This is a genomic window from Pseudoalteromonas sp. NEC-BIFX-2020_015 (assembly GCF_012952265.1).
Taxonomy (GTDB): Bacteria; Pseudomonadota; Gammaproteobacteria; order Enterobacterales; family Alteromonadaceae; genus Pseudoalteromonas; species Pseudoalteromonas neustonica.
Map to the genome: position 1 here is coordinate 1 of NZ_JABCJL010000028.1, position 57671 is coordinate 57671.

At 38.6% G+C, this 57671-nt stretch carries 49 protein-coding genes (1 of these 49 running past the window's edge); 31 read left to right on the forward strand and 18 right to left on the reverse strand.

The window, feature by feature from the left end:
- Nucleotides 1-124: 124 nt before the first annotated feature.
- Together HH219_RS17570 and HH219_RS17575 are read right to left on the reverse strand one after the other, a co-directional pair.
- A complete protein-coding gene (locus tag HH219_RS17570) occupies nt 125-607 on the reverse strand; it encodes a YcxB family protein (RefSeq protein WP_169328188.1) in 483 nt (160 codons plus the stop codon).
- A 489-nt stretch (nt 608-1096) separates the two neighbouring features.
- Complete coding sequence (locus HH219_RS17575) at nt 1097-1642, reverse strand: MarR family transcriptional regulator (protein ID WP_064435575.1); 546 nt, start codon at nt 1640-1642, stop codon at nt 1097-1099.
- A 265-nt stretch (nt 1643-1907) separates the two neighbouring features.
- Between HH219_RS17575 and adhP the strand changes: the two genes are divergently transcribed.
- Complete coding sequence (gene adhP, locus HH219_RS17580) at nt 1908-2918, forward strand: alcohol dehydrogenase AdhP (protein ID WP_064435574.1); 1011 nt, start codon at nt 1908-1910, stop codon at nt 2916-2918.
- 107 nt (nt 2919-3025) lie between these two features.
- On the opposite strand, the gene HH219_RS17585 is transcribed toward adhP, so the two are convergent.
- Together HH219_RS17585 and HH219_RS17590 are read right to left on the reverse strand one after the other, a co-directional pair.
- Complete coding sequence (locus HH219_RS17585; RefSeq protein WP_169328219.1) at nt 3026-5437, reverse strand: TonB-dependent receptor; 2412 nt, start codon at nt 5435-5437, stop codon at nt 3026-3028.
- A 218-nt stretch (nt 5438-5655) separates the two neighbouring features.
- Complete coding sequence (locus tag HH219_RS17590; protein ID WP_169328189.1) at nt 5656-6921, reverse strand: amidohydrolase family protein; 1266 nt, start codon at nt 6919-6921, stop codon at nt 5656-5658.
- A gap of 196 nt (nt 6922-7117) precedes the next feature.
- On the opposite strand from HH219_RS17590, the gene HH219_RS17595 reads away from it, so the two are divergent.
- From HH219_RS17595 to HH219_RS17605, 3 genes are all read left to right on the forward strand, one after another.
- A complete protein-coding gene (locus tag HH219_RS17595; RefSeq protein ID WP_064435571.1) occupies nt 7118-8932 on the forward strand; it encodes a DUF885 domain-containing protein in 1815 nt (604 codons plus the stop codon).
- Nucleotides 8933-9027: 95 nt separating this feature from the next.
- The gene (locus tag HH219_RS17600) at nt 9028-9525 is read left to right on the forward strand and encodes a YcgN family cysteine cluster protein (protein WP_064435570.1); all 498 of its coding nucleotides are present in this window, start codon (nt 9028-9030) and stop codon (nt 9523-9525) included.
- A complete protein-coding gene (locus HH219_RS17605; RefSeq protein ID WP_169328190.1) occupies nt 9525-10034 on the forward strand; it encodes an RNA methyltransferase in 510 nt (169 codons plus the stop codon). The genes HH219_RS17600 and HH219_RS17605 overlap by 1 nt, the downstream gene beginning before the upstream one ends.
- A gap of 187 nt (nt 10035-10221) precedes the next feature.
- Here HH219_RS17605 and HH219_RS17610 read toward each other — a convergent pair whose 3' ends face one another.
- The 3 genes from HH219_RS17610 to HH219_RS17620 form a co-directional block, all read right to left on the reverse strand.
- The gene (locus tag HH219_RS17610; protein WP_169328191.1) at nt 10222-11952 is read right to left on the reverse strand and encodes a hypothetical protein; all 1731 of its coding nucleotides are present in this window, start codon (nt 11950-11952) and stop codon (nt 10222-10224) included.
- A gap of 210 nt (nt 11953-12162) precedes the next feature.
- On the reverse strand, nt 12163-13122 hold the full coding sequence (locus HH219_RS17615) for a carbohydrate kinase (RefSeq protein WP_169328192.1): 960 nt from the start codon (nt 13120-13122) through the stop codon (nt 12163-12165).
- Complete coding sequence (locus HH219_RS17620; protein WP_169328193.1) at nt 13119-14336, reverse strand: AGE family epimerase/isomerase; 1218 nt, start codon at nt 14334-14336, stop codon at nt 13119-13121. The genes HH219_RS17615 and HH219_RS17620 overlap by 4 nt, the downstream gene beginning before the upstream one ends.
- A gap of 142 nt (nt 14337-14478) precedes the next feature.
- On the opposite strand from HH219_RS17620, the gene HH219_RS17625 reads away from it, so the two are divergent.
- The 14 genes from HH219_RS17625 (at nt 14479) to HH219_RS17690 (ending at nt 32990) form a co-directional block, all read left to right on the forward strand.
- Nucleotides 14479-15750, forward strand: coding sequence for a sugar MFS transporter (locus HH219_RS17625; protein ID WP_054203718.1), 1272 nt, complete (start codon nt 14479-14481; stop codon nt 15748-15750).
- Between the two features lie 202 nt (nt 15751-15952).
- The gene (locus tag HH219_RS17630; protein ID WP_169328194.1) at nt 15953-18310 is read left to right on the forward strand and encodes a GH92 family glycosyl hydrolase; all 2358 of its coding nucleotides are present in this window, start codon (nt 15953-15955) and stop codon (nt 18308-18310) included.
- Nucleotides 18311-18312: 2 nt separating this feature from the next.
- Complete coding sequence (locus HH219_RS17635) at nt 18313-19080, forward strand: basic secretory protein-like protein (RefSeq protein ID WP_169328195.1); 768 nt, start codon at nt 18313-18315, stop codon at nt 19078-19080.
- Between the two features lie 240 nt (nt 19081-19320).
- Nucleotides 19321-21210 (forward strand): methyl-accepting chemotaxis protein, encoded by a 1890-nt coding sequence (locus HH219_RS17640; protein WP_169328196.1) that lies wholly within the window; start codon nt 19321-19323, stop codon nt 21208-21210.
- 32 nt (nt 21211-21242) lie between these two features.
- On the forward strand, nt 21243-22328 hold the full coding sequence (locus tag HH219_RS17645; RefSeq protein ID WP_169328197.1) for a GGDEF domain-containing protein: 1086 nt from the start codon (nt 21243-21245) through the stop codon (nt 22326-22328).
- A gap of 2 nt (nt 22329-22330) precedes the next feature.
- Nucleotides 22331-22954 (forward strand): DsbA family protein, encoded by a 624-nt coding sequence (locus HH219_RS17650; RefSeq protein WP_211842179.1) that lies wholly within the window; start codon nt 22331-22333, stop codon nt 22952-22954.
- A 220-nt stretch (nt 22955-23174) separates the two neighbouring features.
- Entirely contained in the window at nt 23175-23927 is a 753-nt protein-coding gene (locus HH219_RS17655; protein ID WP_054203714.1) for a DUF3450 domain-containing protein, read from the forward strand.
- 10 nt (nt 23928-23937) lie between these two features.
- Nucleotides 23938-25305 (forward strand): MotA/TolQ/ExbB proton channel family protein, encoded by a 1368-nt coding sequence (locus HH219_RS17660; protein ID WP_169328198.1) that lies wholly within the window; start codon nt 23938-23940, stop codon nt 25303-25305.
- Nucleotides 25306-25308: 3 nt separating this feature from the next.
- On the forward strand, nt 25309-25836 hold the full coding sequence (locus tag HH219_RS17665) for a MotA/TolQ/ExbB proton channel family protein (RefSeq protein ID WP_054203712.1): 528 nt from the start codon (nt 25309-25311) through the stop codon (nt 25834-25836).
- A gap of 51 nt (nt 25837-25887) precedes the next feature.
- Nucleotides 25888-26298 (forward strand): biopolymer transporter ExbD, encoded by a 411-nt coding sequence (locus tag HH219_RS17670; protein ID WP_054203711.1) that lies wholly within the window; start codon nt 25888-25890, stop codon nt 26296-26298.
- Between the two features lie 9 nt (nt 26299-26307).
- Nucleotides 26308-26913 carry an energy transducer TonB gene (locus HH219_RS17675; protein WP_054203710.1) on the forward strand — a complete coding sequence of 202 codons (606 nt, stop codon included), beginning with the start codon at nt 26308-26310 and terminating at the stop codon, nt 26911-26913.
- Nucleotides 26914-26946: 33 nt separating this feature from the next.
- The gene (locus HH219_RS17680) at nt 26947-28254 is read left to right on the forward strand and encodes a tetratricopeptide repeat protein (RefSeq protein WP_054203709.1); all 1308 of its coding nucleotides are present in this window, start codon (nt 26947-26949) and stop codon (nt 28252-28254) included.
- 329 nt (nt 28255-28583) lie between these two features.
- A complete protein-coding gene (locus tag HH219_RS17685) occupies nt 28584-30194 on the forward strand; it encodes a hypothetical protein (protein ID WP_054203708.1) in 1611 nt (536 codons plus the stop codon).
- 72 nt (nt 30195-30266) lie between these two features.
- Nucleotides 30267-32990: a TonB-dependent receptor gene (locus tag HH219_RS17690; RefSeq protein WP_169328199.1), complete on the forward strand. Its 2724-nt coding sequence runs from the start codon at nt 30267-30269 to the stop codon at nt 32988-32990.
- A 217-nt stretch (nt 32991-33207) separates the two neighbouring features.
- Here the strand turns inward: HH219_RS17690 and HH219_RS17695 are convergent, their stop codons facing one another.
- Entirely contained in the window at nt 33208-33615 is a 408-nt protein-coding gene (locus tag HH219_RS17695; protein ID WP_169328200.1) for a hypothetical protein, read from the reverse strand.
- Nucleotides 33616-33882: 267 nt separating this feature from the next.
- Here HH219_RS17695 and asd point away from each other — a divergent pair, with 267 nt between their 5' ends.
- Nucleotides 33883-35028, forward strand: a complete 1146-nt coding sequence (gene asd, locus HH219_RS17700; RefSeq protein WP_169328201.1) for an aspartate-semialdehyde dehydrogenase — start codon at nt 33883-33885, stop codon at nt 35026-35028.
- A gap of 68 nt (nt 35029-35096) precedes the next feature.
- Here asd and HH219_RS17705 read toward each other — a convergent pair whose 3' ends face one another.
- The gene (locus HH219_RS17705) at nt 35097-37211 is read right to left on the reverse strand and encodes a TonB-dependent receptor (RefSeq protein ID WP_169328202.1); all 2115 of its coding nucleotides are present in this window, start codon (nt 37209-37211) and stop codon (nt 35097-35099) included.
- A 160-nt stretch (nt 37212-37371) separates the two neighbouring features.
- Nucleotides 37372-38181: an ion transporter gene (locus tag HH219_RS17710; RefSeq protein ID WP_170172978.1), complete on the reverse strand. Its 810-nt coding sequence runs from the start codon at nt 38179-38181 to the stop codon at nt 37372-37374.
- Nucleotides 38182-38282: 101 nt separating this feature from the next.
- Between HH219_RS17710 and HH219_RS17715 the strand changes: the two genes are divergently transcribed.
- The 6 genes from HH219_RS17715 to HH219_RS17740 all read left to right on the forward strand — a co-directional run bounded on the left by HH219_RS17715 (nt 38283) and on the right by HH219_RS17740 (nt 40574).
- Nucleotides 38283-38504: a hypothetical protein gene (locus HH219_RS17715; protein ID WP_169328203.1), complete on the forward strand. Its 222-nt coding sequence runs from the start codon at nt 38283-38285 to the stop codon at nt 38502-38504.
- Nucleotides 38497-38784, forward strand: coding sequence for a hypothetical protein (locus HH219_RS17720; RefSeq protein WP_169328204.1), 288 nt, complete (start codon nt 38497-38499; stop codon nt 38782-38784). Before HH219_RS17715 ends, HH219_RS17720 begins: the two co-directional genes overlap by 8 nt.
- Before the next feature lie 4 nt (nt 38785-38788).
- Nucleotides 38789-39238: a hypothetical protein gene (locus HH219_RS17725; RefSeq protein ID WP_169328205.1), complete on the forward strand. Its 450-nt coding sequence runs from the start codon at nt 38789-38791 to the stop codon at nt 39236-39238.
- Between the two features lie 57 nt (nt 39239-39295).
- Complete coding sequence (locus HH219_RS17730; RefSeq protein WP_054203699.1) at nt 39296-39490, forward strand: YwbE family protein; 195 nt, start codon at nt 39296-39298, stop codon at nt 39488-39490.
- Nucleotides 39487-40005: a DUF4240 domain-containing protein gene (locus HH219_RS17735; protein ID WP_169328206.1), complete on the forward strand. Its 519-nt coding sequence runs from the start codon at nt 39487-39489 to the stop codon at nt 40003-40005. Before HH219_RS17730 ends, HH219_RS17735 begins: the two co-directional genes overlap by 4 nt.
- A 104-nt stretch (nt 40006-40109) precedes the next feature.
- Entirely contained in the window at nt 40110-40574 is a 465-nt protein-coding gene (locus HH219_RS17740; protein ID WP_054203697.1) for a hypothetical protein, read from the forward strand.
- A 114-nt stretch (nt 40575-40688) separates the two neighbouring features.
- On the opposite strand, the gene HH219_RS17745 is transcribed toward HH219_RS17740, so the two are convergent.
- Complete coding sequence (locus tag HH219_RS17745; protein WP_169328207.1) at nt 40689-41951, reverse strand: Y-family DNA polymerase; 1263 nt, start codon at nt 41949-41951, stop codon at nt 40689-40691.
- A complete protein-coding gene (gene umuD / locus HH219_RS17750) occupies nt 41939-42352 on the reverse strand; it encodes a translesion error-prone DNA polymerase V autoproteolytic subunit (RefSeq protein WP_054203695.1) in 414 nt (137 codons plus the stop codon). The genes HH219_RS17745 and umuD overlap by 13 nt, the downstream gene beginning before the upstream one ends.
- A 427-nt stretch (nt 42353-42779) precedes the next feature.
- On the opposite strand from umuD, the gene HH219_RS17755 reads away from it, so the two are divergent.
- Together HH219_RS17755 and HH219_RS17760 are read left to right on the forward strand one after the other, a co-directional pair.
- On the forward strand, nt 42780-44186 hold the full coding sequence (locus HH219_RS17755) for an alanine/glycine:cation symporter family protein (protein ID WP_054203694.1): 1407 nt from the start codon (nt 42780-42782) through the stop codon (nt 44184-44186).
- A 73-nt stretch (nt 44187-44259) separates the two neighbouring features.
- Nucleotides 44260-45303: a patatin-like phospholipase family protein gene (locus HH219_RS17760; protein WP_169328208.1), complete on the forward strand. Its 1044-nt coding sequence runs from the start codon at nt 44260-44262 to the stop codon at nt 45301-45303.
- Nucleotides 45304-45413: 110 nt separating this feature from the next.
- Here HH219_RS17760 and HH219_RS17765 read toward each other — a convergent pair whose 3' ends face one another.
- The 3 genes from HH219_RS17765 to HH219_RS17775 all read right to left on the reverse strand — a co-directional run bounded on the left by HH219_RS17765 (nt 45414) and on the right by HH219_RS17775 (nt 47547).
- Nucleotides 45414-45797, reverse strand: coding sequence for a hypothetical protein (locus HH219_RS17765; protein WP_169328209.1), 384 nt, complete (start codon nt 45795-45797; stop codon nt 45414-45416).
- Nucleotides 45798-45980: 183 nt separating this feature from the next.
- A complete protein-coding gene (locus tag HH219_RS17770) occupies nt 45981-46463 on the reverse strand; it encodes a hypothetical protein (RefSeq protein ID WP_169328210.1) in 483 nt (160 codons plus the stop codon).
- A gap of 520 nt (nt 46464-46983) precedes the next feature.
- Complete coding sequence (locus HH219_RS17775; RefSeq protein WP_169328211.1) at nt 46984-47547, reverse strand: YSC84-related protein; 564 nt, start codon at nt 47545-47547, stop codon at nt 46984-46986.
- A 116-nt stretch (nt 47548-47663) separates the two neighbouring features.
- On the opposite strand from HH219_RS17775, the gene HH219_RS17780 reads away from it, so the two are divergent.
- Nucleotides 47664-48875 (forward strand): tyrosine-type recombinase/integrase, encoded by a 1212-nt coding sequence (locus tag HH219_RS17780; RefSeq protein WP_169328212.1) that lies wholly within the window; start codon nt 47664-47666, stop codon nt 48873-48875.
- Nucleotides 48876-50066 carry a cation:proton antiporter gene (locus HH219_RS17785; RefSeq protein ID WP_169328213.1) on the forward strand — a complete coding sequence of 397 codons (1191 nt, stop codon included), beginning with the start codon at nt 48876-48878 and terminating at the stop codon, nt 50064-50066.
- A gap of 95 nt (nt 50067-50161) precedes the next feature.
- Here the strand turns inward: HH219_RS17785 and HH219_RS17790 are convergent, their stop codons facing one another.
- Entirely contained in the window at nt 50162-53233 is a 3072-nt protein-coding gene (locus HH219_RS17790) for an FAD-binding and (Fe-S)-binding domain-containing protein (RefSeq protein ID WP_169328214.1), read from the reverse strand.
- 150 nt (nt 53234-53383) lie between these two features.
- Between HH219_RS17790 and HH219_RS17795 the strand changes: the two genes are divergently transcribed.
- Nucleotides 53384-53593, forward strand: a complete 210-nt coding sequence (locus tag HH219_RS17795) for a PGPGW domain-containing protein (RefSeq protein WP_054203901.1) — start codon at nt 53384-53386, stop codon at nt 53591-53593.
- Between the two features lie 67 nt (nt 53594-53660).
- On the opposite strand, the gene ppsA is transcribed toward HH219_RS17795, so the two are convergent.
- Nucleotides 53661-56036, reverse strand: coding sequence for a phosphoenolpyruvate synthase (ppsA, locus tag HH219_RS17800; RefSeq protein ID WP_054203902.1), 2376 nt, complete (start codon nt 56034-56036; stop codon nt 53661-53663).
- 153 nt (nt 56037-56189) lie between these two features.
- Here ppsA and HH219_RS17805 point away from each other — a divergent pair, with 153 nt between their 5' ends.
- Nucleotides 56190-56999: a pyruvate, water dikinase regulatory protein gene (locus HH219_RS17805; RefSeq protein ID WP_054203903.1), complete on the forward strand. Its 810-nt coding sequence runs from the start codon at nt 56190-56192 to the stop codon at nt 56997-56999.
- A gap of 90 nt (nt 57000-57089) precedes the next feature.
- Here the strand turns inward: HH219_RS17805 and HH219_RS17810 are convergent, their stop codons facing one another.
- A protein-coding gene (locus HH219_RS17810; protein ID WP_054203904.1) for a 3-deoxy-7-phosphoheptulonate synthase class II crosses the window boundary here: on the reverse strand, nt 57090-57671 show its 3' portion. The gene runs 768 nt beyond the window's last position; the window shows 582 of its 1350 coding nt (coding positions 769-1350); its start codon lies off the right edge, out of view — the gene reads right to left on this strand; the stop codon is at nt 57090-57092.

Below are 57671 nucleotides of genomic sequence, written 5' to 3' on the forward strand. Positions count from 1 at the left end.
GGAAGACACATACACCTTACAACGAATCAACATATTTAGAAGCACTAAAAAGAAGAGGTTCGCCGCTGTTAAAATTTGCAATAAATAGCTAAATTTTACTAGTTGTCCACCTCAGGGCGTGTTGTTATATTGCAACACCTACAGACTGCTTTAGTAACTCTCTAATATTTATAGCTAAACCACCAATTCGCTTGGGGATAACATGATAAACACATGGAGCTTGATAAATTAAAATAAAGTCACTACTTTCACGCCATTTAACAACTCTAGACCAATCAAGGTTTGATTCTCCAGTAGTAGATTTAAAATGCAATCCGTTGGGTTGTAAGTTTAAGGAAATAGGATCTTGGACTGCTTTATAGCTTTTATATTGCTTTCGAGTTTGCCAAGGAGCATAGACATAGGCAACTAAACAATGACCGATTACGCCACAAATAAAACCAACAGACACAATAACTTTTATTTTAAGGGTTTCGCTAAGTATAAAAGTTACGACAAGTGCAATAAAGGTTATTAAATAGAATAACTTTATACCTCTAGTCGGTTTTCCATAAAGCCTATTTGCCTTAACGTATTCATTTTCACTAAGAGTGAATGTAACAACCATATTCGACCTTGCAATATAACAATTTTATAGTGCGCGAAGGGCGGATATTTCTGCTCCGACCACACTCATATTTATACTTTATATAGTTTTAACAAATTAACTAAGATATTACTATCATTAAGTTTCTAATATCTTTTAAACAAAGCTAAGTGGAATAATATACGCGCGTCGCTCATATCCTTGAATATGTGAGCAAACAATAGTTTGACCAATCAATTAATTATTACTCTTAGCCAATATCAATGACTATAATTTGCTCAAAGAGCTCCGTCAGCAGAACGTGTATAAAGTACAGTACTTATCTGCGTTTTTTATGTGGAACAACTTATCTTTTTATTCACCAAAGAGAACACAAAGGCGCTTCGCGCTGCACAGAGTTAGAACATTAACTCTTGTATATTTCTCTGTGATCTCGGTGTGCTCTGTGGTTAAATTCCCTTGAACCTTGAACATAGCACCTAAAAGCACAGACGCGATATAAAATCGCTGCTACTGTTTCTTCAAAATCTTATCTTTAAAATCGAGTACTTTTCCTATGCCTGAGCCGAGTTTCATTAAGCTTTGTAATTGCTCTGGGCTTAGGCGTTGTAGCTCTGATGACCACTTTGTAACTGTCTCTAACAGGTCATGAATTTCATGCATTTGTTGTTGAGCAAACTTTTCATCGTCATTGGTGGCAGGCTCAATAAGGTTATCTCTTAACAGGCTTAAAGTAGGATCTATTTCACGCTTTTTACGCTCTTCAAACACGCGATTTGCCATATCCCAAATAGTACCGGCAGGTGCGTAATATTCTTTACGGTCGCCGGGAATATGTTGAACTTTTATCAAGCGCCACGACTGTAACTCTTTAATACCCATACTGACATTACCACGAGAAATACTTAAGCCATCGGCTATCTCGTTAGCTGTCATTGGCTCTTTGGTAATAATTAAAAGCCCACACATTTGCCCAATGGTACGGTTAAAGCCCCAGCGGCTGCCCATTTCACCGCAGTGCATTACAAAAGCATAATTTTTATCCGATAACGTCATGGCTTTTCAAGTTTCAATAAATAATGAAACCAATGCTAGCACGATGAAATACGATAGCAAGATTTACCCTGTGCTTTAACGTCTGTTTTTTACTGCACGTAAAATTAGCTGGTTACGAGTAAGTACGGTTTTGCGGTGTTATTTTAGAGCATTAATACCAAAGTTTGATATGGATTAATATTTACTCATCTATTGTGGGTTATGTTGTGTAATAAGTGATAACCAAATGAATGACAACATTTTCCTAACCAACCAAGGGATGAGCATGAAAGCAGCAATCAACAACGAATATAAAGGTAAATTAGAAATTGGCCAACTCCCTATTCCAAAAGTAGGCCCAAACGATGTGCTGGTTAAAATAGCAGCATGCGGTGTTTGCCATACGGATTTACACGCTTGCCACGGTGATTGGCCGGTAAAGCCAAAAATGCCATTGGTTCCAGGGCATGAAGGCGTGGGTGTTATTGAGCAAATGGGCAGTAACGTTACTCACTTAGAAATTGGTGATAGAGTGGGTGTACCTTGGCTTTATAGCGCGTGTGGCCACTGTGAATATTGTTTAGACGGTAGAGAGACATTGTGTTTGTCACAGCATAATACGGGCTACTCTATTGATGGCAGCTACGCAGAGTATTGTTTAGCCCACGGTGATTATGTTGTTAAAATTCCAAAAGAGCTTGGTTTCACAGAGGCTGCGCCATTATTTTGCGCCGGTGTAACAACGTATAAAGCACTGAAAGTCTCGGATGCAAAACCGGGTCAATGGGTTGCTATTGTGGGTGTTGGTGGGTTAGGGCATTTGGCTGTGCAATACGCTAAAGCGATGGGTTTTAATGTTATCGCTGTTGATACAGGTAAAGAAAAACTAGCCCTAGCAAAAGAGTTAGGTGCTGATATTACGCTTGATTTTAAAGATGTTGTGCCAAGCGAGGCAATCTTTGAGCAGGTCGGTGGAGCGCATGCCGTAATTTGTACTGCTGTTTCTAAACCTGGTTTTGAGCAAGCGTATAAAAGTGTACGTCGTGGTGGTAAATGTGTTTTGGTCGGTTTACCTCCTGACGATATGCCATTACCGATTTTTGATACTGTGCTTAATGGTGTTTCGGTTGTTGGTTCAATTGTTGGCACACGAAAGGACTTACAAGAGTGCCTAGAGTTTGCCGCTCAAGGTAAAGTAAAAGCAATTGTTCAAGAAAAACGCCTTGAAGATATTAATGAGATTTTTGATGATATGTTAAAAGGTGAAATTAATGGGCGTATCGTTGTAACAATCTGATTTTAAATTAGTAAACAAAAAGCGCACTCCCTTGTGCGCTTTTTTATTGTCATTAAATCTATAGCGTTTTATTGTCACTAAATCTGTAGCGTTTATTGTCACTAAATCTATAGAGTATAGCTAAATGTTAGTTTAGCACTACGTTCTTCACCCGGCATGCCGCCTAGGAACATCGCCTTTGAATAATAAGACTTATTAAATAGATTATTAACGTTTAGCTGTAATTGCCATTGCTGTGTTTTATAGCTTAACGCAGCATCATACACTGTGTAACTTGGTACATAGCCATCTGGGATACCAAATGACGTTGAGTTTGTACTTCTATCATCTACGTACTTAATTCCGCCACTTATCTGAAGTGGTTCAGAAAGCTCAAACCATTGCGCGCTGTAGGTTACCCACGTACTTGCAGCTACGTGAGGCACACCTTTTTGACGTGTATCGTAATTTTGTGAATGTGGGTTTTTCTTATCTCGAGCATCTTGATACACACCATTGAAATTTATTTTCCATTGCTCATTGATATCGGCATTTAAATCAAACTCTATGCCGGTTGTTTGGTCTTTACCATCAAAAAAATATTTTGGTACGTCAGGACCCGATACACCATCCTCGTAATCAGGGTTTGTATATTGTAGGTTTGTACGTTCAGTATTAAAGACAACTAGTGATGCTAGCAATTGGTCGTCAAGTGCCTTAAAGCGAATGCCGAGATCAGAACTTAATGATTCAGAATCATCACGATCACCTTCATTTCCAAGTACAGTCCCAAGAACAGAATAGGCTGCTCGGCCTTTTGCATGATTAATGAATAATGCAATGTTATCTGTTGGTCTATAAGTTGCCCCTAGATTATACGTTATGCCTTTATTGTCAGTGCTTTGTTGCGGTGTTGGCTCTGAAGCACTGGCACGATAACGTGCATCAACTCCAAAATGTTCATAGGTTTGTTTTATATTATTCATGGCAACCCCAGCACGGGTTGTTATTACGTCATTTATGTACGCAACATGCTGTATACCAACGCCCCAAGATTGTACTTTTTTGTTATAGTTACTTGTCATTAATGGATCATAATCAGCGAAGCTACCCGCTCCCCACTCAGGGCTACGAATGTCTAGGATATACGGCAAGCTTCCTTGATAGATTAAATTGCCTTGCTTATTTCTAATCATTTTATCAGCGTCGTAGATAGAATACTGTGTTAAGCGGATATCTCTGTCTTCATAGTTGGCATTGACTAAAAATTCATTGTCGATATCGCCAAGTGCAAAGTCATAACGTAAATCGACAAAGTACTGTAAGGATTTTTCGTCAGCTTCTACTTGTCGATATTCTTGGCGTCGAGCAGCAAACGGATAAAGTACGTCATCAATCACTAATGGAGCACGCGGATCTGCGTTAATTATATTTCTTCTATTCCAATATACATAATTATACGCGCCTGTTTGACGGGCAAAGCTGGTTGTGAAATTACGATACTGGAGTTGTTGATTTAAAAATAAATCGTCAGTTAAAAAATAGTTATGACTTAATTTAAAACGCAGTTCTTCACCTTCATTATCTTTTGCCATCGGTGAAATTATGCCGTTATGGCCAAACTTATAGGGTGTTAAGCCATCAGAGCCAGCAAGAGAGTCCGCTAGTTGTTGACGTTGAGCGTCAGATAATTGCAGCCCCGCAGATGTTGGGTGGTTTACTAAGTCATCTCCCGTTATTTGATCTGCTGTTTTGCCACCTACGGATTCAGCGTTGTAAATCCTAATAGGGTGCCCGATAGAATCAACCGCAAGTGCGTCTTTAATATAGGCCCCAGAAATTAAAAAGTCTTGTTGATCATTTAATACATATTTAAGCGAGGCATAGATTTCATCACGGTCATCTTTTAAATCACGATACCCGTCGCTTCGCGCTGTTTTTATATTGATACGGTATGCAAGATCATCCGTTATTGCATTCGTACTATCAAACCCAAGTGAGTAAGTATCCCATTGACCAATTTCGGCAGTAATTGTGTGTTGCTCATCAAACTTTGGTTTTTTCTCAATAAGGTTAATTACACCACCAGCGCTGCCCATACCATATAAACCTGTAGCAGGGCCTTTTAAAATTTCTACCGATTCTACGTTCGAAAGTGAGCGTGTAGGGTTAAATGTATTCCCTAACCCTGCACCGCCATACATGCCATCATAGGTATAATTTGCACCAAGGCCACGAATAACTAAATTATCGCCAATACCATAATTGTTACCTGCTTGTGTTGCGCCACTTATATTACGTGCTAAGTCTTGTAAATTATCAACGCCTTGTGAATTAATAAGGGCTAGATCAACGACAACGATTGGCGCAGGCGTTTCCATTAGTGACATGTCAGATTTTGTGGCTAACCCTGAATTTAAAATAACGCGATTTTGCTTTTCATACACAGTTATGTGCTCAAGATCTGCTTGTTCGGTTGCAAAAGCAGTATAGGGTGATAAACAGGCTAACGAGATAAGTGAGAATTTAAACATTGTAATTATAAGTATCATTTTGAAATTTAAGGTAATGATAATGTTTGTTATTTGTATTACAAGGTAAAATTACCATTCACTTAAAATTAGTTAAATGTGAAACAATCTTATTATCATTCGTTTCTTTGTGGTTTACATAGTAACAATTTATTCAACTAATAGAGGCGTCAGAAAATAAAAATTCGAAATAAAGCGGGCCAACCATTGTGGTTAACCCTTAATAATTAATAAACTGTGCCTGCTTTCATTACAAAGCTAACATTTTCAAGCAATGTCACATCATTTAATGGGTTTCCTTTTACGGCAATTATATCTGCTGCAAAGCCCACTTTTAGTTGACCAAGCTTATCCTCAACCTTTAATAATTTTGCGCTATTGATTGTTGCAGACTGTATTGCTTGTAATGGGCTCATACCAAATTCAACCATACGAGAAAACTGTTTAGCGTTATCGCCATGTGGGTAAATAGCAGCGTCTGTACCAAACACCATATTAACGCCAGCATCAACTGCGCGCCTAAAACTATCTCTTTGCCTTTTCGATACTTGACGCTCTTTTTCTAAGTTCTCTTGTGCAACACCATTTTGCTCACCATAAGTGAGCGTATATTCGGTGTTATAGATGTCTATTGAAAACCAAGTTCCGTGTTTTTTCGCGAGCTTAATTGCTTCATCGTCAACAAAGCTAACATGCTCAACACTATCTACACCTGCTTTAATTGCTGCTGTAATTCCACTAGTACCGTGCGCATGCGCTGCGACCGTTAAGCCTCGCATATGGGCTTCGTCCACAATTGCTGTCATCTCTTCAAGCGAGTATTGCTGAATACCGACTTTAGTGCCTTTAGAAAATACCCCACCAGTGGCACAAAACTTAATAGCATTTGCACCATATTTTATGTTTTCGCGTACTTTTGCTCGCACAGCCCACGGACCATCGGCAACACCTTCTGCCGTGTACTTCATCTCAGGCGGCAGGCGGTTATTATCACAATGACCACCAGTAACACCTAGCGATGGTCCTGCGGCCCAAATTCTTGGGCCAATAATGTCTCCGGCATTAATACCATCACGAACAGCAATAACACTGTAACCTTGTGCGCCGACATTACGCACGGTTGTAAAACCAGCGTTTAAGGTTTTTTGTGCAAAGTATGCAGCTTTAATTGCTTGGCGAGGGATTGATTGACCAATACGATCACTACGAGGCACGGTAGGATCGCTGGTTAAATGCACATGCATATCCATAAGTCCTGGCATTATTGTTAATTCAGGTAATTGAATATGTTCATCGCCTTGTTGCAACGTAGGTAAGTTTCCCGTGCTGACTTGAGTAATTACGCCATTATCAATTTGAATGAGTGGCGTGCTAATTAGCTTGCCGTTATTAACGTCAAGCATTGCTTTAGCTGTAATGTAGGTTGTTGCTTCAGTGCTAAAAGCAGATAGGCAAAGCAGGCTCAAAGGGACGCTAAGTGATAATTTATTCATTAGTTTCTTCTGATTATGTATGAATTAATTTTTAAATGTAGCAAGGTCGATTTACATTGTATACTAAACACGCTAATTCGTAGTTAATGGATTAATTAACATGCGAATAAATATCAGTTAGAGCATAATGCCTAATAAAACAAAATGGTAATCGTTTTTTACTCACAACGCGGGTTATTTATATTCAAGGATCTTCATGAAAAATTTTAAGTTAACAATGCTGGTAACGTGCGTTATAAGTGCATTATCAGGGTGTTCAAGTAGCAACAACACGGTGCAAATCACACCAAATTCGCCTAGTGCAACAACATCGCTTTCAGCACAGCAGTTAAATACATTAGTTGAGCAATATTTTGTAGAGTCACTTCAATTTAACCCATTAGGTGGTACTTTTATTGGTTATAACGAGTATAACAATCAATTTATAAATCCCATTTCTGAGCAACAACGCAATAAAATGCGCGCCTTTACTGAGGCCTATCAACAACGCTTAGTTGCGATAGACTCAAAACAGTTAACGGGTCAAGCGTTGCTTAGCTATCAAATATTGAAACGCGATTTAGCATTAAGTGTTGAAGGACAAGGCTTTCCAAGTTATTTGATCCCAATTAATCAAATGTCGGGTGCGCATAATACGTTTGCGGGTTTTGGTTCTGCGCAAAGTGCTCAACCGTTTAATAATTATCAGGATTATGAAAATTTTATAAGCCGTGCAGATGGCTTCATAACGTGGTTAGACAGCGTTGAACAAGCGATGCAACAAGGCATACAGCAACAAATAGTGTTACCAAAACCGCTAGCTGAAAAATTATTGCCGCAGTTTAAAGCGCATGTGGTTAGCGACGTAAAAGAGTCATTATTTTATAGTCCCATTAAACAACTACCAGAACAGTTTACAGCGCAACAAAAACAACAACTGACTGAGCAATACAGTGCGCTTATTATGGATCGTTTAGTCCCTGCCTATAAAAAGATGAGTGACTTTTTAGCCAATACCTATATACCTCAAAGCCGCGACTCAGTGGGCTACAGTGACTTACCAAATGGTAAAGCGTGGTATGAATATCAAATCAAGAAAAATACAACATTAAGTTTATCTGCGGATGAAATTCACACGATAGGTCTACAAGAAGTCTCACGTATTCTTAGTGAGATGAAAGCTGTAAAAAATAAAGTTGGCTTTGAAGGAAGTTTAGCTGATTTTTTTACTCATTTACGTGAATCCGATGAGTTTTATTATGATACTCCAGAACAACTGATTGCAGCCTATGAAGCAGTAAAACTTAAAATAGATGCCCGTGTGCCGAGTTTATTTAATATTGCACCAAAGGCAGATTATATCGTTAAAGCTGTTGAAGATTTTCGTGCAGAATCAGCGGCAGGTGCGTCTTATCAATCACCGTCACCGGATGGTTCTCGACCGGGCATATTCTATATAAATACGTTTAATTTAAAAGCGCAGCCTAAGTTTTTACTTGAGACACTGTCTATTCATGAAGCGGCACCAGGGCATCACTTTCAAATTGCACTGCAACAGGAAGTTGAGTCGTTACCGCTATTTCGTAAATTTGGTGGCTACACTGTCTTTGCTGAAGGGTGGGCATTATACGCTGAGAGCCTAGGAAAAGAGCTTGGTTTATTTACCGATCCATACATGTGGTATGGCCGATTAGCTGACGAGCAATTACGCGCGATGCGTTTGGTCCTTGATACGGGTTTTCATGCTAAAGGCTGGACACGTCAACAAGGCATTGATTATATGCTAGAAAATTCATCTATGGCGTTAAGTGATGTGACCGCTGAGGTTGAACGGTATATTGCATGGCCAGGGCAGGCACTTTCATACAAGCTAGGGCAGTTTAAAATCCAAGAACTACGTGATTACAGTAAAAAACAACTAGGTAAACGCTTTGATATTAAAGAGTTTCACACACAAATATTAATAGATGGCGCGTTACCAATGCCAATTTTAGAAGCTAAAATAAAACGTTGGGTTGATTCACAACGCTAACGATATAAGCCGAAATAGCGCAAAGCTAATTGTGGCTTTGCGCGCGGTGCTCAATTACGTTAAAATGCGCGCCATTAGGGGCACTGAGTTATACCATGATTGAAAACCAATTTTGGCTTGAGAAATCACTTGAGCAAATGTCACAAAGTGAATGGGAAGCCATTTGCGATGGCTGTGGAAAATGCTGTTTGAATACGTTTATCGACAGCGAAGACGAAGATGATTTTACGGCGACAGATCAGCTACGCGAAGGTGAAGAGCTGATATTTACCAATATAGTTTGTCAATACTTGGATAACAAAACGTGCGGTTGCAGCGAATATGAGAACCGTCAAACACTCGTTCCTTCGTGTGTAAAATTAACCAAAGAAAATCTTAAAGATATTTTCTTTATGCCACAAAGCTGCAGTTATCGTCGCTTGCATGAAGGCCGCGGCCTTGCCTCATGGCACCCACTTAATAATGGGGGGAGTAAAAAACTAATGCATGAGCTTGGTATCTCTGTACGCGATAAAACAGTAAAAGACTGTGATGTTGAGCTTGATGATTTTGATTTATATGTAGCGCAGTGGCCTACCTTGGATTGTGATTAATGAGTGAAGTGCGTGCAACCATTGGTTTAATAAACCCAAAAAGCCCAACTAACGTTGGCGGTGTTTTACGCGCCGCAGGCTGCTATGGCGCTCAGCAAGTGTTTTTTACGGGCACTCGCTATTTAAAAGCCAAAAAATTTCATACCGATACTAAAAATGCGCTGGAACGGATACCACTCACCTCTGTGGAAGATTTAGCTCAAGCAAAGCCTTCAGGTGCTAAAGCTGTTGTTATAGAGTTGATTGAAGGCGCAACGCCTTTACCTGAGTTTATTCACCCTGAAAACGCTTTTTATATTTTTGGCCCTGAAGATGGTTCAATAAGTAAAGAGGTACTTAATTGGTGTGATGAGGTTGTATATATTCCAACAATTGGCTGCATGAATTTAGCGGCGACGTGTAATGTGGTGCTCTATGACAGGCAGGCAAAGCTCGGTGGAGTAGAAAGCTCTGATAAAACAATTATTGATAGTCGCGATACGAATAATAAAATGAAATGGCAAAAATAATATAAACCTAATAGAAGATTTAATAAAAGGGGCAATCAATGCCCCTTTTTATTTAAATGAATTGCCCCGCGCCAAGGCTTTTCGCTTAGGCTCAAATTCGCTTCGCGAAGAGGGGTATCTTAATTAGTCTGAGATCAAAAACCTTTACGCCGCAAGCGGCGGGGAATTAAACCCGAAGAGATTAAAATTACTCTTTAGTAATTTTGATCTCTGAATTAACAACAATCCCTTCATCTTTTATATCCGTAGCAAAGTAGACAGACATAGTTTGATTTTTTAACTGATCAAGTTGTTCAGGGAGCACTTGTCCTGTCATTTTAAATACGTTGATGACCGGCGTCATTAATGAATTAAGATCAACCGCGGTATTTAAAAATCCATTTTTTTCAAGCGCTTGCTCTGATAAGGTATTTGCAATAGTCGCTGACTTTTCACCAGTGAATAAAACAAGATGTTTCCCTTTTTTAGCTAATTTAATATCAAGGCCAGCAGGTAAAGGATAAGGAATTGCAGTATTGATACTAACAGCATCTCCGTTCTCTGGTATTTCAATATCTGCTAATGCAGGTAAAAAACCTTTAGCAGTAAAAAGTAAATTATCAGGATCTGTTGCTGAAAGTGTGATTAGTGCATCGAAAGCTTTTAGTTGTGGCTGCTGATTTGCATCAGCTTCTAAAACAAGATCTTGAACACTTACGCTCACACCTTGAATACCATTGGCCATAGCGGTCATCATTGATAGTGCAGCTAAATTTGTGTCTTGCGTTTGTTGTTGTAAGTCAACAAGAGGGGCACATTCGAATTCAGCTTTTTTAAATGCACTTGAAAGTATATTAATAAGCGGTGGAATTTTTGAAATATCCGCGCCATAAGCAAAGCTTAGCATTTGGCCGTCAAGTTGTGTTGTATGTTCAGGCACAAAACCGCGAACAGATTTTAATGTCTTAATAATATCAGTCGCTGTGCTTTGTAAAATAGCATCCGCTTTAAAGTGAGCATCGGAGTTTGTTACTTGTATGTACGTGCTACCTGTTACTGATGCCGGCCAATAACTAACAAGGTTGGTAATGTCATTTTGACACTGCGGTGTTCTTGCAATGTCAAAAGCTTGAGGGTTGCCTAATTGTTGCAGCAGTTCATCAAGCATGTCACCTAAACGTGATGGTGTTTTGGCGGTAATAGCATTGGCAATTTCAACATGATCTATATAAGCAACTGAGTGGCCATCGAATGAATATTTAGCAATGTAATTATTAAGCTTATTGGTTTGTGTTAGCGATTTACTTGGTTTATCAATTGCTAACGCAAGGCGTAAATCGTCAGAGGTATTGAGTTTTGTATCAAACGTAATTGTGGCCCACTTGTCTTTAACTGACACAATTAGGTTTATCGTAATATCATCTTCAAATACTAAAGGATACGTAGTGTAGTCAACTCCTTCGATGGTTTTCGTTGTAAAGTTAATCCCTGCTTTATCCGCGGAGTTATTTATTGTATTAAATAATGCAGTTTCATCGTCTAATTGATAGCGCAACACGGGCATTAAGCCAATTGTATAGGCCAAGCCTTTATAGTCGTCTGCGAATCCCCAAGCTGCTTTTAGAGCATCATAAGAGCTCAGAGATGCTTGGTATTGTGTAAGAAGCGATGCTAAAAACTGTGCGTTTTTATTATTGTTCGTTGTTAAATTTTCGATTAACGGTGTTAAATCGTCTGCACCTTTCATTTGCTCTGGGAGTAAGTCAAAGTATTTACTGTATGGAAAAGGCTTTAACTGACCGTAAAATAAAGGGGTGTCAGCAGGGACGTAATCAAGCTGTGCAAGTTCAATTGAGGCTGATGAAGTTTCAGTTTGTGTATAGATTAATACCCCAGCCGCAACAGCAATTGCACAACCCGTAAGTAATTTTGCATTCATTAATAAATTCCTTTTTGCACTACGAAAGTACGTTTTTGGTGTTTGTTATCAAGACGATAGCATAAAAGTACCTTTGCAGGCTAGGCGAAACTATTTGAGTTTGGTTTCAGGATTACATTTAATCGTATTTTAATTTACGAACAGTGGGTTGGGTATCTTCAATTAGTGTTGAAAAGCGTGTGCGTTGATACACACGCTGTAAGGTTTCAGTTATTGTTGCGGTAGATCGGCTGCGGTTGGTAATGAGGAAAATGCACCATATTTACTGACCGCAAATGCGCCGGCACTGGCTGCAAAGCTCACGGCATTGGTGATATTTGATTGTTCAGCGCAAAGTAGTTTAAATGCTTTTTTATTTACACATTTAATGCCTATTTGCGATAGGAACCCGCCAATGAATGCATCGCCAGCTGCTGTGGTGTCGACAACTTTCGTTTTAGGTGGCATAACTTGGCCGCGATATGTGCTGTGGCAATAGTGAATTGCTGCACCGCCATCAGTTATGAGCAGGCAGGTTACACCTGCTTCAAGTACGGCAGAAATAGTATGTTCGAGATCATGATCTTTGTGGCTATTTTTATTTAAAAATTCAAGTTCTTCTTTTGATAATTTAACAATGTCGCAAAGAGAAATAACATGCCAAATTCGTTCAACAGTATAGCGTAAACTTGGCCATAAATTTTCCCGTAAGTTCATATCAAAACTACAAATAGCCCCTGCTTTTTTAGCCTGTGTTAAGCCATATATGGTGGTTTGATATATATTATGCTCAGTTAGACTATTACTACACACATGAAATAACGCGTGCTCTGTAAACATCGCAGAATTAAAGTCGTCTACTTTAAATAACAAATCAGCCGCTGGTGGGCGATAAAAGCTAAAGCTACGTTCAGCGTGCTCATCAAGAGATACAAAAGCCAGCGCTGTTTTGGCTTTGTTAGTAAATTTACAATACTGCGTATTTACACCTAAGCTTGTAAATTGTTGCTCTAAAAACTCACCAAACATATCTTGACCTAGCATGCCACAAAAGCTACTTTTTAAACCAAGTTTAGCTGCGGCAACCGCAACATTTGCAGGTGCTCCGCCTGCATATTTAGTAAATGATTCAGGGTTTTTCCCATCAGACAAAAAATCGATTAATGCTTCACCAAAACACACTAAACTCATGCTTCACCACCTTTTGCTAATTTGAACGCACGTAACACTTCATAGCATGCTCCCATTGTATGGTAATCTGTTTTACCGGCTGGGGATTTTTCGTCATTGTATGCTTTATTGTCGTTGGTTAAAATTCGATACCAAGCTCCATGGGTATGATCAACCATGTGCTGCCAACTGTATTGCCAAATTTTATCATACCAGTGCCAGTATTTTTCATTACCAGTTGCCTGCGCGAGCAGTGCGGCAGCTGCAAATGATTCAGCTTGTACCCAAAAGTATTTATCACCATCACAAATACTGCCATCTGGGGCAAAGCCATAGCATATACCACCATAGGTGTTATCCCATGCATGCTCCATTGAGGTATTAAAAAGGTGCTCGGCACGTTCTATAAGCCATGCCTGTGGTTTGTGTCGATTTAAAATTAATAGCAACTTTGACCATTCAGTTTGATGGCCGGGTTGAAATCCCCACGGGCGAAACAGGTGTTTAGGATCATCTAAATTGTATTGCCAATCAATTTGCCACTGGCTATTGTAATGCTCCCAAACGAGTCCATTTTCTCTGCTGGCATTTTTTATTGTAAAAGTAAGGGCGAGTGTTTCTGCACGGTTTAAGTATTGTTTGTCTTGCGTTGCTTCGTAACACATTAGCAGCGCTTCGCATAAATGCATGTTAGCATTTTGACCTCGGTACTCATCCACAATAGAAAAGTCACCGTTAATTTCATCTAAATAGGCATTATATTTAGACTGATAGTATTTACTTTCGAGCAATTGCCATACACGCTCAATGGTGTGTTTACACTCACTAAAACCTGCTTTTAATGCTACTGCGTTTGCCAATAGTACAAACGCAAGCCCATAGCAATGGTTTGTATCATCAACAATATGCAGATCTTTGTTGTCGTCGCTTTTTATTAACCAAGCATAGCCACCAGAGGATTGTTTATGTGCATTTTCTAGGTGATCTAGACCATGTTGTATTAATGGTAAATAACGCTCGTCGGCGAATTCTAAATAAGCCATTGCATAGTTAAATACAAAACGCGTACTAGAGACTAGATGACGTGTCTGTCTATCATAAATGGTGCCATCGTCTTTATAGAAGTGGTAAAAGCCACCCTGATCTTGTTTATCAACACAATGTGGGTGATAAAAATTTAAGGTTGTTTTGATATGTTCTTGTAAAAAATCACAGCTTTGGAAATTAGCCAACATCTATATCCACTTCAAGTTAATTAAATTAGTTAAATAACTATACCATTAAATAAAAAATATGGAACGATCCAAATAAAAGTTTGTGATCTTCTTGTTGCAGTGTGTAGAATCAGAGATAACTTGTTAATGGAGTGAAAATCACGTGAGTGAAATAAATACAAATCAAAACTTTGCCACCAATGAACCGCAGTCAAATAAAAATTACCTGCTGCCATTGACGGCAATGACAACCCTATTTTTTCTTTGGGGTTTTATTACCGTTCTTAATGACGTATTAATCCCACGATTAAAAGGGGTATTCGATTTAAGTTACACTGAAGCGATGCTGGTACAATTTTGTTTCTTTGGCGCTTACTTTATTGTGTCTTTACCTGCGGGTATGTTGGTTAATAAATTTGGCTATAAAAAAGGAGTATTAACGGGGCTGATAGTTGCCTCTGCGGGTTGTATGTTGTTCTACCCAGCGGTTGTTGTTCATGAATATTGGTTATTTTTAACCGCCTTGTTTGTTCTTGCTGGTGGTATTACTGTTTTACAGGTATCAGCAAACCCTTATGTTGCAGCTTTAGGGCCTGACAAAACAGCATCATCGCGTTTGAACTTAGCCCAAGCGCTTAACTCCCTTGGAACCACAATTGGTCCATGGGTTGGCGGAATTTTGTTTTTTGGCGCAGCGGGCTCATTAACTGTCAATGCAGCGTCAGCTGAATCTGTAAAAGTCCCTTACCTTATGCTTGCAGCGGCATTAATGACAATTGCCGTTGTTTTTGCTTTTTTAAAATTACCAGAAATTAAATCACATAAAGAAGATTTTAACTGCAAAGCAAAAGATCATTCTTTAACACAAGCGCCACATTTGATTATGGGTGTCGTGGCTATTTTTTGTTATGTCGGGGCTGAGGTCGCGATTGGTAGCTTTTTGGTTAACTTTTTTGGCGAAGCACACATAGCTGGGCTTGAAGAGCATGATGCAGCTAAACTCATTGCCTACTATTGGGGCGGTGCGATGGTGGGACGTTTTATTGGTTCTGCTTTATTACAAAAAATAGCGCCATCTAAAGCGTTACTTTTCAATGCGTGTGCAGTAATCGCATTGTTGTTAGTGACGGTATTCACTGAGGGTAATATTGCGTTGTATGCCGTGCTTGCCATTGGTTTATTTAACTCAATTATGTTCCCTACAATATTTTCAGTTGCTATTGAGGGGCTGGGCTCACTAACGAGCAAAGGCTCTGGCTGGTTATGTTTAGCGATTGTTGGTGGTGCGCTTATCCCATTATTACAAGGTGTTATTGCTGATGTTGTAAACATACAAATTAGCTTTTTGGTTCCTGCAATCTGCTATGTATTTATCGCTTGGTATGGCATGAATGTTGTTAGATTAAGTAATGTATGGCAACAAAAAATTAGTTAAAATTGTATAAAATGATTTAAAAAAAATGCATTTACACGCTGTGTAAGTGCATTTTTTATTACCTGAAAAAAGTACTTCCTTTCATCAATCGCAATTATTTTACAAATTTACCTATTTTCTATTGAATACGTATTCAATAGCGCGTTATTATAAGTTCACTGGAACGATCCAAAAATCAATAATTAATTAAAAAGGAACGACTATGAAAGCGTCTTTCTACACTTCTCTGTTGCTGTGTGGCAGTTTAGTGAGTCTAAATACGTATGCAACACAGCACTCAAATACCCAATGGGTAGACACGTTTATAGGGACGGGTGGAGATGGTCATTTGTTTCCAGGTGCAGTGGTCCCATTTGGAATGGTGCAATTGAGTCCAGATACAGATAATCCGATGCGCGGGGTATCACCGCAGCCTGAAATATACAAACGTTGTGCAGGTTATCATTATGATGATCACACTATCGTTGGTTTTTCGCATACGCATTTTTCAGGCACTGGGCATTCTGATCTGGGGGATTTGTTGATCATGCCCATGACCGGTGAGATTAAAACCACACCAGGTAGCGCTGAAAATCCTGAGGCAGGCTATCGTTCTCGTTTTTCGCACGATAAAGAGTGGTCAGAGCCAGGCTACTATGGCGTTGAATTACAAGACTATAACATTACAGCTCAAGTTACCGCCTCACAACGCGTTGGTATGCATAAATATACGTTCAATGACGCTGATGCAGGGCATGTTTTAATTGATTTAACCGCTGCAATATATAATTTTGAAAACAAAGTAATTTGGAGTGACATTCGATTAATTGATGATCATACACTGGTTGCTTATCGTGCAACGAATGGCTGGGCAAATAACCGCCAGATGTACTTTGCTATCGAATTTTCAAAACCAATCAGTGACTATAACTTTATTAATGAAGATGATAAACGTTACCGCTGTATGGATTGTTTAGGCAAAGAAAAACATTCAACAATTGAAAATAAAGCAGTGAAAATTGCAGCGGGTAAAGCCGTTAAGTTTGTTGCCAGTTTTGATGGTTTAAAAGATGAGCCGCTTTATATAAAAGTGGGTTTATCTGCTGTGAGCAGAAGCAATGCACTTGAAAACTTGAAAACAGAGCTGCCACACTGGGATTTTGATAAAACAAGAGCTGACGCAAAAGCACAATGGGCAACCTATTTAGATAAAGTCGATGTCGAAGGCACAAAAAGCCAAAAGCGTCAGTTTTACACCGCGTTATATCATGCGCTTCAAGCACCCAATATTTATCAGGATGTAAATGGTCAGTATCGTGGCGTTGATGGTGAAATCCATGAAGGTAAAGGGTTTGAGCATTACACCTTATTTAGTTTATGGGATACTTATCGTGCACTTCATCCACTACTTACGATAATCGACCCTGATCGCGTATCATCAATGGTGCAATCAATGCTGGTTCATTATCAGCAAAGTTATGAAAATATGTTGCCAATTTGGTCATTCCACGGCCACGAAACATGGACTATGATTGGCTATCATGCAGTGTCCGTTATTGCAGATGCGTACCTTAAAGGCATTCGTGACTTTGATATTGACTTAGCCGTTGAAGCAACAATTAATACTGCCAATAACCCGGTTTATGATGCTATTCCTCAATACAAAAAATTTGGCTATGTGCCAATGGATGTATTGCCTGAGTCAGTATCAATCACATTAGAATACGCTTACGATGATTTTGCAATTGCACAAATGTTTAACGCTATGGGTAAAAAGCAGCTTGCAAAAGAATATTATGCTCGTGCAATGAACTACAAAAATGTATTTGATAAGCAAACAGGTTACATGCGTGGCAAAGATAGTAAAGGTAATTGGAATCCTGATTTTAACCCTGAAGCTGCAAAATACATGGGGCCATTTACAGAAGGTAATTCAAATCAATACAGCTTTTATGTTCCGCATGACGTTGCTGGTTTGATTGACTTAATGGGAGGCGACGATAAGTTTGAAGGCCGTTTAGATGCTCTTTTTGACACTCATCTTTCAGCTGACATGATCAAAGAACATGAAGATATTGCAGGGCTAATAGGCAACTATGCTCATGGTAATGAGCCAAGTCATCATATTGCTTATTTATATAATTACGCAGGCAAACCGTGGCGCACGCAAGAGCGTATTCGCCAAATAATGGATACACTTAGCTCAGATAAGCCTGACGGTTTAGCAGGTAATGATGATGTTGGCCAAATGTCAGCATGGTACATTTTCTCGGCAATGGGTTTTTACCCAGTGGCACCGGGTGATTTAAGTTACGCGATAGGTGCTCCGCAAGTAGAAAAAGTGACCTTAAAGCTCGCACAAGGGAAAAGCTTTACAACGTTCGCTAAAGATATCAGCGAAGAAAATTTATACATTCAATCAGTAACACTCAATGGTAAGCCACTTACACGTAACTATTTAATGCATGCAGAAATAATTAATGGTGGAGAACTACGTTACCAAATGGGTGATAAACCAAATAAAACGTGGGGCACAGCTCATTCAGCTCGCCCACCTGCACTTAGTAAATATAAGGGGTGAAAATGGCTTCTTTTACTAAAAAATCATTATCAGCGTCAACATTGATAACTCTACTGTTGAGTGCGAATGTGATGGCTAAAACACCAGTGAGCGAGCAATTAAAACCCGTGCAGTTTAACGCTGATATTCAATGGCAACAGTTTTATTTACCAGTGGTTACGCTTACTAATACAAGTTCTGAGCAATTATCGCAGTGGAGTGATTTGACCACTGAGCTAGTACAACAAGTTAGCTATAATGTTGCCCGCTTACTTTATAAATACCAAGCGAATGCACCTGCGTTACCTACGTTAGCAATTAGTCTTGAAGATATGGATGGCGTTGCGTTCAAAGAAGGTGACTTTAGTGGTGCTAAAATTCACATTAGTGCGCAATACCTGAAAAAGTATCAAGCTGATCATGGTAAACGCGCTATGGCGGATGAATTGATTGGCGTTTTGTATCATGAAATTGCGCATGCCTATCAACTTGATGATGCAAACTATAAAAACATAGGACCACTTATTGAAGGCATTGCAGATGTTGTTCGTATAAAAGCAGGCTACGTTGATATGTCACAACGAAAAATTGGCGGTAATTATAACGATGGTTATAAAACAACTGCTTTTTTTATACATTGGCTTGAAAAGAATAAGCACCATGATTTACTCATTAAGTTAAATGCACAGTTAGACCCTAATGATGGTAAAACGTGGCAATGGCAGAACTTTGAAAGTAATTTAAATATCAATCTTGTACGCGAGTGGAATAATTACCAAACATTACTTTAAGTTTCAGAATGTTAAAAGGGGCTATAATTAGCCCCTTTTTTGTTACTTTATTTCATATTTCTATTTTAATTCTATACTTATTAAATACCTGGATTGATAACACAGTTAGCTATTTAATCATCCTTTATTATTGTTTTTAACTGTATTGTCGTTACGAAATACAATTATATAAGACAAATAGGTCTATTTTTGTTACAAAGTCATTTGTTAATAAAAATAATAAATTAAAATAGGTTTGCCATGCAAAGCTCTCTCAAATTTACAACTAAAGTCACGATCGCAGCGTCAATTGTGCTGGTGTTAGTTCTTGGTTTATTTACTATAAATAACTTCATTTCAATGCGTACACAAACGCAACAGCAATTATCCCTTGTTTTACAAGAAAGCTCACAATCAGTTTCACAAAATATAGCTAATTGGCTTAATGATAAGTTAGCTATTGTTTTAGCGGTTGCTAAAACACATCAAGAGAATGACGCAAAATCACTCACGTTATCGCAATTAAATACTGCTGAAATGGCTGGTGGGTTTAAAAATACATATATTGGCAAACCGGATGGTACATTTGTTTTAAATGATCAAACGATTCAGCTTCCCGCAGACTATGACGCAACAACTCGACCATGGTATAAATTAGTTGAAAACAAAACAACAACCGCATTTACGACCCCTTATATTGATGTTACTACCAATGAGCTAACTATATCTGCTGTTGCGCCTATTACTATTGCAGGGCGCTTCACTGGGGTAGCCGGTGCTGATATTGATATGAAAACCATTACTAAAATTGTTAACGAAATAGATTTTTTAGGATTCGGTTATGGTTTTTTACTCGATAGCGATGGGCGTATTTTAAGTCACCCTCAGACCCAATATAATGATAAATCAATGGTTGATTTATTAGGTGAGAAACTTACTCTCGATCCTCAATTTGTAGAATTAGATATTAATGGTGTAGAGCACTTAGTGTCATTTACACAAATTAAAGGCATTGAAAATGTTGACTGGTATCTTGGTGTTGTGATTGATAAAAGCATCGCATTTTCTTCTGTTGATTCTTTTCGCAATATGGCCGCGATTTATATGTTGCTTGGGATCACTGCTATTGTATTAATGATGCAGTTTTCTTTGCGTTATTTAATGCGGCCTATGCATCGTTTAAATGACGCAATAAAAGATATAGCACAAGGTGAAGGTGATTTAACTCGCCGTTTAGTTATTGAAAATAATGATGAATTTGGTGAACTCTCAGGTTACTTTAATGCCTTTATTGATAAAATACACACATCCATTGAGCAGGTTAAAACGACAACGATAGAACTTGAACGTTCAGTTGAGAGTTTAGTAGATCAAACGCAGTCAACCCTTAATATGTATGGCGATCAAACCAAACGTACAGATAATGTGGCTACTGCAATTAATCAACTCTCTTCTAGTGCCGTTGAAATATCGAACAGTGCGAGTAATGCCTCAAATCTAGCCAGTGAAGCAAATTCGCAATCAGTACAAAGCCAGCAGTCATTAACTGATAACATTAATGCGATTAATGTGTTATCTGAAAATATGGAAAAAGCACAAGTCACAATTAATAGCTTAGCGGAGCATTCAGCAAGCATTGGCCAAGTGCTTGAAGTTATAAAAGGGGTCAGTGAGCAAACGAACTTACTGGCTCTTAACGCTGCAATTGAAGCTGCTCGAGCGGGTGAGGCAGGGCGAGGTTTTGCTGTTGTTGCAGATGAAGTTCGTCAGTTGGCGCATCGAACACAACAATCAACGCAGGAAATTGAAAACACTGTAAGTCAATTACAACAAGGGTCAGCCAGCGCTGTAGCGGTAATGAAAGCAAGCTTAATTGAAAGTGAAAATAGCGTTCAACAAGCACATGGTGCTGGTGAAAAAATGGCGGGAGTTACCAAAACGATTGAATCAATCGATGAGGTTAATCATAGCGTTGCTAATGCTACGACTGAGCAAAATGTCGTCATACAGTCATTAGATAGCGATATTCATACAATCAGTGAATTGTCACAGCAAGGACAGCTTAATTTAAATAATACTTTAGCTGAATGTACACACCTTAAACTACAATTTGATGAGTTAGAGAAAATGGTATTACGTTTTAAAGTCTAATAACTCACTGATTTAAAAATGAAAGATATATAATGCCTGAACAGAATACGAGCCAACCAAGTTGGCTTAAATTGATTAATATAGAAAGTGTCTATAGTGCAGAAAAACAACGCCGTGCTTTTACGTTTTTTACTATGATCTCTATTGCTTTGGTTTTAGTCACTACACTGGTTGTGCTCAATTATCATATTTACGCTAAGCCACTGACTGTCATGTTAGTCGTATCGGACATTACTTTTTTAGTGTGTGCAATTTACTTTATGCGTACAGGGCATTTAAATGCGGTTGCTGCGCTTGTGCTGGGTATTATCTGCATTTTATGTGTCGCGCTTGTTTACACTGGCGGTAAAGAAAATACGGCATTATATTGGTTAATGTTCTACCCAGTGGTTGCATTTTCAACGCTGGGTTTAAGAATTGGCTTAATCGGTGTATCAGTTTTACTATGCGTGTCGTGTTTTTTACTATATGGCCCTGATATAGGACAAGTTAAATACGGTTATGCGGAAAAAGTGCGCTTTAGTGCATCTTTTATTTTAGTCTTTTTATTTACCTTCATAGGCGAGTATTTTCGGAATAAAAGTCATATGGAAATAGCGCATATGACGCTATTACAAAAACAGGATGCACACACAGATCAACTAACGGGCTTAGCCAATCGCCGATTTATTACGAGTCATTTTTTACCGCTTGCTAAATCACGGCCAGAACAATACTTTCCATTTACAGTTTTACTTATGGATCTTGATAACTTTAAATATATAAATGATAGCTTTGGTCATGATTTTGGTGATCACGTTCTTATTGAATTTAGCACGTTTCTTGAATCCCAGTTACGCTCTTCAGATATAAAAGTACGCTATGGTGGTGAGGAGTTCATGGTTATATTACCTAGAATTGACTCCGATGCCGCTTTTTCTATTGCAGATAAATTTAGAGAGTATGTTTCAACACAAACAATCATATTTACTCAAACGCAAAAAACCACCATTACTTGCAGTATTGGTGTTGCGCAGGTAAATAAAATATCTGAGTTTAACCAAGCCGTCAAACGCGCAGATGAATGTTTATATGATGCTAAACGCGCTGGCCGTAATTGTGTTATATCAGGTCAATAAGTATGAATAATAACGCAAGCTTGATCTATGTTTATGATCCTATGTGTAGTTGGTGTTGGGGGTTTAGTAAAACATGGCAAGAGATCCAAGCTCGCTTAGCCACAGAACTTGATATTGTCTATAAAGTTGGCGGTCTAGCTCCTGATTCTGATGAGCCTATGGCCATGAGTATGCAAAAGTTTTTGCAGCAGACTTGGCAACGAATTTCAGATCAAACAGGGGCTGAATTTAATTTTGATTTTTGGCGTAATTGTGAGCCTAGACGCAGCACTTACCCGGCATGTCGTGCTGTAATTACTGCTCGGTACTTTAATAAAGAGCACGCCATGCTTGAAGCGATTCAAAAAGGTTACTATTTATTAGCTAAAAACCCCTCTAATGCCGATGACTTGCTCTCATTTGCTCAACAAGTAGGAATAGATACCAATGAGTTCTTACAATTATTTGGCAGTGACCTTCTGAATCAGGAATTTCAGCAAGAGCTTCAATTTGTTCAGCAATTACCGGTTCATGGTTTTCCATCACTGGTGCTTTATTATCAGAATCAATATTATGCAATTGCTATTAACTACACGAATGCGGATGACGTTATTACACGTATTCGTGACGTATTGACTCAATCTTAACGCCTCAATTAATCTGAGCATATATTCTCTGCGGCTGCTAAAAAAAATCACTTCTTACTATTTATCCTTAGAATTAATACCTTTAAACGTTGTAATTATGACGGTTGTCATGAAATAGACTTTTTTGCGCAACACCCTTGTCATTTTTCACCTATAGAATCTCGTGCATTGATATTAAGCAACTAGCAAATCCGCTAATTAACGAGTAAAGGTGTATGCGATGAAAGGCGTTAAACCATTGATCTTAGCAGGTATTGTGGCCATGAGTGCGACAGTCCAAGCAAATGATTTAAATAAGGTTATCGATAAAAGCAGTGAAATTAATAAATCAGCTGCGCAATCACAAACAAAAATAGACAAGATTGCAGATTCAATGCAAGGGCGTTTACAACAGTTTAAAACCCTTAATAAAGAAATAGACGGTTTAACTGTTTATAACGCGCAGTTAAGTAAGCAACTGAGCAATCAAATGTCAGAAATGGAAGCTTTGAGCCTTTCAATGGATCAGGTTTCTATTATAGAGCGTCAAATTACCCCTTTAATGCTACGTATGATCACAGGTTTAGAGCAATTTGTTGCCCTTGACGTGCCGTTTCTTACTGATGAACGCGAAAAACGTTTAGCCTCTTTAAAAACCATGATGGACAGAGCGGATATTAACTCAAGTGAAAAATTCCGTCGTGTATTAGAAGCCTATCAGGTTGAAGTAGATTATGGCCGCACAATTGAAGCGTATACGGCTTTGCTTGATGTTGATGGGCAAGAGCGTGAAGTTGATTTTCTTCGCATTGGTCGTTTAGAGCTTATTTATCTGACTCGTGACGGTAAAAAAGCAGGTTCGTGGGATCAAGATAGTAATGGTTTTGTCGCGCTACCAGATTCAACAATCAGTCAAATTAATAAAGGTTTACGCATAGCACGTAAACAACTAGCCCCAGATATGTTAACACTGCCAGTTCACGCTGCGGATTAAGAGGTTAAAAATGACACTTTTTACAAAAATGACCAAAATCGCTTTATTTGGCGCAACACTTGGCTTTGCTGGTAGCACATTTGCTGCAGATGCTATGGATTTAGATTCATTACTTAAAACCTTAGAGCAAGGTAAAACACAGCAATCGGTCGAGAACAAGCAACGTGAGCAAGAGTTTATCGCACGACAAAATGATCAAGTGCAAATGCTCAAAAATACTCAAGCACAGCGTAACAATATGCTTTCTGAATCAGAGCGTCTTGAAACACTGTTTGAAGGAAATGAAATTAAGCTAGCCAATCAAACGGATACATTATCTAAACGAATGGGTTCGTTGAAAGAGTTATTTGGTGTACTGCAGCAAGTTGCTGGAGACTCAAGCAATAAGTTTGCAACCTCTGTTGTTTCTGCCCAATTACCAGGGCGCGGTCAATTTATGGATGATCTGGCTCAAAAAATGGGATCAACGTCTAAGCTTGCATCAATCGAAGACATTGAACAAGTATGGTACGAGCTGCAACGTGAAATGACAGAGCAAGGTAAAGTGTCTCGCTTTACGACGGATGTCATTGTTGAAGGTGGCAATAAAGCACAGCAAGAAGTTATGCGTGTTGGTGCATTTAACCTTATTTCACAAGGTAAATATTTAGAATATAACGCCAGCACAAATACGCTCAGTGAATTAACTCGCCAGCCAGTAGGACGTTTTACGTCAACTGCAGCAGACTTACAACAAACGTCATCAGGGACAGTGCAATTTGCACTTGACCCAACAGGTGGCTCTATCCTTGGTTTACTTGTACAAGCGCCAGATACCACTGAGCAAGTACATCAAGGCGGTGCAGTGGGTTATGTGATTCTAGGTGTTGGTTTATTAGCACTATTAATTGCCATTGAGCGCTTTATTTCGTTAATGCTGATGGGTGGCAGAATTCGTCGTCAACTTAAAGATGACGTACCACGTGATGACAACCCGCTTGGTCGTGTAATGAAAGTAAAAGACCAATACCCGTCTGTTGCATACGACACCCTTGAGCTGAAACTAAGCGAAGCTATTTTACGTGAGATGCCAAAAATTACACGTAACTTAACACTGATTAAAATTATCTCAGTGGTTGCACCGCTTTTAGGTTTACTAGGTACAGTAACGGGTATGATTAATACCTTCCAAGCAATAACTTTGTTTGGTACGGGGGATCCTAAATTAATGGCAGGTGGTATCTCACAAGCACTCGTCACAACGGTACTTGGTTTGGTTGTGGCTATCCCAACAGTATTTTTGTACACCTTATTGAATACACGCTCTAAAAACTTGCTACTTATCTTACAAGAGCAAAGCGCGGGTATTATCGCTGAGCGTAGCGAAAAGGGAGCATAACCCATGGTGCTATTGATTGATTCAATCAATGCTATCCGTGATTTTCTCGACACTGGTGGCCAAGTTTTATTGGTCATCGGAGTGTTAATCTTCGCGATGTGGTTATTGATACTCGAGCGATTTATATACTTTTTTAATGGTTTTAGGCACTACAAGCATACTGTTAAAACAAGTTGGACAGGGCGTAATGAGCGTAATAGCTGGAACGCAGAGCAAATACGCCAAGCCACTATTTCACGTGCAGGAATGAGACTAAACGCTAATTTAGCGCTTATTAATGTGATGGTTGCGTTATGTCCGTTGTTAGGTTTACTCGGTACGGTAACTGGCATGATAGAAGTGTTTGATGTTATGGCGATAACAGGTACAGGTAGTGCTCGTTCTATGGCATCCGGTGTCTCAAAAGCAACTATCCCAACAATGGCAGGCATGGTGGGGGCGTTATCCGGCGTATTCGCTTCAACGTATTTACAGCGTAAAGCGAAGCGCGAAGTTGCACTACTTGAAGACAGCATGGTTTTAGACCATTAAAACAATAATTTTTTAGCATGCGGCGACAGCCGCATGCATCAGGAGAATAAAATGAGAGCCCCATTAGGAAGTCTTTTTCAAGAAGATGAAGCAGAAGAAATTAACATGACACCTATGTTGGATGTTGTTTTCATCATGCTCATTTTCTTTATTGTTACCGCCTCGTTTGTTAAAGAAGCGGGTATTGATGTAAATCGTCCTGAAGCGGCTACAGCTGTTAAAAAAGAACGGGCAAATATCTTAGTCGCTATTTCAGACGAAGGCGAAATTTGGATCAACAAACGCCAAGTTGATGTACGGGCAGTGCAAGCGAATATTGAGCGCCTAAAAGCAGAAAACCCACAAGGCAGTGTGGTTATTCAAGCTGATAAAAAATCAACCACTGACACACTTATCAAGGTGATGGATGCAGCGCGTGCAGCAGGCGTGTTTGACGTATCTATTGCGGCACAAGAGGCCTAAGGAAGCATAATGCGTTATTTAGTAGCATTATTTATTGCCGGTGTTGTGACTTTTATGCTGTTTTTAGGCATGCAGGCACTTATCACCGGTGGCGAGGGGGCGATGACTGAGCCTGCCAAAGGCAATGTACTTGATTTTGTGCGTCTTAAAAAAGAAGAGAGTGTACAAAAGAAAGAGCGTAAGCCTCAAAAACCACCCACACCAAAAGAGCCACCGCCGCCAATGGAATCACCACAAATGCAAAATAGTGATCCTAATGCCAGTGCAGCTAATTTTGATTTTGGTGCCAGTGTGGACGCTGATGTGAGTTTAAGCGGTGGCTTAGCGCTTGATTCAAGTGATGGTGAATACCTACCCATTGTAAAAGTGGCACCCGTTTATCCGCGTCGCGCTTTATCGCGTGGTATTGAAGGGTATGTGATTGTTGAATTTACAGTAACCAGGCAAGGCACAGTACGTGATGCAAAAGTAGTAAAAGCTGAGCCAGAGTCATTATTTGATCAGGCAGCGATGGATGCCGCTCTTAAATTTAAATATAAACCACGCGTAGTAGACGGTGAAGCGGTTGAAGTTGCGGGTGTACAGAATAAAATTTCTTTCCAGATAAACGGCTAGCCCTTAATAATTGGATAGAGAAACGAGGCGATTATGAAACTATTAAAAACAGCATTCTTTTGTTCTTTAGCATTGAGTGCAAGTATTACACTACCAAGCTTAGTGAGTATGTTACCAGGCATTAATGTGGCGACAGCCTACGCAGATGAAATTAAAACAAAGCGTGTACCAGCGCTACGTGAAAAAGTGTATAGCCAATTGGCGCGTGCACAAAAGCTTGCAGATGATGGTGATGCACAAGCGGGTCTTGCTGCACTTGACGACATTAATGAGCGTTCATCAAGTATGAACTCGTATGAAAAGGCCATGATGTACAATTTTTATGGTTTTATTTATTACAACGAGAATGATTTAACCAAAGCGATAGCATCGTTTGAAAAAGTGATTGCTGAGGATGAGATCCCAGAATCTCTTCGTTTAAGTACCAGCTTTAGTTTAGCGCAACTAGCAATGGCAAATAGCGACTACAACAAAACCTTAAACTTTTTAGCGCAGTGGGACACAATCAATACCAAGCCTAAAACAGACGCGTACTATGTGCTTAAATCACAGGCTTATTATCAGTTAAAAGATTATCAAAATGGTATTAATAATATCGAGCATGCAATTGCACTAAGCGATAGTGAAGGGAAAGAGCCAAAAGAAAATTGGCTTGTTTTGCAACGCGCTATGTACTATTCGCTCGGTAATACAGATAAAGTCGTTACCGTATTAGAGCGTATGGTTAAACTGTATAATAAGCCCCAATATTGGGTGCAGCTTGGCGGCATGTATGGTGAAACTGGCAAGGAGAAAGAACAGTTAGCTATTTTTGAAGCTGCCTATCAGCAAGGTTTTTTAACGTCAAAATCAGACCTTCGGCAGTTATCGCAAGTGTATCTATATAATGGCCTCGCTTATAAAGCGGCGAATGTTATGAGTACTGCAATAGATAATGAGATAGTCCAAGCGACAGCAAAAAATTATGCTTTTATCGCAGAAGCCATGATACAAGCAAAAGAAGAAGAAAAATCAATACCTTATTTTAGTAAAGCTGCACAGCAGTCAGATCACGGTAAGTACGAGCAACGTCTAGCAGAGGTGTACGTTAACCTTGAAAAGTATGAAGACGCTGCCGATGCAGCTCGTAAAGCGCTAGAGAAAGGCTCACTCGATTTTGAATCTAATGCTTATGTAGCACTTGGTATGGCGCAATACAGTTTACAAAATTTTGATGCATCTATATTGGCGTTTGAACAAGCTGAAAAACATAAAAAATCTCAGCGATTAGCTGAACAATGGATCAAATACGTCAAGCGTGAAAAGCTCCATGCTGAAACCTTACGCACAGCACTGCTTTAATATTGTCGTAATTTAAATGACATAAAGTGGGCTATGAGCTGATCATATCTTGAGTTTATAATCGCAACACCAAAACCGCCTTCGGGCGGTTTTTTTCGTTTTTTTAATTTGTAACAATTTGTTATATAAGGATAATTGGTTTTTTAGTCAAAAATGCACATTGTCATTTTATGTTTATTAAAGTGTAACCTCGCTGTCATACACCTCCCGTATTGTAGTGCTCGTTCTAAGGCTCAAGTGACCTTAAGGCATGGCTTTCGTGCTTTAAAGTGACTTGAGTTTTACTTAATGCGCTAACAAAATAATTAAATACTTTAACGGAGTGAACAATGAAATTATCTGGTTTATTTAAAGTCAGCCTAGTGGCTGCTGCAATGACTCTTGCTGGCTGTGGTGGTGGTGATATTAATGTTACACCTACAACAGTAGATAACAGTGTAGACAATAGTGTAGATAATTCAGGTGGTGGCAATAACGGTGGTGAGACCTTAAATTGCGCTACATACACATTAGATGGAGCTACATTTACAGGTGAAGCTGAAGGTGTTAACTGTATTTACAGTCAAGCATTTGCAAGTAACGCAAAAGAAATTACCAGCTCTTTTGTAATCTCTGCCTTAGGCAATGGCGGCGCACATGTGTTTGAAGGTGCATTATTTATTGGTGATGATGTAGACACATCAACTGGCGCTACAATTGATGGCAATGGTCCTACATTATCAATTGAAGCAGGTTCAACAATTGCTTTTACTAAGCCTGAGAGCTTTATTCGTGTTGCGCGTGGTGCAAATATCGAAGCAATTGGTGAAGTAGATAAGCCAATCATTTTCACCAGTATCAAAGAGGTTGATGGTGATGATTCAACAACAGCACAAATAGGTGACTGGGGTGGCGTTCAGGTAAATGGCCGTGGTCATTCTATTCGTTGTACAGCCGCTGCTGCTGCACAGGATATGTGTAACCACTCTGCAGAAGGCATTGTATCGTACTATGGCGGTAACGATCCGCAAGATAGCAGCGGTATCCTCAAGCACATTGTTATTAAATATGCAGGTTTTGGTGTTGAAGGTGATGAGCTTAACGGTTTAACTCTTAATGCTGTTGGTTCAGGCACAACGATTGATTATGTGCATGTTCATAATGGTTTTGATGATGGTATTGAACTATTTGGTGGTAGCGTTAACCTCAAGCACATTGTTATCACTGATACAGGTGATGATGGTATTGACTGGGATGAAGGCTGGAAAGGGTATGGACAATTCATTCTTGTACGTTCAAATGAATATGGTAATCATGGCTTTGAAACTGATGGTGCAAAGGTTGACCCATTATCAGCAGATGCACAAGATTTAGTGACGAGCGTTTCTAACCCAACAATTGCTAATGCAACTGTTGTAACCACGGGTGACCAAGGCGCAGAAGGGCGTCGAACTGGTGCTGGTATGGAAATGAAAGAGTGGGGCAAAGCACAATTAGCTAACATGTTATTTGTTAACTCTTCGTCAGTAGATGGTGCAGGCTGTTTTGACTTATATAATGAAAAAGACAAATCAGGTGATGCAGGTGTTCATGCCAATGCAAATAATGGCGATATCGCATTTATGAGCTCAATATTTGCGTGTGGTAAGAACTTTGAAGACGTGAATACGCCTTTAACGGGTGCACTAGCAAGTTTTGATGTAAATACTTGGTTTACGGGTGGTGAAAACAACCAGTTGATTGGTTTTGCTGATTTTACAAATGTACTAGGTGCTGATGGTGTTTCAACAGCGGCAACAATTACTGATTCGCAGGGTACTGCTGTTGCTACAACAGCTAAAGACATGAGCGAAGTTAACTCTTTCTTTACTAATGCAGGCTACATTGGTGCACTTAAAGACGGTGAATCAAGTGAGTGGGCTGATTTTGTAGCCGCATCTTTACAACGCGCTAGTAATTAATCTAGACCGGCTCTAATTACAAGGCGCTACGGCGCCTTTTTTAAGGGAATTTTAGGTTTAGAGGATATAAATATGAAACATCAAAAGCAGTTTAAAACCAATCTAATAACTTTATCTCTGCTCTCCCTTTTTTCTTCATTTCATTCTTTCGCTGATCAAGCACAAGAAATAATAGATGAAGAAGCAATAGAAGAAGTTGTTGCAACAGGCACACGTCTTAAAGGCAGTGCAAGTGCGGTAATAGATGAGCGTAAAAATCAGGCTTTCGTCGCTGATATAATGGGTTCTGAGCAAATATCGCGAACAGGTGACAGTGACGCCGCTTCGGCACTTCGTCGTGTTACAGGCTTATCATTAGTTAATGATAAGTTTATTTATGTACGTGGATTAGGTGAGCGCTACTCAAGTGTACGTTTAAATGGCGCAATAGTGCCGAGCCCAGATCTAACGCGAAATGTCATTCCGCTTGATATCTTTCCATCAAGTATTATTGAATCCTTGGCTGTTCAAAAGGCTTATTCACCTAATATGCCCGCAGCTTTTGGCGGTGGTGATGTAAATATCAGAACGAAGAGCATACCAAGTGACACTTTGTTTAAAGTTGAAATTGGCGCTAGTTACAAAGATACAAACGACGAAGGCTATACGTATAATGGCGGCAATGATGATTGGCTAGGTCAAGATGATGGCACGCGAGCATTACCTAGTACAATTAGAACAGCGCTAAATACCTATATTAATGGCCTGTCTGATATCTCATATAGAAACATAAGAGATGTAGAGTCAAAACGTCAAGGCACTGATATTGGTCAAGCCGCTGCGATAGATTTAAATAAAAGTTTAGCAAAAGCATTACCAAGAGATTTTGGCTTAGAAAAAGAAAGCTTAAACCCTGATGCCGGTATTAAAGCTGTTTATGGCGACCGTTTTGATAATTTATTTGGCTTAGGCGGATCTTTTGGTTTTCTAGCATCCGTTGCCTATGAAAATGAATGGTCTAATGCTGAGAAGTTTAGCGCTGTACTGTCTTCTGTTGACGCATCTGAGTCCGCATGTTCAAAAGATGACTTTACGTGTTATTCGGCAACAGAAAAAGAAGTATCGACAAAGCATAATATAAAGTTAAATAGCTCTGTTAATTTAGGGTATAAAATTAAGGGACATGATTTAACCGCTACTTATATGATGTTGCGAGACACTGAAGATGAAGCCTCAGTTGCGTTATATCAAGAACCGTCAAAATCACTAAGTATTGATGCTGGGCAATTACAACGTAGCCACTTAACATCTTTCGAAGAGCGCGAACTTGAGATACTCCAACTTCGCGGTATGCACAACCTAGACTGGGGCTTGCTTGAAGGTGTTGGCGTTGATTGGCAATATACTGATTCAACAGCGACAACGAGTATTCCTGGAGAGCTTACAGTAACGGTTCGTGATGAGTACTTAGATGGTAAATACCAACGCACTTTTTACAATGGTAGCTTAGGCGGTAACCCTTATCTGTATCGATTTGTTGAGTTAGAAGATGATGTCGAAAACTGGGGCGTTAACGTAAACAAAGTTTTCTACTTTGATAACGCAGAAGTTGAGATTGCAGGTGGTGGTTATTTTGTTGAAAAAACACGTGATTACCGTACAGACTTTTTCAATTATCGTTTTAGCCAAACTCAGTCACTCGATTTAGCACAAAGTGAAGACGAAGCACTTTCAATAGGCAGTTATTTTGCTAATGATTCAGTTATTGACTCAACGGGTGTCGAGTTGTTGTTCCAAGAACCAACCGCCGATGATTACTTAGCAGCACAAATGATCGATGCTTATTATGGCTCTTTTGACATAACATTTGCTCAAGATTGGCGTGTAAGTGGTGGTGTACGTTACGAAGACTTCCGCCAAGTTGCGCTCGCTTTTTCTCGTTCAGCATTTGATCCTGCTTTACTTGCTGACAAGTTAAGTGCACAAGCAATAGAGCAAGCAAGTGTGATGGAAGATGAGTTTTTTACATCGTTATCTATGACATATAGCCAAGATTCGTATCAAATTCGTTTTGGTTATGGCAGCACAGTTGTTCGTCCTGATTTACGAGAGTTAAGCCCAGTTCAATTCCAAGACCCGCTTACGGGTTATCGAACACTGGGTAATCCTTACTTAGAATCTAGTTATTTAGATAACTTTGATGCGCGCATCGAATTTTATATGGATAATGGCGATAACTACTCAGTTGGCGCATTCTATAAAGATATTGATAAGCCAATTGAAGCGCTATTAACAGAAAGCGACGGCCGTTTTACTTTGCAGTTTGATAATGCAGACACCGCCTATGTTTACGGTATTGAAGCTGAATGGTTAACAGAGTTACATAGTGATTTACTCGGCGGTGCTTTCTTTACTTCTGGTAATTTAACACTCAGTGATTCAGAAGTTGAAATTGCACAGGAGCAGCGCGGCGATCTGACCAACCTAAAACGTCGTATGACTGGCCACTCAAAATATGTTGCCAACTTACAATTGAATTACGATTCGCATGATGGCATGCATCAAGCATCTGTTATCTACAATGTATTTGGTGATCGTATTTTAGCTGCGGGAGTAAATAACTTTGATGATGCTTACGAGCAACCTTTAAACTCGTTAGACATGGTTTATAGTTATTATCCAACGTTTAATACCACACTGACATTTAAAGCGAAAAATATGTTGGGACAAAGTTTTGAAGTAGAGCAAAATGATGTACTAATTCGTTCTCAAGAAACACCAAGAGAGTTAAGTGTGAGCTTTAGTTATGAGTTTTAACACTCTCTAATAAGGCAGTAACAATAAGCTATTATTACCGAGCCCTGCCAAGTGTAGGGCTTTTTATTGGCTGTTATTTATGAAATGAATAGTTATACGCGTTATTTTAATAGTGGAAGTTAATTCATGCTGGTGGGCTTAAATTGATATCAATGTTCTGCTGGCTTGGGGTTACGATGGAGTAAGAACCCAGTTTTTACCGGGTTCTTTATTGCTTTTAGTTACCGCACTTAATGCTAGCGTATAACGGATAACACTGATTTTTGCTACCCGTGCTTTTTAATACCCACTCACTATCATACCAATCATAGTTCGCATAGGCCGATTCATCTTCGCCACACTTTATTGTACTGCCTGTTACTTCTTGCTTATGGCCTCGCTCTTTACAAAACTGATTGCCAGTAAGAGAGCCTACAAACATATTTCTATAACTATTATTAACTCTCACTGTTGGGTTGTTATAAATAACGCTAGATGAGCGGCGAGTTGCCCCTAGTTTTTGTTCAATGCTCGTAGTTGAGCTTGCAAAGGAAGTAAGTGATTCTTCGATGTTGTCATTTGTTTGTGCAAATGCGCTCAAAGAGAACAAGCTTGCAATTATACTACCTAGATAGAGTGCTTTCATGTGATAGGTCCTTTTTTAATAAATTGATACACAATACATCCAATTCCAAAGTGCTCAATAATCATAGTTTTTATGTATTTCATTTGTATGAAGCTAGGGCGTGTTTAGATTAAGTTACACAATGGTGTAACAACGACATTGAATATGAAAAAATTTTATGTTCTATGAGTAACGCTGGTTTTGCTTTGATCACAGTGCTAGATTATCGGTTCTAAAAATTAAATCTCACGCAATGAATTTTAATTTTTAATGAATTAGGTATCTCTTATGACTCAAACACTGGAACAAACAATGAAAAAAGTAGGCTTGGTTGGTTGGCGCGGCATGGTTGGCTCTGTTTTATTAGAGCGTATGCAACAAGAAAATGATTTTGCACTGATCGACACCACTTTTTTTACCACCTCGCAAACAGGCCAATTAGGTCCTGATCTCGCTGGCAATGCAAAACCACTACTTGATGCAACGGATGTAGATGCCCTTGCCCAAATGGATATTATTATAACCTGCCAGGGGGGAGATTATACCAAAGCGGTATATCCTCAATTACGTGCTACCGGTTGGGATGGTTATTGGATTGACGCGGCGTCCGCACTTCGCATGAGTGACGACAGTATTATTGTTCTTGATCCAGTAAACAAAGATGTCATAGAGCAAGGGTTAGAACAGGGGGTTAAAACCTTTGTTGGTGGCAACTGCACCGTATCGTTGATGCTATTAGCGCTAGGCGGCTTGTTTGAACAAGACTTGATTGAATGGGTAAGCCCAATGACTTATCAAGCAGCATCCGGTGCAGGTGCTCGTAATATGAAAGAGCTAATAGCACAAATGGGCTCTATTCATGCGTCTGTTGCTGATAAGTTAGCTGATCCACAAGCCGCTATTTTAGAAATAGATAAACTAGTGACAGAGCAAATTGCCGCAAGCGATTTACCGCAAGAGCAATTTGGAGTCCCCCTTGCTGGCAGCTTAATTCCATGGATTGATGTGCCTATGCCAAGTGGTCAATCCAAAGAAGAGTGGAAAGCGCAGGTTGAAGCGAACAAAATTTTAGGTTCATCTAAGCAACCAGTTCCCGTTGATGGTTTATGTGTGAGGATCAGTGCGATGCGTTGCCATTCTCAAGCGATGACTATTAAGCTGCGTGAAGATATCAGTGTAGAGAAAATTGAACAGATTTTAGCATCACATAATGAATGGGTTAAAGTGATCCCAAATGAACGCGATATTACAGCAACTGATTTAACACCGGTTAAAGTGACAGGCACGCTTAGCATTCCAATTGGGCGTATTCGCAAACTAACGATGGGTCCTGAATATATAAGCGCGTTTACAGTGGGCGACCAGTTATTATGGGGCGCTGCAGAGCCGCTTCGTCGTATGCTACGTATTATAGTTGAAGGTAATAACGCGTAGACATTAAATATCTATTAATATTAAAAGGGCGGATATTTCCGCCCTTTTTTATTGCCAATTTAGTTTATTTAAAAACGGTAGTTAACACCTAAGTTTACGGTAGTCCCGATCCCTTTGACGTTAAACGCTCTAAACGTTAAAGCTTGTGAACGGGCAGGGAAGTAATCTTTATTAAGTAAGTTTTCAACACCTGCAAACACCGACCATTGATCAAAATCGTAACTGCCGCTTAAGTTAACAATGCCATAGCCATTTACAGGCCCCTCATCGCCGGTGTAAACGCCTTTATCATTTTTTTCAAAACGATCTCGGTCGCTAACATGAATATAATGAACTGACATTTTTGCCTGCGTGGTTGGCTGCCAATTTAATGCAAGTGTGCCTTTAGGCGCAGATACTTCACGTGCTCCTAAATAATTGCCTGTATTGCTGTGCTTGCCTTCAACGTAACCATACGTTGCAGCTAAATCCCATTGGTCATTGAACGTGTAGTTAAGTACCCCTTCATAGCCCCAAATTTTTTGTGGTGCGCGTTGTGTTATATAAATCCCTGTTTTTGGATCCTGCACGCTGCGTGACCCTAAATCTGAAAAACTTTTATAAGCGGATAACTCAAATCTAAATTGTTCGAACTCGCTGACAAAACCGACTTCATAGTTATCTATTATCGCCGCTTCAGTTTGGATAAGTGCAATGTCTTGTACTGTTGCTGAGCGTAATAAAGCACCTAAATCAGGAATGTTAGCACCTTGCGAATAGCTTACGTAAGGTGTAAACGCTTGGTTTGCATTATAACGAAAACCAACATTAAACGTTGTTGCGGTAAACTCAATGGTTCCGCCTTTTACAGCTTTGGGAACAGAGCATTGATCAGCGCTTCTACATAGCTTTAATGTATTGTAATCATTTACTTCAATATCCATATTTTCATAGCGAAGCCCAGCTTTGACAATAAAGTCATCTTGAATAACCCACTTGCTTTGTAAGAAACCAGCAACATTAACCATGTCCATTTCTGGTACCCAAAGTCGACCATCAACCATTGGTTGAGAAGTAGTATCATTGAGGATATCAACGCCGTAAATAAAGGTCGCTTCAACATTATCCCAATCAGCTAACGTATTAAATACTGAGCGTAATCCCTGTTTTTCTGACTTAATTAACGACTGTCCACCTGCTAGGTTTAAATCAGGGTTTGCTAATACCGTTGAGTAAAAAAATACATTTTCGATAGATTGTTTATACACATCTAAATTGAATGCGGTATTACTAAAAATCTCTGCATCAGTGTATTTTATCTGTAAATTATGATTACCACGTGGCCCTTGTGGCGCTGCATTAAATGGCGTGCTTGCAGCGTCTTTTATTGCGTAGGTTTTTTCACCTTTATTGATATCACCAATAACATCAACCCATGCAGAATCTTGTTGCGATTCAAAATAGTTGTAGGTCATTTGCAGTGATTTATCGGCATCAAAGTCATAACTTAGTTTTGTGAAGAAATTACGCGACTTTGCTTCAGATAATCCATATTGTGTACCGAGTGCATCACCTTCAGCGTCTCTTAATACGCCATTATTTTCAATACCTAAGCTGACAATATAGCTAAAGTCATCAATTTCACCTGATGCGGTTGTCGTTACTTTTAAACCAGCAGAGTCATCAAGCTTTACCGCACTAAATTGTGTCGATGCGGTTGTGTTTAAACTAAACTTACTGTTTGTTGCAGGCTTTTTAGTGATGTAGTTAATGATACCCCCCGCAGCACCATTACCATAAATAGAGGTCGCACCTTGAATAACTTCAATTCGTTCAATGACATGAGGGTCTAATGAACGCATACCTAAAGATCCATTTCTAAGTGGTGTTGATTGCGGGACACCGTCAATCATAACAAGTGCTGCACGGCCACGTAATGTTTGTGCAAAGTTACTTGATGTTCCACTGCTTGAGGCAATGCCGGGTACATACATTGCTAATATACTTTGCAGATCAGTGGTTACTTTAAGTTGTGCTGCAAGTTCTTTTTGGCCAATAATTGTTACCGATGATGGAATTTCATCAATACTTTCAGCGATACGGCTACCGGTAACTAAAATACGTTCTAAGTCTTGTGGTTCATCGTTGGCGGTTACTTGAGCTGAAATTATAAGTGCTAGGATGCTAAGGTTGGTTTTGATCATATTCTTAAAAATGCGCAATATAAAAATGGAACGCAATAATAAACTAATTGGAAATGATTCGCAATTGAGTTCCTCTTTAGGGTTGTGCACGTTTCTAAAATGATTTTATGGTTTTAAAGTGTAATGACACTGCATTTAAGAAGTGTCATTACACGAAGAGTTACATTTTCCTTTCACTAAGCAATGTCTTTAACTCACTTAATTGTGTTTTTAATTCGTTTATTTGCCCTTGTGTTGCTGGCATATCATTAATGTTTGTTTGCTCTTCACGCGCATTGCGGTGCTCCTCAGACATTACCTCTAAAATAGCGCCTACCATCATGTTCAAAAACACAAAAGCGGTCAAAAATATAAATGTAAGGTAATAGATCCAGCTTAGCTTATACACGGCCATGGTTTCATACATGACGTCGGTCCAATCTTCAAATGTTGCCACTCTGAACAGAGTAAGCATCGAAATAGACACATCCCCCCATAAAACAGGGTTTATTTCAGAAAATAACATACTTCCTGTTGCTGCATAGATATAAAAAATAACAAACATTAGAAGGGCGATATAGCCCATTTGTGGGATAGCTTTAAGCAGTGAATTAACTAATAAACGCAGTTCAGGAACCATTGATACCAGGCGTAGAACGCGAAAAATACGTAGCAACCGTGCTATAAATACACTTGAACCTGCAGCAGGGTATAAACTGCCTACGACTACTATTAAATCAAAGATGTTCCACCCTTTGGAAAAAAAGTCTTTGATGCCTTTACTCGCGATATAACGAATGATCAACTCAATCAAGAAAAAGACGGTGATGCCAATATCCATCCAATGTAAAAAAAACTCAACCGTTGGATGTAGTGAGTAAGTATGTGCGCCTACTGTTAATGCAGAAATTATAATAACTACAATAACAAATGATTGAAATATTTTACTTTTATCGATACGCTGGAACAGCTCGTGTAACTGCGACAACATCATAATTAGCCCTTAACGGTTATAAATAAAAACGAGTGCAATATACAGCAAAATAGTCATGGATGAATTACTTTTCCGGTTTTAAATGTAAGGAATTTTTAATGCTTTTCAATATGCTAAAGCTCGCTATAAGTGCGATGCTAGTGATTTTTTTAACCGCATGTAGCTCAAATTCACGTTACCATGAAATTCAATCTGCACGGTTAGGTGAATGTAATTATATGGCTGATAAAGAGTATCATGAGTGCATAAAGCGCCAAGAAGATGGCTACGATGAGTTTAAAAAGCAACGAGCAGAGCAGCAAGCGACTAAAAATGACTAAAACACAAAAGCAATTCGATAAAGTACTGCGTGTCAATTTAACGCGAGCTTGTGAAGAAATTAAAGATGAACTAAGTGAATTTAGTTGGCTAACTCATGAGATAGATTTAAGTAAACCAACTACATCACTTAAATTAAGCTGTTACTTTAAAGATCAATTTGCGCTTGAGCAAGCAACGAAAAATCAAGATACTCAATTAGTTAAAAATATAATAAGTAAAAAACTTGCAAGCATTGATTTAACAGTCAAAAAATTTATATTTAGCGCTGACAATATTTAGGATTATGATGTTTTCTAATTTAACGAATAAACAAAAGCAGCGTGGGCTGCTCATATTAGCAGGTTTATTTTTTATATTTGGGCTTTATCAGCTTCAACAACCCGTAGGTGCAAATCATGTGCTAAGCAATGGCTTTGTAGTGGCCATAGCGTTCTGGGCGTTTTCACGACGTTATAGTCAGCAGTTTTTAGAAAAAAATATGGTTACAGCGGCTATTACACGTGAAGGCAATGAGTTAATCATTAAACAAAGTATGGTAAATAAACTATCTCGGCTTGATATCCCCCGTATTAGCAAAATAACAATTGGTGACAATTACTTAAGTTGTATATTGGATGGCAATGGTCAAGGTTTTGATTTTCAATTAGTGGGTAAAGCGTGCGAGCTCAAAACACATATGTGCTCAATTTTAGCAGCTAATGAGCAGCAAACTATTCAAATCACGCTTGTTTAATTTGGTATTGCGATCACATAAGGCTATAATTCTACAAAATAGTAATAGAGATCAATAATGACTGTTCCTACTCGTTCACAAATTACCCCTGGCAGCGAAGTTAATATCGTTTTAAAAGAAGATCAGCGTAGCGGCACATTGACCCAAGGTGTTGTTGAGCGCCTACTCACTAAATCACCTAACCATCCTCATGGTATTAAAGTTCGTTTAGAGGATGGACAAGTAGGGCGAGTGAAAGAGATATTGTCATGAGTGTACTTACCCAAGCTGAATTTTGGCAATTGGTTACCGTAGAAGATAAAACCGCTGAGCCAGAGTCAGTGAGCGAGCGCTTAAAAAACTTACTTACAGATTTAGACGACGATCAGTTAATTGAATTCGATAAGCAATTTAGTCTCTGTATGCGACAAAGCTTTACGTGGGAGTTATTTGGCGCAGCGTTTGTAATGGCAGGCTGTAACGATGAGTATGGCTTTTCAGAGTTTCGCTGTTGGTTAATATCTCGTGGCGAAGCTGCTTTTAACGCAGCCCTCGATAATGCAGATTCATTGGCCGATTGCACGCCTGTATACCATTTAAATGAGCAACCCTATCCCTATTTAGATGAGTATGATCTTATTGCAGGCTTATTGTACGAAGAGCGCAATGAAGATGAACTACCTTTTGCTCCATCAGGGCAAGAACAGCCTAAAGGTAAACGCTTTAAAGACAAAGCTAAGTTTTTAAAACTCGCGTATCCGCAATTATTTGCTAAATATTGGCAATAATTTTAACTATAAAAAGTAAACAACGATTCATTATAGGTTTGTTTAATTTTAATAGACATTGCATGTTATGCTGTAAATACAAACCACTCTAAGTCAGGTATTTAATGGGCTATCGTAAAATATTACTGTGTTTCGTGTTTGTTTTTTTTAGCACTACAATCAGTGCTAAAACTGAACTACCAAGCAATAAAAGTCAGTTTATTAGTTTGTTAAACACTAAAGTAGGTACGTATAAGTTAGTTTCAGGCAGCGCGAGTGTGTGCACTGATGGGCAATTATCATGGTTTGATAAAAGCGCGCCAAGCCTAGGGTTTAAACTAGGTGAAGGGATTGTTTTTACCGCCTTGCATCATGGAACGCAAACGAATAAAACGGCAAACTTTTGTTTAGTGACGACTAAATACAAATACACAACGCAAAGAGTTACGCTATCGCTGCGCCATACTCGTTGTGAAAATCAGGCTGATAATTTAGATACGAGCCAAATGCTGCATTTCATCTCGCCTACGCGTATTCAATACAGTGTTGAAAATACCAATGTACGCTGTGAGTTTGAGCGCCAGCCATAATACCAATTTTATTAAAAACGTGATCATTCTAGCAAATTAAGTAACTCACTAACTACGTTAAAAATTACTTGTATAGAACAACTACATATCATAATTTTTCCTTGTTATAACCTTTTATAAGTTACAGCTTATTTTTGGCAAATGTAGCCAGCGAGTGGTGTATTGTGGAGATAAAAATTCACGTTTCATATGCCACGCTTGGCTTTGTTGCTGACTTGCCAGAGCAAGCGTATTGCTGCCATAACGCGCATTTACAGAATCCAAACATTTCATTAGTTTAATGTTATTTTTATTCGGCGTAAAAAGATCTGATTGCTGAAATTGCTGTGAACTAAGCTCTAATGCTCCCACGCCACACTTATAAAAGCGAACATTTTGTTGGTATAATTGTGCAAAAACCTCGCTAATTGCATTGGCAAATACACAGCTATCAGCGCTAGATGTGGGCAGCTCATACACTAATGATTTTTTATAAGCGTTTAGTTCATGTGGGGAGCTTGCCACAAATAATAATAAGCGTTTAGTTAAAGAGCGTTGCAGACGCAATTTTCGAGCAACAATAGTACAATGGTTTATCAAGGCTGTTTTTAATACCGTTGGATCTGTTAAACGTTCACCAAAGCTACGAGTCGAAAAAATCTCACGTTTATCTTGGCGTACTTCATCCCACTCTAAACAGGTTCGGCCGTTTAGTTCATCCACAGTACGAGCCAGTACCACATTAAATAAGCGTTTCATTTGCAGTGGATCTTGTTTTGCCAAATCAAGTGCACTGTTAATATGAAGTTGCTTTAACTTTTTGGCTAAACGTTTGCCCACTCCCCATATATCAGCGACATCCATCGCAGCTAAAATACGCAGTCGCGCTTGTTCGCTATCAATGACAGCAACCCCGTTAAAACCCTTAAGTTTTTTAGCAGCATGATTTGCTGCTTTGGCTAAGGTGGGCGTTGAGCCAAAGCCGACCCCCACAGGTAATTTAGTTTCACGCCATACTGTACGGCGGATCAAGTGTCCGTACTGATGCCAATCATTAATTAAAGGAGTAAAACCGGTAAAATGTAAAAATGACTCATCAATTGAATATATATATTGTTTATCACAAAAACGACTGATCACATTCATCATTCTATCGCTTAAATCTGCGTATAACTCATAGTTAGATGAACGAACGACCACTTTATGCTTAGCCAATAAATGCTTAACTTTAAAATAAGGTTGGAATTTAGGAATATTTAAACGCCGTGCTATAGGGCAAATAGCGCACACGCAGCCATCGTTATTAGTAAGAACTACCACCGGTTTTGAACGAATTGCGGGATCAAATACTTTTTCTGCACTGGCATAAAATGCTACAGCATCCACTAAGGCGTACATTGGTGTAACTCAGGACTTGGACGATGTAATCGAATAGAGCGAGTGACAACCCCTTCTAATTGAAATTCATCGGCATCACTTAGTTGCACAGGTGAATATAAAGCTGAGGCTGAGAGTAAGCGGGCATTAGTTTTGTCTAATAGCTTACATACAAATAAGCCATTTAAATTAGCCACAATAACGTCCCCATTTTTGGCTTCTTCAGCGCGATCCACAAGCAATAAGTCACCATCAAAAATGCCAACGCCTTGCATTGACTCCCCAGAAGCCACACCGATAAATGTCGCATCGGGATGTTTAATTAATAATTGATCCAAAGATAAACCAAGTTCTTTATATTGGGCGGCTGGCGATTCAAACCCGCATACGCCCGCTTCGATATATATAGGAATGACATGCATAGATAAAAACACATTATACTGTATGTTTATACAGTATAATGTAAAGTTAGCTAAAAAGCCAAGCAGGGGGTGACAGTAAATTAATTACTAAAACTTAAATACATGATTTTTATGTTTATTATTTTTTTCTTTCTAAAGTCTAGCTGTGTCTTTTCATCAATATAGAGAAACCATTATTTATAGTGAAATATTCAGCCAGACATAAGTACTTACTCAAATGCTGCTGAGTTCAAGCGCTAAGTGATGGTTACTTTGTTTATTGTAGGTAATTTCTTCTAGTAAAAATAAAAAATTCCCTTTAACGTTAATAGCTTCTTGATTATTTAACAAATCACGATAAAGTGCATGTTAAATAAAAATACGTATTTAGTGATTTATTATTCACAAAGGTGCTAGGTTTAATACTTGAATTCAAGAAGGGATAAACATGTTTAACACAGTTGTAGGCAGCATCAATAATCTTTTATGGGGTGAAGGGCAAGTCCTTATTTATATCCTGCTGTTTACCGGTATTTGGTTTTCAGTGCGACTAAAAGCTGTGCAAATTCTAAAATTTAAACATATGTTTAGCCTGCTTAAAGGCAGCAGTAAATGTAATAAAGACGATATAAGCTCTTTTCAAGCGCTTTGCACAGGCTTAAGTGCCCGTGTTGGCACGGGGAATTTAGCCGGTGTAGCGGTTGCTATATCACTGGGTGGCAGTGGCGCAATATTTTGGATGTGGGTCATTGCTATATTAGGGATGGCCACAGGCTTTGCTGAAAGCGTGCTTGGTCAAGTATATAAAGTACGCGATAGCCAAGGTGAATTTAGAGGCGGCCCTGCTTATTATATTAAACAAGGTTTAAATAGCCGCAGTCTCGCTATTGCATTCGCATTGTGCTTATTTTTAGGTTACGGCTTTACCTTTAGCGCTATGCAAACCAATACCATAACCGATGCACTTAATTTCGCATTTGAAATTCCAACATTCTACTCTGGTATTGTTATAACCATCCTCGCAGGCTCTATTATATTAGGTGGTTTCAAAGCCATTGCACGCTTTGCTGAACGAGTAGTGCCCGTGATGGGGATTATATTTGTGCTGGCTGCGGTCATTATTACACTACTCAACTTTAGCCAAGTACCTGCTATGTTAAAGGATATATTCCTATCTGCGTTTGGCCTGCAAGAAGCCGGTGCGGGGGCAATGGGAGCTGCAATAAAAAATGGTATACAACGCGGTTTATATTCAAACGAAGCAGGCGCGGGCAGTGTGCCGCATGCATCAGCTAGCGCCTCACCAACACCTAACCACCCTGTAACTCAAGGATATATTCAAATGCTGGGTGTATTCTTCGATACTATTGTACTGTGTAGCTGCACCGCGGTGATCATCTTACTTGCTAATGTGGATATTAGCGGCGAGATGGAAGGTATTCGTTTAACGCAAGCAGCTATGACCGCACATTTAGCACAGGGTGGCGTATATTTTGTGGCTGCAGCCATTACTTTATTTGCGTTTACTTCTGTAGTGGCCAACTACGCCTATGCAGAAAGCAACCTGCACTTATTTAAGCTTGATAACAAAATAGGGCGCGGCATTTATACACTATTATATTTATCAATGATGATGTGGGGCGCGTCTGCAACATTAAAAGAGGTGTGGGATTTAGCCGATATTGCGCTGGGTTTGATGACCGTGGTTAACGTTATTGCCATTATATTACTCACCCCGACTATTTTAAATGTAACAGATGATTATAATAAGCAAAGAGCCCAAGGTATTGAACCTAAATTTAATGCAAAAAATGTCATTATTCAAGGTAAGACCGAAAAGGGTATTTGGCATTAAATAGCTCGCTTATGCTGAATATTTAATTGAATAAATATTCAGTGTGATCGCGCTAAAATAATTAAGTATTACCATGATAGAGATATATGCAGGTAAAACTGCTGCAAAAATAATTGCCGAACAAGGCTTTAAAGCACCGCTTTTTAACACCTTTTTAGGTGCATCCGGTGGGCCTAAATGGTTTACTTTATTTGGTTTAGATAAGTATATTTTTGGTGAGTTTTTTAAAAATAGAACGACGCAATTAAACTTAGTTGGCTCATCAGCCGGTGCATTTCGCGCTGCGTGTTTTGCACAAAAGGATCCTGTTACAGCGATTGAGCGTTTAGCAAAATCGTATTCCCAAACACGCTACTCAACCGCTAAACCAACATCAGCGGAAATAACCGAAAAAGCAAAACAGTTATTAGACGATGTTTTTGGCCAAACAGGTGTTGCCGAAATTATTAATAATCCTATTTTTAAAGCACACTTTATTGTCGCTAAATCAAATGGCTTTGTAGGCAGCGATCATAAAGCATTACAGTTATTAGGCTTAACAAAAAGCTATTTGTATAATCGGGTTGATCGCCGATTTTTAACAAAGCAATACGAGCGCTTTATTTATCAAGCACCTAATAGTGATTTTTCAATTGAAGACAGTTATAAAATTAAAACTACTCAATTAGATTTAACGAGCGAAAATTTAAAAGATGCTTTATTAGCATCTGGTTCAATCCCATTAGTTATGCAAGGTATAAAAAATATTGCCGGCTCACCACCTGGCATGTACCGCGACGGCGGAATTATTGATTACCATTTTGATTTAAAAATTAACAACCCAGGTTTGATTTTATACCCACATTTTAATTCAGACCCCAAGGCAGGGTGGTTCGATAAAAATTTAAAACGCAAAGTTGCGACTGAAAATTACGACAACGTGGTAATGATCACCCCATCTAAAAAATTCATCGCCAGCTTACCTTACGGAAAAATCCCAGACAGAACAGACTTTACAAAACTCGATACCGACACCCGAATAAAATATTGGAATACCGTATTTAGCGAAACCGAAAAACTAGCCGACGCATTTGATAAAAATCTAACAATAGGTAAGTTTGAAGTAAAGACAATTTAAGAATGTGAGTGTTTTTTACGTACAGCTTACGGTACGTAATATTAAAGAAAGGGCGAAAAGCCCTTTTTTATTAAGTGGTTAAGGTAGTTTTCAGATGTGACAGTTTGACTTTAGTGATACATAGGGTCACAAGCCTTAACGTATTTTATTTCATTTTCTTTTGTACGATTATTTAGATATAGATCGGTGAAGTAATTACAGACAGCAAGCTTTTCCTCATATCCTTCTTTAGTATATTTAGAATGTAATTCTTGCATATATTTATCAGCTTTATGTTTATTGGACTCAATCTGTAATTTTTTCTGACGTTCCATAGCAAGCTCAAGTTGCTGTTCAAATGTTAGAGCATTTGGCTCTTTAGTAGCTTTTTGATGTTCTTTAATATTACTTAAGAAATTTTGTAGTTTATTGTATTCGTAGGCTTCTTTAGCAAACCAAAGAGTCGCACCAGCAACGACTATGATAAGGTATAGTTTAAAATCATTGAAATTCATATTTAGTCCATTAAATAGAGTAGAGGTAAGTGTGGAAATAATAACAGGGTTATGGATGATTTTATAGGTACATTGAAGCCCATAAGTTATGGTAAGTAATATAAAAAAAGGGCGAAAAGCCCTTTTTATTAAATAGTTAAGTTCATTATCAGTCGTTAAAGTTTAGCTTTTAAATTTAGTAAATCAGTTCGTAAAACTTAAAAGAACAAATTCAAAATATCCCGCATAAGCCCAAATAAACGTACCAATTATTGTTAGTAAATAAGTATTTAATAAACCTTTATATTTACGCTTTACCATATCAGTATATTTTTTGTTGTTGGTCTCTGCTTCTTGAGGATTAACTAAGGATCGAAAATTACTATCTATTACAAATGAAGTATCAGTGTGATATGTCAATTGGAATAAGCCATCATTAAATGTTTGATATGGATCTTTAAGTTCCTCTTTAAGACTAGGGTATAAAGAATGTGTAAATGATGCTAGTAACCCAAATACAGTAAGAACAGCTCCAAGTGAACCAATATAATCTATATTTGACATACATATCGTAAGTAATAAATGTATTACAAATAGTAAAAACACAATGAACCAAAAAATAATAGAACGAAATATATCAATTTCACCAAAAAACATAAGTATTTGTATTCTCTTGCTTTCCATCATTATAAATCCTTCATTTAGAGTTAACCTGATTGATATCTCACCAATTATATCTAAAAGTTGGCTTTGTAGGTCAGATAAATATCCATCTTGTGTTTTACTTTTCTCTTTAAGTATTTATAGATTCAGGGTTTCTTGCTTAGCGATTTATATCGATGGACTAATTTTTCACCAGACGGTTTAACTTTACCCCAAGGAGTAGTAATTATAGGGTCATGATAGGAAACTATACAATTTTCAGATGGGGGAGTCGGAGGAGATAAATTATTGGAGTTTGGTTTAGCTGACGCATTTGATATTAGCCTAGCAATAAGAAAATTTGAATCTAAATTAATTGACACTTTAAGAATGTGAGTTAATTTTTCTTACGGCTTACGGCTTACGGCTTACGGCTTACGGCTTACGGCTTACGGCTTACGGCTTTAACAATACAACCCATAAATTACGTTATGTTAAATTAGGTTGGTTGAATTAAAGTGGGCGTAATTACACGAACTAGCCCACTTTTAGAGGGTTTGAATACTTAATTTAGCTCAGAATCTACCCAAAATTTAGTCCCTTTTAATACAGCTTGTAATGCAAGGCCGCTTTCGGTCAATGAATAAACAGTTACTTGATCGGCGATTGCTTCGGCAACAATAGCACCGCCTTTATCTTGGTATTTAGCGGCTGCATCGGCATTACCACCGAAGGCCCAACCATGTTCAACAAAACGATTTAATGCAGCTTGATTATGAAAAACCATCACAACATTAAAATCTTTTACACCTAAACCTAGGCCTAAACCAGCTTCACCCATATTCATATAAGTAGATTTACCCGTTAGGTTATTTTTAACAACCCCATAACCACCACCAAAACTGGCTAATACAACGTTAACATTGGCATTATCGAAAACAGCATAACCAGCCGCCTTTTTAATTTGCTCTTTAACATCGGGCTTTTCTTTGTATAATTTTGTTAGCGTATCAGCTCTCATATTTTGCACAAGATCACGCTTTTCAGCAGGAGAAGCACTGCCCGTTGTAGCACAACCAGACAATGCAAACGTGAAGACGATTAAACTTAAAACCATAAACTTTTTCATATGCTTACCTTAAACGACGAACAACAAAATTATAGCTTTATAATGTCCAATACTAGACAGTATCGGACTTTAAAGTTAAACTGTAAGTACTTTATTTTATTAGAAATAACTATAATATGCTTGTTGCATTGGTCGATACATTAAAACAATTACGATATCAAATTGCTCATCTTGAAGATGATACATTGCGATCTGAATACCCAGAACTTGCCTCCTTTATACAGCAAGTTGGCTTGACTGTCGCTGAATCAAAGCATGAGTTAGTATTTCTGTATCAGTTTTTATATGTTTATGGTCGAAAATCAGAAGCGACTTTTAATCGTTTTCGTAATGAACTAGAACGCTTTTATTTATGGGCGTGGTTAGTTGCTGAAAAATCAGTATTTGAATTAAAACGCGAAGATATTGAAGCATACGTTGATTTTATGGTTGAGCCAGATAAAAACTGGGCATCAACATCTGTGCAATCACGTTATAAAAATGAACAAGGACTTAGGCGTTTAAATGAAAACTGGCGCCCTTTTATTCTTAAAGAGTCGATAGCCAGTCAACAAACTTTATCTGCAATGTTTACCGCGCTTAATGTATTTTATAAATTTTCGATTTTAGAAGAAAAAACGTTTGCGAATTTTGTTCCTGTTGTTAAAAAGAATAGTCCATACTTGGTTGTGCAATCACAAATTAAAATTCCTGATACGTTAAGCGATATTCAGTGGGAATATGTATTTGGTGTAACTCGTGATAAATGCGAACAAAACCCCGAGCTAGAACGTAATTTATTTACTTTAGCTTGTTTAAAAGGGCTTTATTTACGAATATCAGAGTTATCTGAACGACCACAATGGTCACCGGTAATGTCACATTTTTGGCAAGACAATGATGGCTTTTGGTTTTTAAGAATTATGGGTAAAGGCAATAAATTACGCGATGTAACCCTGAGTGAAGATTTTTTAACTTACTTAAAACGTTATAGATTATATCGCGGGTTAACGGCCCTGCCCCGTGTTGATGAAGCAGATCCTTTAGTGCATAAAATTCGTGGTCAAGGTGGTATGACGGTTCGTCAAATTCGTCGTTTAGTTCAGCAAAGTTTTGATTTAGCAAAAAAATCACTGCTTGATGATGGTTTTACTGATGATGCAGAGCAACTTGAATCCGCAACTGCACATTGGCTCAGGCATACCGGTGCAACACATGATGCACAAACACGACCTTTAAAACATTTGTCTGAAGATTTAGGCCATGCAAAAATTGCGACGACCGACCAAATTTATATTCAAACAAATATAAAAGAGCGCGCAAAATCAGGACTTAAAAGGAAAATCTAAATGGAATATGGTGTATTAACAGCTGTAGGTTTAGCATTTTTAATTTACTCATTATCTATCCGCCAGCTCGAACGTGCAGAAATTACTGGGCCAATGTTTTTTGTCATTATTGGAGCTATGCTTGCAATTTTAATCCCTGGTAAAACTGTATTCTTATTAAGTGACCTTGAGCGTTTGTTACCTTTGATTGAGCTGACTTTGAGTATCTTTTTATTTACTGATGCAGCGAAAACAAAACTGTCGGTTTTAAAACATAGTTTTCAATACCCTAGCCTGTTACTTTTTGTAGCATTGCCACTTACTTTAATAATCGGAATTGTTATTGCAAGTTTAATGTTTACTCAATTAACACTTATCCAAGCAGCATTAGTCGCTGTTATTTTAACGCCAACAGACGCCGCGCTTAGTAAAGGCTTATTAAATAGCAGTGCAGTACCTGAAAAAGTTCGTGAAGGTATTAATACTGAAAGTGGATTAAACGATGGTTTATGTGTGCCAGTATTTTTAATACTTATGTTGTTAGCCAAAGAGCCCGCCTCTGCATTTTCGCTTTATGATACTGCACTGGTTTTTGCTCGTGAGCTTGGAGTCGCAATTTTTGTTGCTGTTACGGCAATGGCTATAGTGATTCCATTAATTAAATTTTCGATGCAACGCCATTATTTTTCAAATAATACGAGCCCATTTTTAGTTGTTGGGATTGCTGTGGCTGTATTTTCTCTTGCGCAAAGTTTACATAGCAGTGGTTTTATTGCAGTGTTTGTTGCAGGATTAATTTTTGATAGATTTACAGAGTCGTCATTACGTCTCAAACTGGTTGAAGACAGTGAACACATTGCAGATTTTAGTGGTTTGCTGATCTGGTGCTTATTTGGTTTTGTGTGTAGTTATTTAGTTTTACCAGAATTGTCATGGGCTATTGTAGGATTCGCCTTGTTAAGTACAACACTGATCAGAATTATTCCTGTTATGTTGTCATTACAATTTACGCACTTGAAAGTAAAAGAGCGTTTTACTTTTGCCTGGTTTGGGCCTAGAGGGTTAGCATCTATAGTATTTACTTTGATGGTGATCGATAGCGATATAGAAAATAAATTTATTATAGCCACTATTTCTATGACGACTATTTTGTTTAGCGTTTTTATTCATGGCATGAGTACAAAGCCAATTGCTGATAGTTATTTAAAATAACTTATATATAAAAATAAAATGCCGCATTATTATTAAAAAAATAATGTGGCATTTTTTATTCATTCTTGAATTCAAGTATTAAATAAAATCACTATTTATTTAATACTACGAGTGCTAATAAATTGTTCTGCGATAAGTTCTATTGGATGCTTGGGTTTAAATTTCTCATAGCGTTTTACTTGACTGCGACAAGAAAAGCCAGTTGCTAATAGTTGCTCAGGTTTATTTTTATTTACTACACCTTGCCAACTCATTTCATAAAGTGCGCGAGAGTTATTTTGATTTTGTGCTTCGTGACCATAAGTACCGGCCATCCCACAACAACCGGTGGCTGTTGTATTAAGAGTTAAACCTAAATCAGAAAAAATTGTTTGCCATACATTCGCTGCTTTTGGTAACGCAGTTGTTTCAGTGCAATGGCTTAATAATGTAAAAGTTCTATCTTCAGTGTTTTTTATTTTATCAGCTAATGGTTTAAAAGATTGTGTCGCTAACCATTCATGAGCAAGTTGAACTTCAAAATCCCCGCGCTCATCACCGAGAATCGAATTATACTCATCGCGGTAGCACATAACTAGTGATGCATCTAAGCCAACTAATGGTGCGTTTATTTCTGATAATGAATTTAAAAATGCGGCTGCATTTTTTGCTGTAATTTTAAATTCATGTAAAAAACCTTTAACATGCTGTGGTTTACCATTAGGTTTAAATGGTAACAGGATTGGTTTTTTCCCTAATGCTGTAATTATTTTTATAAAACTTTCGACAAGTTCTGCTTCATAGAAACTGGTAAATGGATCTTGAACAATGAACACATACTCATTTTGTTGTTCTGGATTGAGTGCTGATAATTGTGCAAAATTAAATTTGTGTGTTTTGTTTATTCGTTTTTCTAAACGTGGTGAACTTAATATGGGTGTATCAACATAGCCAACAGATTTTTTTATTAGCGAGCTAACTAATTTAGTTTTTACTATTGGGTTTATCACGTTTGAAAATTTTGCCATTAATGGTGCGCTTGCTTCGATATTACCAACTAAATAATCTTTTAAAGGGCGAGCATAATAACTGTGATAATAATTTAAAAAGCGTGATCTAAAAGTGGGCACATCTACTTTAATTGGGCAGGCGGTAGTACATGCTTTACACGCTAAACATTCATCCATTGAGGCTTTAACTTCATGAGAAAAATCGTACTCGCCTTTGCTTTTATCTCGACTATGTTGGTAACGTTCCCACCAGGTGATGACTTCACCTTTATTGAGCTCTTTTTCAACTTCAATTAAATCTATATTTTTTGCTTCTTGTAAACGCAGCCATTCGCGCATTAAACTTGCGCGGCCTTTCGGTGAATTACGACGATCACCCGTTACTTTATATGATGGGCACATTGGGGAGTTTTCATCATAATTAAAGCAAATACCATTACCGTTACAGGTCATTGCGTTGTTAAAGCTGGTTTTAACATCAACCGAAATTTGTCTATCGAACCATGCACGCTTCTGATCATCAACGCTTACAAGTGAGTCCTTACTATCAATCGGGGTGCATATTTTACCTGGGTTTATACGATTGTTTGGATCGAAAGCTGATTTTATACGGCGTAATTGTGTAAATAAATGCTCGCCAAAAAATTCAGGGCCGTATTCACTTCTATAACCTTTACCATGCTCTCCCCACATTAAACCGCCATACTTGGCTGTGAGTTTTACAACCTGATCGGAGATCACGCGAAGTAATTTTTCTTGTTCTGGGTCGCACATATCAAGTGCGGGTCGTACATGTAAAACCCCAGCATCAACATGACCAAACATTCCGTATTGTAAATTATGACTATCAAGTAACGCTCTAAATTCAACGATAAAATCGGCGAGGTTTTCTGGAGGAACTGCGGTATCTTCGGCAAATGCGAGTGGTTTTTGTGAGCCTTTAACATTACCGAGTAAACCAACTGATTTTTTACGCATGGCGTAAATTTTTAAAATATCAGCCTTATTACTCGTTAGTTGATACCCGATGACACCATTTTTTTGCTGCGCTGCACAGTCATCAAGTAAAGCACATAATGATTCAACTTTGTCTTTTATGTCATCGGCTGATACTGCATTAAACTCAACCATGTTGAGTCCTTGCATATCTTTATTTTCAACATCGGTTATTAAGTCCGATACTGAATGCCAGATTATATCTTGGCGTGCAAGGTTCAATACTTTACTGTCGACTGTTTCAACAGACGTTGCACGTGCATCTACTAAAAATGGTGAGTGGCGAAGTGCAGAATCAAAACTATCGTATTTAATATTTATTAAGGTTTTAAATTCAGCAATTGGGGTGATGTTTAATTTAGCTTCTGTAACAATACCAAGTGAACCTTCTGAGCCTGTTATTAATCGGCTCATATCAAATGTTTGTAAGTCATCACTTAGCACATGCTCTAAGTCATACCCGGTTAAAAATCGATTTAAGCGAGGGAATTTGGCTAAAATAGCGTCACGCTCAGACAAGCAAATATCGAGTACCGTTGCGTATAATTTACCTATTGTGGTGTCTTGCTCTGCAATTAATTTAGCTTTATTAATGTCTATTGGATTGGTAGACATTTGTGTGCCGTCAACTAAATAGGTTGTAAGTCCTAAAACATGATCGCTGGTTTTACCATAAACGAGTGAACCTTGCCCTGAAGCATCAGTATTAACCATTCCGCCAATTGTTGCTCGGTTACTGGTTGATAAATCGGGTGCGAAGAAAAATCCATAAGGGCGTAAAAAGTCATTAAGTTGATCTTTTATTACACCTGTTTGCACTCTAACCCAGCCTTCTTCTGGGTTAATTTCGAGGATTTCACGCATATAACGCGATAAATCAACCACGATGCCAGGAGTTAACGATTGACCATTAGTACCTGTTCCACCGCCGCGAGGGCCAAAAGTGAGTGATAGATATGGGTCTTGAGCAGCCGTTTGCAAAGCAATTTGGATGTCTTTTTCAGTTTTAGGAAAAATAACACCTTGCGGTAACTGTTGGTAAATACTGTTATCGGTTGATGCAGTTATACGGGTGGCATAGCTTGCATCAGTGTCGCCAGTAAACCCTTGTTTTGTTATAGTTTTTAGGTAACTTGCGACTAAATTGGTCGCGGCATCTTGTTGGCTAATAGTTGCTATCATGACGGTGATAAATTAAGGCATTTGTTCGATTATATCATGCTCAAGAGCAATAGAAATTGAAGATTTTACAGTTTGTAACACTCTTTTGATCGTAAAATTGCTGTGATTACTTATACTCGATATTAGAAGCTTAGTTGCGAGGGAATTTAAATGAAAAAATGTATTTTACTTTTAGTTGGCAGTTTATTTATATTGCTTGGGTTATTTTTTGCTGTAGTACCTGGGCCATCTTTAATCTTTTTTATTGTTGGGCTTATGTGTTTTTCGTTTTATTATCCAAAAGCACGCCATTACTTGGCACTCTGTCAAAAAGCACTCACTAAATCATGTGCTTTTTTAGATAAAAAATTAGCGCGATAAAAGCTATTAACGTTTTGATAAAAAAATGCCAGCAATATTGCTGGCATTTTTTATTATGCTAAACGAGTTACTTTGCTAATTTTTTAGCAAGGTATAACCACGTTTCAAGTACTGTATCTGGGTTTAGTGAAACAGAATCAATGCCCTGCTCTACTAACCAAGCTGCAAAGTCTTCATGATCAGAAGGACCTTGACCGCAAATACCTACATACTTTCCTTTTGCTTTAGCCGTTTTAATTGCCATTGAAAGTAGTTTTTTGATTGCAGGGTCACGTTCATCAAATAAATGTGCAATTAAACCAGAATCACGATCTAAGCCAAGCGTTAGCTGGGTTAAATCGTTTGAACCAATTGAAAAGCCATCAAAGTGTTCTAAGAACTCATCTGCAAGCAGTGCATTTGATGGAAGTTCACACATCATGATTACTTTTAAGCCATTTTCGCCACGTTTAAGGCCATGCTCTTCAAGTAATTCGATAACGCGTTTACCTTCTTCAAGGGTGCGTACGAATGGGATCATGATTTCAATGTTGGCCATATCCATGTCGTTACGCACACGTTTTATTGCTTCACACTCAAGTGCAAAACAATCACGGAAATCTTCCGAGATATAGCGTGCTGCGCCGCGGAAACCAATCATTGGGTTTTCTTCTTCTGGCTCGTATTGTTGTCCGCCAACTAAGTTAGCATATTCGTTTGATTTAAAATCAGACATACGAACAATAACGCGCTCTGGTGCAAATGCACAGCCTAAGGTAGAAATACCTTCAACTAATTTAGAGATATAGAATTCAACCGGTGATTCATAACCTGCAATCATGTCGGTGATTTCAGCTTTTAATGCATCGGTTTGTGCATCAAAATTAAGCAATGCTTTAGGATGAACACCAATCATGCGGTTGATAATAAATTCAACGCGGGCAAGACCAACACCTGAGTGTGGTAAGCGTGCAAAATCAAATGCGCGATCAGGGTTGCCGACGTTCATCATGATTTTCATTGGTAGTTCAGGCATTTTATCAACACGTGAAGTGAGAATTTCGAAGTCTAAAATACCTTCGTAAATAAAGCCGGTGTCGCCTTCAGCACATGATACTGTTACTTCTTGGCCTGCTTTAATTAGGTCTGTGGCATTACCACACCCAACCACTGCTGGAATACCTAATTCACGGGCGATGATTGCCGCATGGCATGTACGACCACCACGATTAGTTACAATCGCTGCAGCGCGTTTCATGATAGGTTCCCAATCAGGGTCTGTCATGTCAGTAACTAAGATGTCACCTACTTGTACTTGGTCCATTTCTTTAATTGAATCAAGAACACGCACGACACCAGAGCCAATTTTATGACCGATGGCACGTCCTTCAACGACAACATTACTGCTGCCATTTAGTTGAAAGCGTTCCATTACATTCGTGTCTTCGTTTGAACGTACTGTTTCAGGGCGTGCTTGAACGATGTAAAGCTTGCCGTCATTACCGTCTTTAGCCCACTCGATATCCATCGCGCGGCCGTAATGCTTTTCGATGATCACGGCTTGTTTTGCAAGCTCTTGAACTTCAGCATCGGTAATTGAAAATTGGTTTGAAAGGGATGCATCTACGTCAACGATTTCAACTTGTTTACCATGTGCTTGATCAGCAGAGTAAATCATTTGAATCGCTTTTGAACCGATGTTACGGCGCACAACGGATGGTTTGCCTTTAGCAAGAGTTGGTTTATGAACATAAAATTCATCAGGGTTTACTGCACCCTGTACAACCATTTCGCCTAGACCATAACTAGATGTAATAAATACAACATCTTCGAAACCTGATTCCGTATCGATACTGAACATTACGCCTGATGATGATTTATCAGAGCGTACCATACGTTGAATACCCGCAGATAACGCTACGCCACGATGATCATAACCTTGGTGTACACGGTATGAAATCGCACGGTCATTGAAAAGCGATGCGAATACATGTTTGATGGCGACCATTACAGAGTCTATGCCACGCACATTGAGGAAGGTTTCTTGTTGGCCTGCGAATGATGCATCTGGCATGTCTTCAGCTGTAGCTGATGAACGAACTGCAAATGAAACATCGTCTGCTGCATCGCCGTGTAGTTGGCTGTATGCTTCGCGGATAGCTTTGTCTAAATTAGGTTGAAATGGTGTGTCGATAATCCACTGACGAATATCAGCACCGACTTTTACGAGTGTATTTACATCTTCCACGTCCAGTGTGTCTAAAATGTCGTGGATCTTTGCATTTAGTCCTGATTGCTCAAGAAACTCATTAAATGCGTCGGCGGTTGTAGCAAAACCACCAGGGACTTGTACACCAGCGTTTGCTAGGTTTGAAATCATTTCACCGAGTGAGGCATTTTTGCCGCCAACACGAGGAACATCTTGCATACCAAGCTCTTGATACCAGAGAACGTATTCTTGCACGGATCTTTCTCCAAAAAACAAATTGTAGTAATAACTGTGAGAGTTAAGAAAGAAAACCTTCTAAAAAGGTCGCCTTCATTCTACACTGGCAACAGACCTTACGTAAACCGTGGGGTGCCTATTTTAACTATTAAACGTAAGAAAAAGGTTAATATGAGAACTGCATTTTATATTTCTGACGGTACAGCGATTACTTCTGAGGTTTTTGGCCATGCTACTTTGTCATTATTTCCCGTTGAATTTAATCATAAAACTATTCCTTTTGTTGAAACTGAAGAAAAAGCAAACGAAGTAAAAGCGTTAATTAATGCAACTGCGCAAAGAGAAGGTGAAAAGCCGCTCGTATTTTTCACTTTTGTAAATCATAATTTGAGCGAGATAATTCGCTCTTCCTCAGCAATTACGTACGATTTTTTAACCACATTTAGTGATAAAATTGAACAAGAGTTAAAGGTTGCACCAGTTCCAAAAATTCACCGTACTCATTCAATGCATGAAAAAAGTTATGATTTTAGAATTGATGCTGTGAACTATGCGTTGACTAATGATGATGGCGCAAATATAAATAATTACGCAGAAGCGGATATTATTTTAGTGGGAGTTAGCCGCAGTGGTAAAACACCGACGAGTTTATACTTAGCATTACAATATGGTATTAAAGCTGCAAACTACCCTATTACAGAGGAAGACCTTGAAACTGGTAAGCTACCCGCTTGCTTAGTTGCATATAAGCAAAAACTGTTTGGTCTGACAATTGATCCAGTGAGATTAGCTGATATCCGCCAACGTCGAATGGCTAATTCAAAATACGCGTCACTTAAGCAATGTAGAATTGAAGTGCGTGAAGTAGAAATGTTGTATAAAAAACATAAAATTTCATATTTGAATTCGACTAACCATTCTGTCGAAGAAATATCTGCAAAAATCATATCTGATACTAATCTTGAGCGTCGTAAGTACTAACTTAGTTTTTATTGAGATGCTTAGATTGGTGAACTAAATAATATCGGCTTTTTTTAAAAAAGCCGCACTTGCGGCTTTTATTTTCTTAGCTTACTTACGTGCGTCTTTTAATAAGTCAGCAACTAAGAAACCAAGTTCTAATACTTGATCAGCATTTAAGCGTGGGTCACACTGTGTGCGATAACGCTGTGCAAGGTCATCATCAGACAATCCATAAGCGCCACCGGTACATTCAGTTACATGCTGGCCTGTCATCTCTAAATGAACACCCCCAGCGTATGAACCTTCCGCTTTGTGAACAGCAAAGAACTGACTAATTTCACGAAGTATATTATCAAAACTACGTGTTTTATAACCTGATGTGGCTTTTTCTGTATTGCCGTGCATTGGATCAGAGCTCCAAATTACTTTGCGGCCTTCTTGTTGAACGCGACGGACTAATGCAGGTAACTTTTCAGGCAGAACATCTGCACCCATACGTGTGATCAATGTTAAACGACCTGGTATGTTATCTGGGTTAAGTGCATCAATTAAACGGATTAGATCGTCTGGGTCCATTCCTGGACCAACTTTAACGCCTATTGGGTTTTTGATACCTTTAAAAAACTCAATGTGTGCATGATCTAATTGGCGTGTACGTTCACCAATCCAAACGAAGTGTGCTGAGCAATC

Excerpts from the sequence above, each read along its gene's own strand:
- HH219_RS17715 (WP_169328203.1), top strand. The coding sequence starts at position 38,283 with ATGCTTTTCAATATGCTAAAGCTCGCTATAAGTGCGATGCTAGTGATT.
- HH219_RS17690 (WP_169328199.1), top strand. The coding sequence starts at position 30,267 with ATGAAACATCAAAAGCAGTTTAAAACCAATCTAATAACTTTATCTCTG.
- HH219_RS17720 (WP_169328204.1), top strand. The coding sequence starts at position 38,497 with ATGACTAAAACACAAAAGCAATTCGATAAAGTACTGCGTGTCAATTTA.
- HH219_RS17630 (WP_169328194.1), top strand. The coding sequence starts at position 15,953 with ATGAAAGCGTCTTTCTACACTTCTCTGTTGCTGTGTGGCAGTTTAGTG.
- adhP (WP_064435574.1), top strand. The coding sequence starts at position 1,908 with ATGAAAGCAGCAATCAACAACGAATATAAAGGTAAATTAGAAATTGGC.
- HH219_RS17695 (WP_169328200.1), bottom strand. The coding sequence starts at position 33,615 with ATGAAAGCACTCTATCTAGGTAGTATAATTGCAAGCTTGTTCTCTTTG.
- HH219_RS17640 (WP_169328196.1), top strand. The coding sequence starts at position 19,321 with ATGCAAAGCTCTCTCAAATTTACAACTAAAGTCACGATCGCAGCGTCA.
- HH219_RS17755 (WP_054203694.1), top strand. The coding sequence starts at position 42,780 with ATGTTTAACACAGTTGTAGGCAGCATCAATAATCTTTTATGGGGTGAA.
- HH219_RS17650 (WP_211842179.1), top strand. The coding sequence starts at position 22,331 with ATGAATAATAACGCAAGCTTGATCTATGTTTATGATCCTATGTGTAGT.
- HH219_RS17645 (WP_169328197.1), top strand. The coding sequence starts at position 21,243 with ATGCCTGAACAGAATACGAGCCAACCAAGTTGGCTTAAATTGATTAAT.
- HH219_RS17570 (WP_169328188.1), bottom strand. The coding sequence starts at position 607 with ATGGTTGTTACATTCACTCTTAGTGAAAATGAATACGTTAAGGCAAAT.
- HH219_RS17675 (WP_054203710.1), top strand. The coding sequence starts at position 26,308 with ATGCGTTATTTAGTAGCATTATTTATTGCCGGTGTTGTGACTTTTATG.
- HH219_RS17575 (WP_064435575.1), bottom strand. The coding sequence starts at position 1,642 with ATGACGTTATCGGATAAAAATTATGCTTTTGTAATGCACTGCGGTGAA.
- HH219_RS17655 (WP_054203714.1), top strand. The coding sequence starts at position 23,175 with ATGAAAGGCGTTAAACCATTGATCTTAGCAGGTATTGTGGCCATGAGT.
- HH219_RS17615 (WP_169328192.1), bottom strand. The coding sequence starts at position 13,122 with ATGAGTTTAGTGTGTTTTGGTGAAGCATTAATCGATTTTTTGTCTGAT.
- HH219_RS17705 (WP_169328202.1), bottom strand. The coding sequence starts at position 37,211 with ATGATCAAAACCAACCTTAGCATCCTAGCACTTATAATTTCAGCTCAA.
- HH219_RS17790 (WP_169328214.1), bottom strand. The coding sequence starts at position 53,233 with ATGATAGCAACTATTAGCCAACAAGATGCCGCGACCAATTTAGTCGCA.
- HH219_RS17610 (WP_169328191.1), bottom strand. The coding sequence starts at position 11,952 with ATGAATGCAAAATTACTTACGGGTTGTGCAATTGCTGTTGCGGCTGGG.
- HH219_RS17670 (WP_054203711.1), top strand. The coding sequence starts at position 25,888 with ATGAGAGCCCCATTAGGAAGTCTTTTTCAAGAAGATGAAGCAGAAGAA.
- HH219_RS17620 (WP_169328193.1), bottom strand. The coding sequence starts at position 14,336 with ATGTTGGCTAATTTCCAAAGCTGTGATTTTTTACAAGAACATATCAAA.
- HH219_RS17770 (WP_169328210.1), bottom strand. The coding sequence starts at position 46,463 with ATGATGGAAAGCAAGAGAATACAAATACTTATGTTTTTTGGTGAAATT.
- HH219_RS17735 (WP_169328206.1), top strand. The coding sequence starts at position 39,487 with ATGAGTGTACTTACCCAAGCTGAATTTTGGCAATTGGTTACCGTAGAA.
- HH219_RS17760 (WP_169328208.1), top strand. The coding sequence starts at position 44,260 with ATGATAGAGATATATGCAGGTAAAACTGCTGCAAAAATAATTGCCGAA.
- asd (WP_169328201.1), top strand. The coding sequence starts at position 33,883 with ATGACTCAAACACTGGAACAAACAATGAAAAAAGTAGGCTTGGTTGGT.
- HH219_RS17780 (WP_169328212.1), top strand. The coding sequence starts at position 47,664 with ATGCTTGTTGCATTGGTCGATACATTAAAACAATTACGATATCAAATT.
- HH219_RS17745 (WP_169328207.1), bottom strand. The coding sequence starts at position 41,951 with ATGTACGCCTTAGTGGATGCTGTAGCATTTTATGCCAGTGCAGAAAAA.
- umuD (WP_054203695.1), bottom strand. The coding sequence starts at position 42,352 with ATGCATGTCATTCCTATATATATCGAAGCGGGCGTATGCGGGTTTGAA.
- HH219_RS17740 (WP_054203697.1), top strand. The coding sequence starts at position 40,110 with ATGGGCTATCGTAAAATATTACTGTGTTTCGTGTTTGTTTTTTTTAGC.
- HH219_RS17725 (WP_169328205.1), top strand. The coding sequence starts at position 38,789 with ATGATGTTTTCTAATTTAACGAATAAACAAAAGCAGCGTGGGCTGCTC.
- HH219_RS17775 (WP_169328211.1), bottom strand. The coding sequence starts at position 47,547 with ATGAAAAAGTTTATGGTTTTAAGTTTAATCGTCTTCACGTTTGCATTG.
- HH219_RS17605 (WP_169328190.1), top strand. The coding sequence starts at position 9,525 with ATGAGTGAAGTGCGTGCAACCATTGGTTTAATAAACCCAAAAAGCCCA.
- HH219_RS17680 (WP_054203709.1), top strand. The coding sequence starts at position 26,947 with ATGAAACTATTAAAAACAGCATTCTTTTGTTCTTTAGCATTGAGTGCA.
- HH219_RS17765 (WP_169328209.1), bottom strand. The coding sequence starts at position 45,797 with ATGAATTTCAATGATTTTAAACTATACCTTATCATAGTCGTTGCTGGT.
- HH219_RS17710 (WP_170172978.1), bottom strand. The coding sequence starts at position 38,181 with ATGTTGTCGCAGTTACACGAGCTGTTCCAGCGTATCGATAAAAGTAAA.
- HH219_RS17785 (WP_169328213.1), top strand. The coding sequence starts at position 48,876 with ATGGAATATGGTGTATTAACAGCTGTAGGTTTAGCATTTTTAATTTAC.
- HH219_RS17590 (WP_169328189.1), bottom strand. The coding sequence starts at position 6,921 with ATGAATAAATTATCACTTAGCGTCCCTTTGAGCCTGCTTTGCCTATCT.
- HH219_RS17730 (WP_054203699.1), top strand. The coding sequence starts at position 39,296 with ATGACTGTTCCTACTCGTTCACAAATTACCCCTGGCAGCGAAGTTAAT.
- HH219_RS17795 (WP_054203901.1), top strand. The coding sequence starts at position 53,384 with ATGAAAAAATGTATTTTACTTTTAGTTGGCAGTTTATTTATATTGCTT.
- HH219_RS17660 (WP_169328198.1), top strand. The coding sequence starts at position 23,938 with ATGACACTTTTTACAAAAATGACCAAAATCGCTTTATTTGGCGCAACA.
- HH219_RS17595 (WP_064435571.1), top strand. The coding sequence starts at position 7,118 with ATGAAAAATTTTAAGTTAACAATGCTGGTAACGTGCGTTATAAGTGCA.
- HH219_RS17685 (WP_054203708.1), top strand. The coding sequence starts at position 28,584 with ATGAAATTATCTGGTTTATTTAAAGTCAGCCTAGTGGCTGCTGCAATG.
- HH219_RS17635 (WP_169328195.1), top strand. The coding sequence starts at position 18,313 with ATGGCTTCTTTTACTAAAAAATCATTATCAGCGTCAACATTGATAACT.
- HH219_RS17665 (WP_054203712.1), top strand. The coding sequence starts at position 25,309 with ATGGTGCTATTGATTGATTCAATCAATGCTATCCGTGATTTTCTCGAC.
- HH219_RS17805 (WP_054203903.1), top strand. The coding sequence starts at position 56,190 with ATGAGAACTGCATTTTATATTTCTGACGGTACAGCGATTACTTCTGAG.
- HH219_RS17600 (WP_064435570.1), top strand. The coding sequence starts at position 9,028 with ATGATTGAAAACCAATTTTGGCTTGAGAAATCACTTGAGCAAATGTCA.